Genomic DNA, 57,671 nt, shown 5'->3' on the forward strand with positions numbered 1-57,671 from the left:
GGGTGGCGCGGGTGCGCGCGCCGGGGCGGGCGCACGCGCGACGGCCGGGAAGGTGCTCTCCGGCGCGGGATCGGCCGCCTCGCTGGCGGTGCCGATCGCGGCGCAGGCGTCGGCGGCCGCGCTGAACAAGGCCCGCTCCGCCGCGGAGGCGTCACCGGGAGAAGCGGAGCAGCAGCAATGAGCCACCAACGCACCTACATCCTGGGCGGGGAGATCGCGCGCCGCTCCTGGCTCGGGCTGTCCCAGCCGGTGATGGCGAGCTGGGCGATCTCGATCCTGGTCGCGATCGCCCTCTACGTCCTGGCCGGAACCTCGATCGCGACCCTGGTGGGCATCATCGTCGGGCTCGGCGCGGTGTTCGCTGCCACCATGGAATGGGGCGGGAACCGCTCCTTCGCCGCCACCCGCCTGCACGCCGTGCGCACCTGGGACCGGCGCCGCCGCGGCGAACACATCTACCGCCACCGCGCCGACCCCGCCTTCGGACGGCCCGACCGCGATCCCGGCTGGGAGTTCCCCGTCGCGCTGGGAAACACCGCGCCGCTGGATGTCTCGGGCACCGGCCTGGACGAGATGTTCATCCTGCGTCACGCCAACCCGGGGGAGCGGACCTACTTCTCGGTCGTGCTGGCCGTGGACGGGGTCGCCAGCGGTCTGCGCGGCGACACCGCCTACGCCGCCACCTCCGCCGCGTTCGGAGCCTTCCTGGCCAACCTCGCCAAGCCCAGCAGTTTCATCCGCGGCATCCAGATCGTGCACCGGTCGGTCCCCCACGACATGGCACCGCACGAACGCTGGGCCGAAACACAGGTCGGCGCGCTCACCGATCAGCGCCTGCTCCCGGCGGTCGCCTCCTACGGCGCGCTGCTGGACGTACTCACCCCGCTGGCCGAGGAACACCGCACCTACGTGTGCCTGCGCTTCCCGCAGACCGAAACCTTCATGGCCGAGACCGCCCGCATCGCCCGCACCAAGAACGCCACCATCCACGGCGCCATCGCCCAACTGATACGCGACGAAACCGAGAGAGCCACCAGACTTCTCGCCATCGCGGGCATGGGCCGAGTCGAGGTCTACGGCGAACGCCGGGCGTGCGCGGTGCTGCGGGCCTGCATCGATCCCGGCTATCGGCTGGCCCGCCACGGCGACGCCGACTGGTCGAACTGCTGGCCCACCTACATCGGCGGCCGCGACTCGGTCGCCATCGCCCCGGACGGGCGATGGCGCACCCGCGTCGGCACCATCCCCGCCCGCGCCATCGAACCCGCACCCCTGGGCCCGTTGTGGCTGGCGCCGCTGCTGACCGGCGTCGACGCCGATCCCGGCGACGACGACACCGCTCCCATGCCGACCATCCGCACGGTCTCGGTCCGCCTGGACTTCGTCCCGGCCGCCCGTGCCCGCGCCGCCGCGCGCGGGGACTTCACCGCCGACGAGGCCCGCAAACTCAAGGAACGCCAGAAAGGCAAGATCGACGACGGATCCAGCGACGTACTGCTCTCGGCCTCGGACCGACGCCGCAGCGACCTCACCCCGGGCTCGGGCCATCACGGCGTCATCTACAGCCTCGCCGTCGCGGTCACCGGCCGCGACGAAGAAGACCTCGAACGCGCCTGCCTGCGCGTCGGTGAAGCCGCCGGCGAATCAGCCATCAGCGACATCGACTGGGCAACAGACGATCACGACATCGCCTTGTTCGCCACCCTGCCACTCGGTCGCGGCCTCGCCGCGACCAGCTACACCCGGTGACCGCCATGACCACCACCCGCGAACCACTCGAACCATCCACCACCGCGACAGCCCCACAGCCCGAGCGCCCGGCGCGGCCGCCGCGCCCACCACGCGGTCTGGCGCGCCGCGTGCTCGGACTGCCCGCCGCCGGCCGACCCGCGAGGACCGGGTCGGATCCCGATGCGGGCGCGCGCGTGCGCCGCCCGGCCCCCAAGCGGCGTCGGTGGCTGGACAAACTCGGCTGGTACGAGCACCGCGCCGAAGGCGCGTGGACCACCACCCGCCAGGCCGAGGCGCTCAACCTCGCGACCAGTCGCCGCTCGGTGCGCCAAGAAGGCGTCGCGGCGGGGTTGAACACGATCAGCCAGGAACTCGAGATCCTCGACCCGTTCTCCCTCTACGGCGAAGAGATCTCCGGCATCAACGTGTGCCTGATCGGCGACATCGGACGTGGAAAATCCTCACTCATCAAGTCCGCGTTCTGCATCCGCCAACTCATCACGGGCCGCCAAGTGGTGATCCTGGACCGCAAACCACAGTCCGGCGCGGGGGAGTACACCCCCATCGCCCGCGCGATGGACGCCGCCAGCATCCGATTCAAGACCGGCGGCGGCGGGGCGTGTGTGAACTTGCTCGATCCCGCGATCTCCACCGGCGGCGAACACCGCGGCGGCCTGGACGGCATCGTGCCCGCCGGACAGGAAGCACTCGTTCTCGCGGTACTCGAAGACAGCATGGGGCGGACTCTGGACGAACGCGAAAAAGCCGCCGTCGGAATGGCATTGGAGAAAGTCAACGCCGACGCGCGCGCCGCGCACCGCGCGCCGGTGATCCGCGAACTCGCGATGCGCCTGCTCGACCCCCACACCGACGACGGCGCCGTACTCGGCCGGCGTTGGGGGCAGAGGGCATTGGAATGGGGACAGGAACCGGGACTGGCGTTGCTGCGCCTGGCCGACCGCGACCTCAAAGGTCTGGTCGACGAGGAAACCAGCGCCGAGGTCCGCGACGCACTCGAACACAACAGCCTCGTGCACTTCGACCTCTCCGCCCTGCCCACCGACGGGCCCGCGCTGCGGATCGTGATGACCGTCATCAACACCTGGCTGGCCAACCGCCTCGCCGGCCGCTCGAGCCGCTTCCAACAGACCATGCTCATCGTCGAGGAAGGATGGCACGTCGCCCAGGGATCGACCGGCGAAGTGTTCCAGGCCAACATGAAACTCTCGCGCGGCCTGGGAATGGGCACCGTCTCGGCGTTCCATCACATCTCCGACCTGCCCGAGTCCTCCCCCGCGCGATCACTCATGCAAGAAGCCTCGATCGTGGTGCTCTACGGCCAGGACCGCGAGGACGACGTACGCGAGACCTGCCGGATGTATCGACTCCCGGCCGGAACCGAGGAAGCCCTGATGAGACTGGGGCGCGGACAGGCCCTGGTCAAGATCGGCAACCGCGACCCATTCCTGCTCGAACACATCCGCTCACCCCACGAAATCGTGCTGACCGATACCGATACCGCGGTCACAGGGGCGCTGACCCAATGAGCGAGCCCTCCACGCCCCCAACCGCGCCCCGCCCGGCCGCCGACCACCCGGCCGGTCCGAAATCCACGGGCCGGTTCCGCATGCCCACCGACCGAAGACGTTTGCCCACCGCCGATTCCGAACCATGGCATCCCTTGCCCGGGGTGTGCGGAACCGGCCCGATCCCATCCCAGGGGAGGACCAGATGAGAGAACCCGAAACCCGCGACACCATGCCGCTCGCGCCGGTGCGCGAACGTGCGTTGCTGCCCGCCGGAATGGAGCTGTCCCTGTTCGCCGCCGTGGTGGGCGCCTGCGCCATCTTCGGCGGAGGAGCCCTCTCGGCGCTGCTGTCCGGCCACGGCATCGCCGCCCCCGGCTGGGCCGGGGCCTACGCCACCGTCTTCGCGCTCTTCGGCGATATGAGTGATCCCGCGGCCGCCTGGCCCGACGACCCTCGGCCCGGACCGGCGTGGTTGACCTGGACCTGCATCATCGTCGTCGCCATCACCGTCGCCTCGACGATCATGATCGCGCGCGCCGAGTACGACGCGCGCCGGCGACGGCGCCGCAGCAATCCCGGCATGGCCAAGGTCAGCGACCTGCGGCGCGCCGGATTGGACGCCGACGGCGCCATCGACAAAGCCGCGGCCGAATACCCGGTACTCGCCGCCGGGTCCCGCCTGCCGATGACCGCGCGACTGCGGCTCCCACGCGGGTGGCGGCGATGAAACTGCCCGCCCTGTTCCACCGCCGACCCGCCGGGCTCGACCCGGCCAAGCTGGGAGTGCCTCTCGGCGCCCTCGCCGAGAACAAGCGCGAGATCGTCTACCTCCAACACCGCGACGCCGTGCTGGTCGAGGGACCGACCGGCTCGGGCAAGACCTGGCGCATCGCCTGCCAACTGGTGCACAGCGCACCAGGATTCGTCCTGGCCACGACCACCAAATCCCACGACGTGCTCGGCGCGACGATCGCCGAGCGAGCCGAAGTCGGCAAGGTCGCCGTCTTCGACCCCGAAAACCTCACCGAATGGCCCGCACGCATCCGCTGGTCGATCCTGGCCGGATGTGAAGACCCCGACACCGCGATCCGCCGCGCCGCGGCCATGGCCAAGGCGATGCCCATGGAAGGCACCAAGAACGGCGGCTACTTCGAGAACAAGGCCGCCACCCTGCTGCGCTGCTACCTGCACGCCGCCGCACTTCGCCAGATCCGCATCCGCGAGCTACGCAAATGGGTCTCCTCGCGCACCACCACCACCGCTCGCGAGATTCTCGCCGCGAGCCTGCCGGACTGGGCAGCCGAACTCGAACAGATCCTCGACTCCGCCTCGGAATCCTCCGACGACGTCATCGCCGCCGCCGCCCGCCTGCTCGAACCCCTGGCATCACCCAAACTCATGGCCGCCATCGACGTCCCCCAAAGCGAATCCTTCGACGTCGCACACTTCGTACTGGACCAAAAGCGCAGTAACACACTCTATCTCGTATCCAAGGGCACCTCCGGGTCCATGGCCCCGTTCGTCGCCGCCCTGGCCGCCGAAGTCCACCACGTCGCCGATCGAGCCTCCCAGAAACATCCGTCCGGTCGACTCGACCCGCCCGTGCGATTGATCCTCGACGAGGTCAACAACGTCGCACCCATCCCCGACCTGCCGTCGATCTTCTCCGACAGCGGCGGCCGCGGAATCAACGTCTGGGCCTTCGCGCACAACCAGGCCCAGAATCAGCAGCGCTGGGGCGATCACGGGGGAAAGATGCTGGCCTACTCGGCCCCGGCGATGCTGATCCTGCCGGGAATGCGCGGCGACGAACTCAACGACATCTCCCGCCTGATCGGCAACCGGAAAGAGTGGCGAGCCACCATCGGCAGCGGCCGCCCGTCCTTCCAGTTGCACGACGAACCGGTCATGACCGCCGCCGAGCTGCGCGAGATGGATACCGACCACGGGCTGCTGCTCTACCGCAACGCACCTCCGGTGAAGGTCCATCTGCCCACCGTCTGGCAGGTCCCCGCGCACAGGGCCCGGGTGCAAGCCTCTCTCGCCGAATTCGAGCGGGTGATCAACAGCGGCCAGGTCCCCGACAAGTACCGCCTCGACAAGACATTCATCGTGGGGGAGACAGGATGACCCACCCCCCCTACGCAGAGAACGGTCACGACTCCGCGGTCGCCGACGGCTCGGGGGAGTTGGTGCACTGCGCCTACTACTGGGATGGACTCGCCGTCGACGGCGCGCGCCGATTGTGGACCGAGTTGAACGAATGGGTCGACTGGCTGCGCGTCACCTATTCACTGGAATCGCGGATCAAGCCGTGCTGGTACCGCCATCGTCCCGTCAGGGAAGAGCTCACTGCGCTGATGGTCGCGCACAAGGCGGCGTATCTGACCGAGCCCGACGCGGTCGCTCAATATCGCGAAGACCTCACCGCCTGGCACACCCAGTGGTATCGCTCGGCTCTCGACGCGATCGCTCGCCTGCTCGCCGACTGTTCCCACGACAACTGCGCATACATCGCGCCCACCGCGCGCCCCTCCGAAGACCCGGAACGCGAGATCTTCGTCGACAAGGACGTCCAGTCCAGGGCAGAAGAGACCGCGCCATGACCCCGCCGGACGAAACACGCTGCGCAGAAACTGAATTCGAGTCACGGTCGCAGCGAAACACGCCGCGGGCCTGCGACGGGTTCGTGAGAAGCGAGAGGCGATCACCCGACCAGACCTTCCCTTCGCGGTCGTGCCCGAGTCCTTCGGTGAGGCGGAGGGACCGGGAGGGCGACGCCGATGGCTGACCTGCGCCCCATGGGATTCACGCAGCGCATGGACGAAGGATGGAAGACCCTCACCGCGTTGAGCGCACCCATCCGAACCTCGCACATGCGAGATCTGGCCTTCGCCCTGGTCCATCGTGCGGTCTTCCAACCCGAACTGTGGTCAGAGGTCCTGGCCACGGATCGGCGCAGTGCCGTCCACCTGCTCACCCGATTTGAAGCACACCTGACCGTTGACCAACTCCTGGCCGACAACGCAGCCCGCCATCTGGCGATCGAACATCCGGATCGACTGCGCCGAATCATCGAGGTCGTCGACGATCTGATCAGTGGACCACCGCCGGAGCGCCACGTCTGGGAGGTCCCCACGCCGATCAGCGCGCAAGTGTTCTCGGCGCTGCTGCAACGATCCGCACGCGACACCCCCGCCGAGTCCGCCGTGCCGGTGCCGCCCGAAATCGAACGGCTTGCTGTCGAACTCGCCGATCCCGGTCCCGCGGCGAGGGTGTACGCACCGATCGCCGACTACGCGATCATGCTCGCCGCGGCGGGCACCCACCTGCGGCACCGTCTTCCCTACCTCGACGGCAGCACGCCGGAGGACCTGCACGCCATCACCACCGGCACGACGTCGGGCGCATCGCCTGTGCCCGACGTCCGACTCGCGGGCCGCGCGCACTCACGGCACACGATGTTGCTCGCAGCCCTGCACCTGGACCTGGTAGGCGCCCATGGTCGAATCCACACCGAGGCACCGACATACGCGGCGTCCCCGGATCAGCATTTCGACATCGTTCTCGCCGCCCCTCCATGGAAATCGACCCCGTGGAGACAGGATCCGCTCTTCGCCGACATGGTCTGGCCCTTCGGCACTCCGCACGCCACCGCGAGCTACGCATGGCTCCAACACAGTTGGGATCGACTGAATCCCGGCGGCCGCGCCGTGGTGCTCATGTCGAGCAGCGCCGGGCGATCACGCAGCCCCCGCGAGAAGGCGATTCGCGCCTACATGGCCGCATCCGGGGTGCTCGAAGCGGTCATCGACCTGCCCGACTACATGTTCCCCGCGCTCAGACAACGCCGCGCGGCCTCGCTGTGGCTACTGGACAAGCCCTGGTCCGCCGCGCCCGCGGACCCCCATCGCCCCGGAACCAGGACCCCGGTGCGCGACTCGGTGCTGTTCATCAGCTCCGGTCACGGAGTCGAGAGCCAGAAAGTCCTGCGGGCGGTCGCCAGCCTCCGGCGCGGCACCGGCCCCGAGGCGGAGCCGGGATTCTGCGCAGTCGTGCCACGCTCCACCATCACCGCGACCGACCACGACCTGTGTGCGACCACCTATACCGGGCCCCCGAACGAACCACCGCGACCGAGCGCGGGGGACAGCCCCCGGCCCGCCACCACAATTCCCGGCCGCCGGAGTGACCGCCCCGTCGCCTCCAGCCCGTACAAACCGCCGATTCGTCGGGTCGTCAACCCAACGAATCACCGTCAACGACGCTCACTCTGACCAACCGTGGGAGGTATCAGCCATGGCTTCCGAGGACGACCCAGCCAGCGCGACCGCACACCCAGGCAAGCGCACGAGCGTACGCGCCGTCGGCTTGTGGCAACGCTTGGCGATGCTCCTCGCGGCCTTGGCGATGAACCGCGCCGCCAAACAGATCCGTGAACGACACGACGAACTCGCCGGAATCGCCGACGGCGACGACGCCGCGATGGCGCGCTACGCGGAGAAGACGACCGAGCAGCGGCGCGATGCCGAAGCACGTCTGCAACGGCTCGATCTGGCAGGGCCGCGCGAGGATGTCGCGGCCGCGCTGGTGGACGCGCTCGCATGGAGCGACAGCTCACCGATCGCGCGTAAAGCCCTCGATCAATTGACCGAGTTCTATCGCAGCGAGATGGGGCTGCTCATCGATCCCTCCGGCCGGACGCTGACCGTTGATCCCGACTACCCGGCCACCCACATTCAGACCGCGCTCGAAGAGAGCGCCCGATACCTGCGCAGACAGGCTGCCGCGACCGCGGTAACCACACTGCTCGACGACTCCGAGGTCGACGACGCCGGACGCACCCACGCGAGGCAGTTGATCGACACCTGGGCGAGCCTCGGAACGGACACGCCCTCCACCGAAGCCATGCAAGACCGCCGCGCCGAGTTGGCCGACGGACTCGCGGCCACGGACCTCGACGGTCCGGACCGGTCTCAGGTGCTCTTCGTCATCGACTACCTCACCGACAACCACGACTCGCCGCATTCGGTCGACCTCCTCGACACGCCGCCGCTGTTCATCGCGCCCGCGTCACCGCAGGTCTCAACCGCAGTCCCGGACGCGCAACCGGTCAACGCAATGCCCGCCCCCGCAGACAGTCGCTACGGCGACCAGCAGCAGGGGCCCCACCAACAGGTCGACACAAACTCCGCCGAGAACACGCCGGTCGAACCGAGGACCGACCCCGCCGCACCCGAGCAGGCCCCACGACAACCACCTGACCCGACAGACGACCGACCAGGGGCCGGCGATCGCTCGCGCACCGGCGGCGCCAACCCTGCACAACCCATCGCTGATCCCGGCGCACCCGGCGCCGCGCCGCCACCTGAACCCGCACCGCCAACCTCGGCGCCGCACCCACCCGTGCCCACGGCATCGCAGGCGGTCGGTGTGGATCGCCTCCAGGTCACCGCTCAACTGCGCGACTATCTCGCGGTCGTGAAGCAACTACACACCGCCGCCGACCGATTCGCCGATGATCCTGCGCAGTCGATCACCGCCGACATGCATCAACTCGTCGAGAAGGCGCGCACCCATCGCCACCATCTACTCGCCGTCGCCGAGAACGGCCCCGGATTGGCTCCGATCGAAAGGACGCAGATCCGCGCCACGCTCCACGACATCGACACCGGCAGGACAGACCTCCCAACCCTGCTGTGGGTCGAAGAAGACTCCAAACGCGCGGCCGATCAGTACCGGCACCGCATGCGCGGCCGCGACATCGCCGCCGGCGCAGTCGCGCGCGTCACCGAAACGCTGACACAATCCGAGCTGCTGGGCCCGGCGGATCCGTCGACCGCGCGGATCCCCGCCGCGCTGCACGGCCCGCTCGACGACATCCTCGACGCACTGCGGGAAGACGACGGCGCGATCGGCCACTCCAGCGATCGCTTCGCCACCGCCACTGGGCGGATGCAGCAGTGCCTGAGCGACCTCAGCGTGGATGAGGACACCTGCCGAACCATCGACGCATTCCTCCGGGACGACCTACCTCATGCCGACACCGACGAACGCCCCGGTCGCGCCGCGCACGAACTGACCACGCTGCTCGAAGGCACCGGAGTCCTGCTCGACCCCGCCCCGAACCCCCACGCCCGAAACGAGGCGATCAACGCCTCACTGGAGGGCCTGGCCGCCGTAATCGAAGCCGTCGCCGCCGGGACCGAACGCCGCGATCGACTCCTGCGTCGATACGAGAACACGCTCAACGCTCTCGGACGGCAACTGGTCGACGCCGGAGCCGACCGACCGACTTTGGCGACCGTGCGCGCATCCATCGACGAACACGCGCGAAAAGCGGCGGCTCACGCGGTCACCGGCAGAGACCGGCGCGCCAGATGGGCCGAACGTGCGGTCCCCACCGGACGCGACGCCCGCCACCAAGGCCCCCGCGCTCCAGACCCCTCAGCGGTCACCTCGCCACTGACCTCGACACCCCCGCAGCCTGCGTCGCGAAGACGACGCACCTTCAGCCCGAGCGAACGATCTCGACGGTTCTGGCAACAGCACTTCCGTCCACGACCCGCCACCACCACATCACGCCGCGGCTGAACACCGCCCGCCGACCGATGGGAGCAAACCCGTTGCACAACAACACCGTACCGACCTCGATGCCGGGCTCTTGGTGCCCACCGACGCAGGACGACGGCCAATTCCAGGCGAAACTGCAAACCCTCGACCCGGCCTACACCCGGGTCCTCACCGAACACCGGGCGAACTTCGCCTCCCCATGGCTGGCCCGGCATTGGATTCGGTACCGCCTCACCCATCCACCAGTCGACGGCGCCAAGGCACCGGACTCGTACCGCGCCTCGGTCGAGGACCGGTCCGCTCCCGCTCATCGGCGCGTCATCTACGACGGAACCGGCCCTCGCGACGACGTGGCTGCCACTCTGGACGCGCTGGCCCGTGCACGGGCCGATCACTCACCGGTCACCGGCGACGCCGACACCGATCTCAGAATCCTGAAGTCGCTGCTCGAGGCGTACGAGAACTCCGCGCACGAGAGAGACACCACCACCGTCCAGGCAGGGCTGCGCGGACACATCGCAACGCTGCTGTGCCTCGGCGCCCTCTCCGCCGCTGTCGCAGAGCGCGCGAACGCGCGACTGCGCACCGCCGACCTCGCTCGCCTCATCAGCCCCGACGGATCCATTCGCGCGGTCCTCGACCACACAACGCCACCATCACCGTCCGGGTACTCGCCCGCGCCGGACACCACGGATCGACTGCTCGACCACCGCTTCGCCAGCGCCCGCCATGCCCGCGAATACCTCGTCCACAACATCCATGCCCGCCACGCAGGCCAGACCACAGGTCTGCACATTCACATCACCGACACCCGCACCACCCCGGAGTCGACGGTCTATCGAGCACACGGTTCGTCACAATCGATCACCGAAGGTCTTCGCGCTGTCACCGAGTTCGACGGCACCCTCGTACTCGGAATGCCGGACCATGACGTACGCCTACTCCGAACCCTGGTCATCGACTATCGACATCTCGCCGATGCCCTCCGCCAGACCCTTTCACGACAGCACCTCGAGCCGGGCACCGTCCAGGCTTGTTCGCACGCGTTGCGCCAGAGCAGACGCGAAATCATGGCCATGCTGGACAATCCGAGCCTTCACGCGCAGGTCGACACCGTACGCGCGCAACTACATTCCGCCGACACCGCGCTCTCACCGCTGATGGCCGACTGGCCACCGACCGACGGCGATCACCCAGGACACGGTAGGAGGCGATCATGACCGGGCCGCTTCTACTTCCAGATCCTGGCGGCCCGTACGAGGCGAGCTTTTCGGAGACCGATCCCGACGCCCAGCCATTCGGAAGCGAATTCGCACGATTCCGTAGACCTTGGATGGCACGAGAGTGGCTCCAGCACCGACTGATCGTCACCGACCAATTCGATCCCGGTAGCCGACGATACCGAGCAACCATCACCGCGGGCGCCGAGGAGAGGACGCTGTACGACTTGCGGGGGTCCGCACCGGACATTGCCTTCCGGCTGACGCTTCTCGGCCGCAACGGGATCGACGCTACCCGCGTGACGGGGCAGAATCCGCTGACCGTCGTCGCCGCCGACGAACTCGCCCGCGAATACCGCGCCTGTGTCGACGAGTGGAAATCTGCCTACGACGCCGACCCGACCAGCTCGCGGACTCGCGGACTGCACGAGGTTCGCGCGGGCATCCGTCGCGAAATCCACGCCGTGGCATTGAACTCGGCACCACTATCGCAACCCGCTCACCTGCTTCTCGCCCAAGTGCTGCTCGAGATCGACACCGAGGCCCTAGCGCAACCGCACGGCCGATACGGTGCGGTTTGTCAATGGGTGGACCTCGAGATGCACGCCGGCTCCACCGCGCCATCGAGGCAGCCGCGGGCGAGCCAGTTCGACTCGGCGAGCCACGCCCAGGAATGGCTGATCAGCCAACTCGCGATCTCGGCCTTCGCCGCCGACCCCACCGACCCCACCGTCGAATTGCACGGAACCGTATTCGACCTCGAGCGTGTGCGATTCGTGCGTGCCGAGATCGGCAGCCCCGCCGCGACAGGTCTGAGATTAGCGTCAGCCGAGCATGAGCCCGATGGAATAGTGACCACGGGCATTCCTGACGTCGACCATCACGAACTCAATCGGCTCGTCGAAGCCTACGAGAAAGTCACCGATTTCCTGATCAACGCGACAAACCGCGTGCGCTCGGACGACGAGGCAAGACTCCCGACAGACCGGCTCGACCACATCATCATCCCCCGCACCGACATCGGCGGACAGATCGTCGCCCTGGCAGCCACAGCAGGCACGGACGACGCCGAGGTCGCATTGCGTCGGCTATGGGCAGCCGACCAACGGGTAATCAATGATCGCGATCTCGTCAGTGCGCACACCACCGTTCCCACATCAGGATTCGTCCTGGCAGACATCCAGGTGGCACTGGCCCAGATGGCCAGGCTGACGGCACTCGACTCTGCTACATCACCGCAGATCACGGAAACCTCACACAAGATCGCCGAGGTGCGCGACCGCATCCGGCAACTCATGGACGCCGACAACTTCCGACCCGAGAACCGTTCGATCATCGACGCGCACATCACCCAGATCTTGGTGAATCAAGACCACCAACAAGCCGGACTGTACGCCTGGCCATCGGTCAGCGCGCTCGACTCCCGTACCAGGCGATTGACCGCCGTCCGAACGCAACCAGGTCATCGAGGCTTCAGCGATGCGCTGCGTCTGCACCACCTCACCCAAGCGATACATCTGGACGGCCTGATCCCCGCGGACCCACACCGAGACTTGGTCCTCGACGCGCTACTGTCGCGTCAACGGGACTACCTCTGGACGGCGATCGAAACAGACACCTCGCTCAGCACCGCGACCGCCGCAGCCCTGACCGGGATCATGCAGTACGACCCTGCTACCCCCATCCCGAATCACCACGTAGTAACACCTCTCCGGGCGCATCCTGCCGACGGCCCGCCTACACCGGACACCACCGCTGTCCCGGGGCAGCCGTACAGGATCCTGCTCCCCCGTGGCGAACACGAGTGGTATCTCGGCATCGAGAACGGGCGATGGACAGCGCGGGTCCACCAACTCTATCCGGCGTTCCCGACCCTGCGCCGGGAAATCGGTGCCGCGCACTACGACTCCGCCGAGCAGATGCTCGACGCCGTGACCACCGAACCAACGGTCCTCGCCCCCGAGGGGCGCGAGGTGATCTTGGCGCCTCTGGACATCCCCGAACCCGTGCGCACAGCCCTGTACCGCGCGCAAGAACTGTGCGAACGCCCATCATCGCCTGCTGCCACCACCGGCCACAAGGTCACTCCCTCGGCGGCACCTGCACCACACAGTGCTGACAAACGTCATCCGACGAGGAGGCAACCGCCGCCACCGCCACCGCCGCCCAGGCGTCGGATATGACCACCCGCCACCGAACTCGAACGCACAGCCTGTCCCCGCGCCACTCCACACCCACTGGAGCCACCGAGAAGGCGACGAACCCCACGACCGACTTGCCCCCACGGAGAAATCACGATGACCGAACCGGATGCACCGGCCTCAATCCCGCCCATCACCCCCGGACCGCTCGACAGCGACGCCCGTACTCTGCGCGCCGTCCGAGAAATCCTGCGTGAGTATCACAGTGGTCCAGCCCAGGAATACGGCCACGCGGCGGTGCGCTACCACCTATCGGTCCTGGATCGTATCGACCGAGCGGTGCTACCTCTCGCAGACCCACGCACCCACGAGCGACACGCCCCGGGGCTTGCACACCGCGACCTTCGCACAGCTTTCATCCGCTGGCTGAACGAGATTCGAATCGATGAAGCCGATGCGTTGGCCAACTGGCTCACAAACTTCTCGAGGACCTCGCCGGACGAGGTGGCGACCTCGCTGGCGATCATCAGCGCCGTACGCAAGGAAGGGTTCGAGTCGATCGCGCAGGCCGCTGACCGAGTCCGGTTCCTGCAAGCCGTCGCCTCCGAAGTCCGCGTCCGCGTCGACATGGGAGTGCTCGACGCGACAGCCCTGGACAGCACTCACGAACTCGCCGAAGCGCATCGAGCCTTCGAACAACTGCTCGTTTCCGGCCGGACAGGTCTGAGCGTCTTCGAGCAACAATGTGTGAGCGACTGGGCCGGCCGAATCGACATCAACCTCAGCGATCGGCCCGGGATTGAACTGGTGAGGTTGCTTTCCCCGCCTGAGGACGGCCAAGCCCGCCCCGGACCACGCTCGACCAGCGGCGGACAACTCGCCGACATCGTCGATGAGCTTCGGGTCTGGCATCGACTCGTCACCGAAGAATTGGACTGGCCATACGCGGTACGCCTCAAGTCCGGGCAACGGCTCTCCTCGGCGACCAGCCGAGGTAGTGAGCTCGAATGCCGGCAGTGGCTGCGCGAAGTCGCCGCCGAGTTGCACCCGACCCAACGCGTCGACGCCGCGATCTATCGAGCAGATCCTGCCACCGGCGAACAACGCAGTTGCCTGCGCCTCGAGGCTGTGCCCGCTGCTGAATTCAGAACCTACCTCGATCTGCTCGAACAAGCCGAAGCTCAGCCGACCCCCACCGGCGACCGCGATGACGACCAGCTCCAGGTCATCCGAATGATGCGAGATCTCCAGACCGTCACTCGCCAGCTCAACGACCCGCGCAACAGCGCATCAGCCTTCGAGGCCCTTGTCGAACGAGAAAACCTACGGCATCAGATCCGCGCGTACACCGCCGCCGCTGTTCTGCCCTCTATCGAGCAACGCCTCGACGCCATCGATCTCGCACAGCGTCCCCACCACGAGCAGCACACCGATCCCGCGTACTTCCAACACCGACTCGACCGTCTCGCCGACACGGTCGCCGACATTCGTGCCGCCGGACGCGTCGACATCACTCCACCCGACTGCGCGGACCGTCGTCTCACCGCCGGGTCCTGGTCCGACAACGAGCCCGGCCCGTGGTTCGTCACTACCTGGGGCCCAGACATTGCAGACCAGCCCGGCAGCACACACTACTTCTCCAGCGTGCGCGAGCTGCTGGCACACACGCCGGTTACCGCCGCTCAAGCGAACGAGCTCGCCGCTCTCGACCGGCGGATCGCGCGTGCGCAGTCGCTGGTCGATGCCGCCCGCATGCACCGTGACTCCGTCCGCCACTCCACGGCCCTCACCGCGGCCTCCGCGCTACCCGCGCCGCATACAGCAGCTCGGCACAGCGTCGGACCCGCTTCCGGACTCGACAGTTCCAGAGCGCCTTGGTCCAGTCCAGCGTCACCGGCCGCTGAGGCGAAAGAGGAGAAGAGACGGCCGATTCGGCCCGTCCCGGTCGTGCGCCCGCCGGCTCCTCGCCGGATCACGTGACGAGACCGCCCTGTGCACGAGCCCAATCCGATGAACACACACGGCCACATACCAGACAGCGAAATCACCGCTGTCCGCGCCGCCTCACCGATCGAGATCGTCGTCGGCGCCTACGCCGAACTGCGTCCCACCGGCCCCGGCAGTCTCATGGGCCTGTGCCCGTTCCATCCTGAGCAAACCCCGTCCTTCCACGTCAGCCCTCAACGCGGCCTGTTCCACTGCTTCGGCTGTCGACAAGGCGGCGATGTGTTCACCTTCCTCCAACGAATCGAGCACCTCGACTTCCCAGACGCGGTCACGCTCGCCGCCCATCGCAGCGGCTACCGACTTCGCTACGAAGGCGGGGGCACCTCCACCATGAAACGCCGCGGCACTCGCGCGCGGCTCGTCGCCGCCAACGCCGCCGCGGCCGAGTTCTACCGCCAACGCCTGCACACCGATTCCGAGGCCGCCGCTGCACGGCAATACCTGACAGAACGCAACTTCGATGCCCGAATCATTGACGCATTCGGCGTGGGATTCGCTCCCATGGGCTGGGACGAGCTCACGAAACACCTAATGCGACTGGGCTTCACATTGCCCGAGTTGGAAGCCGCCGGACTGTCACGCCAGGGGCGACGCGGCCCGATCGATCGCTTCCACGCGAGATTGCTCTGGCCGATCCGCAACGCCAGCGGCGAAGTCCTCGGCTTCGGCGCCCGCCGAGTCTTCGATCACGACCGTGTGGAAGCGAAGTACCTCAACACTCCAGAAACCCGGCTGTACAGCAAATCTCGGGTGCTCTTCGGTATCGACCAGGCCCGCCGCGCGATCGGCGACACCCACCAAGCCGTGGTCGTGGAAGGCTACACCGACGTCATGGCGATGCACGCCGCCGGAATCACCAACGCTGTGGCGTCGTGTGGCACCGCGTTCGGCGAGCATCACCACTACACACTTCGGCGGATGCTCGCAGACCATCAGCGCTGGCGCACCGAGATCGTTTACTGCTTCGACGGCGACGCCGCAGGGCGAAAAGCCGCCACCGCGGCTCTTGCCCACGTGAAGGCCACCCCGGGGCGCTCTTCGGTCGCGATCGCACCAGAAGGAGCCGACCCATGCGATCTCCGCCAGCGGTCCGGTGACGAAGGGCTGCATGAACTGATTCTCTCCCGCACCGCCCTGATCGAGTATGTTCTTCGCGCCGCACTCAGCGAGCACGACATCACCACCGTCGAAGGCCGAATCGCCGCCACCCACCACGGAGCCACCGTGCTCCAGCAACTCCACGATCCGATCACCCGTAGCGAGTACACCCGCCAACTCGCAGATTGGACCGGCGTCGATCCCGACGCCGCACTCGAACTGGTCGGCGCGATCGAACCCCCACCCTCGTCCGCGCCGACAGACGCGCACGAGGACCAATCGCCCGCACGAACGCGCTGGCAACGCACAGCCCTACAAACCGCCCTTCAGTTCCCTGTCTTGGCCGCAGCCCACGGATTCGATGAGCTTCCGCGCGAGACGTTCGAACAGCCTCGACACGCGCGGTTGCACGCGAGCATCATCGACCTCGGCGGCACCAGGTCCGCCCCTGCCGACGTCAACGAGTGGATCACCAACGTCATGGAGCGACTGGGATCGGACCCAGGGCTGGCGACCGAACTCGCCGTGCCGCCACTGACGATTCCCGGCAGCCATCCAGACTTGTATCTGCGCGCGGTCTTCGTGATGGTTGTCGCCCAGCACTACGAGACTCGGGTGCAGACTCTTCGACGGCAGCTCGATTCGGTGTCGCCCGCGGATCAACCCGAAGTGCATCATCGTCTGTCCCACGAGATCAGCTACGCCGAGCAACGTAGGCATGCAATTCTGGCGGACCACGCAAAGCGTCGGGCGGAGACATCGGGGCGAGAAGAGCTGTCGGCGGTCGCCGACATTCGTCCCTCGCCCAGAAGGTCGGCAGGAGACAGCGTGAACCGGTCTCGGCGACCTCGACTCTGAGGACTCGGCCGAAGCGTGATCACTGTCGGCGATCACCACGTGGCCGCGTGAGCAGGAAGTGCGGGTGGACAGGAATCGATTAATCCGGGCACTCATGTGTGAATCCGTCGTAGATTTCGAGATTCGATGCACCTCGGATCGCGTGCGCGACGCCGGTCCGTTCGGGCTCGTCGAGTGGCATTGCGGACCGCAGTTCAAGCGAATACCGGACGCAATCGTCTCAACAGTGGCAGTCGGAAAGCCTGCATGGCAATCCATGAACGCCAATAGCCGATGCGGTAAGCCTCCACGAGATGGCCGAAGAGCCAGACGGTCACGCCGACCACCAACCACACGGTCGAGATCAGAATGCCGTGGCCGAGCGCAGGATGCAGCGAGAGTACGGAATCCAGGATCAGCAAAACGCCACCCCACCGAGCGATAGCGGGGAACCTGACCGCGAGCGCGAGTGCACCGAACAGCGCGATGACGACGAATTCCAGCATGGTGGTACCCCCAACGTTGCGCGGCCGATTCCATTGTCCGGCCGCCGGTGAATTGGCCTACTGTAGCCGCGGCGTGCGCCGAGCCACATACGAGTAATATACAAACATAACATACTATACATTTCGATCTATGGTCGCGGCCCGTGTGTGGCGCTCGGGACTGGTTGACGTGCCATGGAACGCCGGCGTTCGGCTGGGTCGCGGTTCGCAGCGGCTTTGGTCGGCGCGGGTGCGAGATTCGACTTCGGCGCGGCGGAATCCGGAGCGGGAGGTGGGTCTGCGTCGGGGGCGACTGCGTCGATGACGATGTTGGTCGCTGGCGGAAGAGGCGGAGGACTCTGCGCCGACGGGTCGTTGTTGCCCACTGGTAGTAGGTCGGGGTCTTGGGCATAGAGTGCGGCGCGTTCGGCCATGTCGGCGCGCGCGGCGGCGATGTACTGGTCTCTGGTGGCGAACGATGATCGGCGGACGGTTTCTTCGGTGGGGTTGAGGAACCGCGACCAGCCTGGCAATCGGCCTTTGGCGAGGAGTCGTTCTCCACGAGCGTGGCGGGCGGCCACGGCCTCGGGGGAGTTCTGGGCGGCGTTGACTTCCAGGCGCAGCTTGGTCAGTTCGACCTTGGCGGTGACGAGTTCGTCGGCGTGTTCGTATGTGCTGCCGATGATGTTTCGGGAGTATTCGAGTTCGGAGTCCTTCTGTTCCAGGTCGGCACGAAGCTCGATGACCTTCTTGTCGAGTTTGGTGTATGCGTTGGAAATTCGTGCGCTCAGGCCGCGGGCGGTATCCGCGTCGTTCGGTGGTTTGGCGGCATTCTTCTTGTCTGGGTCGTTGTTGTCGGCGGTCTTGACTTGGGGGAACAGGTTCTCGCGTTCGATGCGAGCGCTGACCGGCAGGTCGCCGATCTGAAAATGCAGGACGTTGTAGACCGGGTCCAGCGTCGCGTTCACGGTGTGACCATCGATGATCGCGATCGGGCGCGTACCGGTGGTGATGCCGTTGCGTTTGTATGCGGCGTCGGCCTCGAAGAAGGCATGCCGCGCGGCTGTCAGCAGCGCTCGGTTCGCTTTGCCGCGGTCGTCGTAGGTCTGACCGCCTACGCTGATCATGCCGGGATTGAGCCCCCAGGCGGCGGCGGCCGCGAGATGTGGTGTGGCGGCGTCGGTCAATCGTTTGATCTGCCTGATCTCGGATGGGAGAGTGGCGATCCTGGTTCGGGCCCGGTGCACGCTGTCGCTGTGGGCTTCCTCGAGGTTGCCGAGGCGGATCACCACTTGCTCGAGTTCTGCGATGGCGACGTGGCGGGGGTCGCCGGTCGCTATGGCCTTGGTCAGCGCCGCTGCTTGGGCTATGTCTCCTTCATCGAATTGTTCGATCTCGTCGAGGTCTGCTCGACCTGTACGGGCTTGCTCGATGAATTCGGCTTTCAACTGCACTTTGGACCACATGAAAGCGTCGATAGTGCCCTCGGCGACGTAGACGAGGATGTGGACGAGCTCGTTCTGATTGTGTTGACGGATGATGCGGCCTTCGCGTTGCTCGAGCTCGTCCGGGCGCCATGGGACATCGATGTGATGTTCGGCGATAGCCCGGGTCTGGATGTTCATGCCCGTGCCCATCTTCTCGGTGCTGCCCAGCAGGACCGAGATGTGGCCGTTCTTGCAGTCCTCGCTGAGTTGGCGTTTGGCCGAGGGTTTCGCGAAGTCGTGAATGAATGCGATCTTGTTCTCGGGCATGCCGTCCAGCCCGAGTTCTGGCAGCCCCGCGACCAGTAACTTCTTGAGGGTGACGTAGAGGGAGCGATCCTTGGCTACGCCGGTGGGGGTGCCGCGGTCGCAGAACCCGATCTGCAATGCGCCCGGCACCGGATGCGGTTCGCCGTTGACCGAGCGGTACCGGTTGTCCTTGTTGGCGTGATAGATGGTGAGCATCTCACGCGCCACGTTGAAGGCGCGGGTGTTGGCGAGTTCGGAGTCCAAGCCGACCAGTAGAGCGTCCAGTGCGGCATTGCGGCCGTCAGAGAGGACTTTGAGAGGGTTGTCCTGCCAGGTTTTGTCGGGATCCAGCTCCGATATGCGGTCGTCGAGGTCGGCGATGAAGTCTTTGATCTCCTGAGAAGGGTCGAAGGCAACGACCCGGCGTTCTCCGCCATGAAGTGCGGGCAGCTTCGCCGGTACCTGGCTGCGAGTGACGACGTCGGTGTAAACGCGGGTCAGCGCCAGCATCTGGGGGAGATTGGCGTAACTGGCGATCTTCTCAATGGCGGTGACACTGGTGCCGGAGACATTGGTGGCGACGACGGACTTGAGGCTCGTGAACACCGATACCCAGTCCGTGACGTCGGCGATGCCGCGTTCCTCGAGCAAGTCCGGACGGAGATACTGCTGATGGACCCATTCCTCCACCAATGCATTGGCGATGCGGGTGCCGGTCGCGGCGGTTGCGATGCGCATGGTCTCGATGGCCGGAGCTCGCCCTCGTGTGAGCGCCTCGGCGGCAGCGCGATCCCGCAGCAGAGCCAGAGCGATCGCGATGTTCTCCGCACGTCCCGAGCCCGGCGACAACGAAGCCTCGGGCACGGGTGAGAAGCGGCCTTTGTTCTTGTAGCGGTGGAACTCGTCGATCAGCAGGTAGTCCATCCCGCTGTCTTCGAGGGTCAGGCCGGTGTCCTTGGCACCCTCGGTGAGCTTTTCGAGCCTGGTCGCGAGCTGCTTCTTGGCTCGGACCAGATCCTTGACACTGCGGTTCGGGACGTCGTCGCCGGAGTCGGCCTCCTCGAGCTTAGCGTCGACGGTAGCGAGCTGCTCGTTGATGTATCGGGCGCGCCGTGCCGGTTTGACACCGATCCTCTCGAACGTCGACTCGGCCACGATGACGAAGTCCCAATCGCTGGTCGCTGTCTGGGCTACGAAGCGGCGCCGCTCCGCGGCATCCATACCCGGCGGGGCAGAGAGAGCGATCGAGGTCGGGAACCAGGTCTTGCTGAATTCGACGACGTCTTCGACTATGTGGTTGGGGACGACCAACCACGGCTGGTTGCGTAGCCCGTACTGGCGCAGCAACCAGGCGATCATCAGCATCGTGCCGGTCTTGCCGGCACCGACGACGTGGTCGAGCTGCGTCGTGGGCTCGTTGATACCGCGCGCGGCCCCGTCGAGCTGGTAGCGGTAGGGCGTGATCTCCGACGACAGTCCCGGCACGATGAGGGAACGGCCGTCGTGTCGTGGCTCCACCATGCAGTTCAAGGTGGTGTTGAATAGGTTGACCAGCCGTTCGCGACGTTGGCCATCGGCCCACAGCCAGCGACGGAACTCTGCGCGGATGCGGTCGGCTTGGGCTTGGGCTTTGGCGGTGGCCTTGGTGTCGATCAGGGGCGCTCCGTCGGCCAGCTGTTGCTTCGAGTGGTTGACCGAGATCTGGCGGCTGTTGCACAGCGCTTCGAACAGCTCTAGGGCGCTGCGGTCCTCGGTGCCCCAGTTTCGTTCTTGGGCGGTTGCTTTGGATTCGCTTTCGAAGCGCACAATGCCGCTGAGGCGTGAGGCTTTCACTTCTTCGAGACCGAACGTCTGCCGGGCGAACTCGGTGTGGTCCTCCACCGGGATCCAGGCGGATCCGGGCCGGACTTTGATCCGCGCGGCTTCTCGCCATGGTGGGAGGACGGCTTCGAGGGCTGCGGCGTTCTCGGCGAACGCCGGGTCGAGGACTGCGGCCGTGCGTGCGCGGGTGAGCTTGGCGCGGACGTCGCCGCTGAGGTATTTCGGTGCCGGGATCAGCTTGTCGGGGGCATCGGGATCGTTGAATACCTTTCCGTGCAATCTTTTTCGTGCTGATTCGGAATCGACTCCGAGGAGTTCGGCGATGTAGTGCAGATCGACACCACGTCCAGTGCCCAAGCTGATCGACAGAGCCTCGGCAGGGTTGTCGGTGGACGTGATCTGGCGTGGTGCGGAAACGAGATCCTTGGAGAAGATGGCCGACTTGAGTGCTGTCCCAGTGCGTTCGTCGAAATGCTCGAGCGCCAAGACCGAGGCCATAGTCGGGTCGCGGCCGATCGCGCCCTCGAGATGGGGGCGACGCTTGGACCGCGGCGCGGCAGTCCACGCCTTTTCATCGATGTCCTCGACCACCTCGGCGGGCAGGGCGCCGGTATAGGCGCGGTCATCGTCGTCGGAATGCTTCTTACGCCATTTGATCTCGAGGTCGGTATAGCGTTTGTCGTGCTCGGCTTGGCTGCGTTCGCGCCCTTCCTGCCAGCTGAATCTGTTGACCGGCCCGTAGCGCGAGACATAGTTGTCGTAGGCGCGGTTCAGGCGGCTCCGCGCCTGAGCGCGCTCGCGGGCGTCACCGTTCTCTCGTTGGGTGCTGGTGAGTTGGTGGGCGAGGTCGCGTAGATGCAGCAGTTGGCGGGTTTCGTTGGCTCGGGTCTTGAAGACTTTGACCGGCTCCCACGTTCCGTACTCGGTGGCAGTCTCGAACCCGGCATCCTCGCGGTGGCGCACCATGCCGATGGGATGGCTCAGCAGTTGATCGGGATCGCGGACCAGCAGTCCCGACTGTGGCTGCGCGAGTTCGGCGAGGTCGGCCGACCGCGCGGTCAGCCCGAGCTGCTGCCCCTTCGCCGTGCGCACAATCGCGCGCAGTGCATCGTCGACCTGTCCGGGTAGCAGAGTGGGATCCTCGTGAGTGACGTTGAGCATCCCGCCGCGGTACATGCCTTGTCCGGCCGAGATTTCGCCCAGTACGTGCTGCGGGTTGGAGGTGAACCACGAGTTGATCGCGAGCTTGGTGTTCTCGCCTGTGACGGTGTCGATGAAGTCGCGATCGATCGAGTGCAGGAACTCCGCATTGCGCGCCAGAACGTCGGCGGGCTGTGGGGGTGCCTCAACGCCGTCCGGTTGTGCTTCGCGTTTGCGGAGAACGATGATGTCGGTGACGACCGGTGTGCCGGCGACTCGGGTGAAGGCTGTGCCGGGTAGACGGACTGCGCCGATGAAATCTGCCTCGGCGAGCATGTCGGCGCGGGCGAGGCCGTCTTTGGCGTCCATCGTCCAGGCCGAGCTGATCACGGCGACATAGCCGCCGGGGGCGGTCAGGTGCAGGGACTTTATAATGAAAGCGTTGTGCACGTTGTGCCCACGAGGGTTGTAGGTGGGGTCGCGTTCCTCCCAATTTCCGAACGGCACGTTACCCACTGTGGCCACCACCGAGCATGGGGGCAGATGAGTGTGCTGGAATCCCTCCAAGCGCACGAGCGCTTGTGGATACAGGCGATGGATCAGCTTCGCGGAGATCGGCTCGTTCTCGACGACGATCATCTCGGCGTCGGCCGGTGCCAGGCCGACGAATGTGCCCGAGCCGCCTCCGGGCTCGAGCACGCGTCCGCCGTCGAACCCTGCATCCTGCAATGCCGCCCATATTCTCGCCGCGATGGAGGGATCGGTGTAGTGCGAGTTCAAGGTCGAGTCCGCGGCCGCCTCGTAGGCTGCCGGGTCCAGCAGTCCTCGTAGTCGGTCGCGGTCGGAGTTCCAGTCGGACTTGCGGGAGTCGAAGATGTCGGATACCGCGCCCCATCCCGACCAGGCCGCCAACTGCGGGGCCTCCTCGGCGTCGGCGGGGCGATCCTCGCTGTCGAGGCGGGCCAGGAGTTCGATCGCGAGCATGTTCGCACGTGCTCGTGCGCGCTTGCCGCTGGGAACGGTGACGATTCCTGGATGCACCCAGTTGCGGGCGATCGAGTCTACGGTCCCGGAGGTCGCGGGCCGGTCGGAGCGTTCCTCGTGCGAGATCGCCGCCGCGGTGTAGGTGATGACTTCCTCGTCGGCGTCCCGTGCGAGTGCTGCGGCCTGGGCGTCGAGGATGGTGTTCCGCAGGCGGTCATACCCGGCACCGGAGTCATCGATCCAGAGGGGATCGATCAGCTCGGCCTGATCGATGACCAGCAGTGCTCGAGAAAAGTCGCCGCTTCGATAGGCCGAAATCGCGTCGACGTTGCGCAGTCGCTCGGCGTGTGCGGCGCGCTCGCGTCGACGTTGGGCAACCTGCGTTTGGGTTGCCATGCGGATCTCGCTGCCGCGCTCGTTGATACGCGCCCGAGCCACCTTCTCGACCGCGGCCAGGCTCCGGCCGGGAGCCAGGTGACGCATCGCGACATCCGCAACGTAGGCCGCGACGGCTTGAGCGCCCCCGCGCCCCTTGAACAGGGAGGCGTAGTCGTCGGTGACCACGTTGATGATCGCGCGATCGAGAGCGCTCAGTTCGATCGGTGCCGTCCCGGCTGGGTGCGCGTCGCTGACCGCTGATCTGCTGCCTGATGCGACGGCGGGATCCGCAGACGCGTCGCCGGCGCGCGCCGATCGAGCGGGGGTGGGTGGACGTGTGCGGCCGGGAGCGATGTGGGCGTAGACCTCATCGAGGGACGGACCGAGAGTCTTGACTTCGCCGATGGTGTGGCTGGAACGCGCCGCGTTGTAGACGTAGGGGCCGAACGGGCCCTTGAGATCGAAGCGCAGCCGATAATGCACCGGAACGGCCATTTCTTGCGGGCTGTCGATCCGCAATTCGTAGCGGCGATCCGTGGGATGTAACTGCCGGAAATCACCCTTAGTTCTCCACCCGCGGGCGCTGGCTTCTTCGGCGACGAAGGATGCTTCAGGGGGTTCGAGTCGCGGTCCGACCTCAGCGGCGGCCTCCATGGCGTCCTCACACTGGAACGCGCGGATGACGTCCATGATCTGGGAGGCGGAGCCGGCAGTCAGATCCAATGCGTCCCCCTCTCCGCCGGGCGGGACCTCATCAGGATCGGCGAAGGCCAATACCTCGTACACGCCGCTGCCCGGCTTCGGCAGTGCGACAATGAAAAATCTGCGCACGGACCAGATCTCGAAGGCGGAACGAAGATCCTCGTCCTCATCGATGTACTCGTCGGCGATCCCGCCGAAGGACTCGAAAGCGCCGTTCAACCCGTCTGTGACCTCACCGGTGAGTTCGGAGCCTGTCACCTGCTGCCACACCGACAGAGCCAACGACCGCGCGATCGCGACGGGAGAGGGTTCGGATGCGACCAACACCGAGACCGCCTCGCGAAGTCTCTGAACGTCGTCCTCGATGCCGTTCTCGGTGCCAGGGGCGCTGGTATCGGTGGACTGCTCGGCGGTCCATCGCCGCATGATTTCGGTAGCTGCGGGAATGGCGAACGTGCGATAGAACTCCGGGTCTCCGGTGCGGCTCATCCGCGCCAATGTGCCTGTGGTTGTCAGGTATTCGGTGAGCAGGTCCATCGCAGCCACCCGGTCCGGCTCGGCAGGCTCGGGCCAGGCGGGGGCGAGTTCGTCGATGACCTCGATACCGACGGATTCGGCGTTCTCGAGCACGGGGTTATGGGTACGCCAGACCGCGTCGGCGACCCGTTGGACCAGCGCTGGCAGCGTTTCACGGCCCGCGACCTGAGACCACGAGTCGGGCGGAGACCAACCGGGCTCTGTACCGAATTCGTCGTCCAGGACACTGGTGATGACGTCGCGAGCGCGGTCCAACGCGACCCCGAGATACTGGTCGTAAGTGTTGTTGGAGGAAGCGATTTCGACCAGTGGCCGTGCGCTCTGCGCGGCTTGGAAGATGCGTCCTTCCAGGCGCGCGGCCTCCTCACGACTTCGCTCCTCCGTCGGCTCGTCCGAGTGCCCTTCTATGGCAGGCACCGTGACGGTAGGTTCGTTGTGCGCGGGAGCACGAGCGGGCAGCGCGCGGGCGCGGATGAAGGCGTCGATCTGCCCCAAGAGATCTAGGCGCTCGGTGTCGGGTACCCGCAGCCGGAACAGATCGAGTTCGAGCCGCGCGCGGGTTTCACCGGCGGCGGTGGGGTGGTCTGCGATCGACCAGATGGCGCGATCCAGTGCGTCGAGGATCGCGCGCGGATCGGTGTCGCCTGACCGCGCGATGGAACCCGACGAGGTCACGAGATCACGGGTCCGCCAACTAGCCCGCTCAGCGGCGCGTTGAGCGCCCAGATCGGCAAGTGTCCGACGGAGCTCGGCGTCGTGCTGGTCGGACAGCGGATTGTCGTGGTCCGGGGTGTCCGCCATCGCGAGCAGGTGCGCGATCCTTGCCTCGCTGTATCGGATTTGCAGTGCGATCAACGCGGATCGATTCTCCGGATCCGGCGCGGCTCGCACGGCGGCCAATGCGTCGAGTTCGGCGTGGGCCAGTGCCCGCAACCCTTCTGGGCCTCGGTGGTGAGGGTCGTTGTTGTGCGGTAGACCCACCGAGGCGATCTCGGCTATCAGCCGCTGTTTGTCCGCTTCGTCGAGTCCGGTGAGCTCGTGTAGGCCCGCGCCGTAGTCCTCCCGGGCGCGATCGAGTTCACCCAGCCTGGCTTCTCGGTCACCAGCCCGCGGCCAGACTTGCGAATCGAGGGCCAGCTCGGTGATCAACCGCGCGATCCGGGCCTCGGTGAAGAGGCGGCGGGTGTCCAGCACTGCTCGCCAGTCCTCGTCATCGATGCCACCTGTCAACGCGGACCAGGTGGCGTGTTCGACGGCCAGCGCGGTGGCCAACGACTGTGGGACCGGCGCGGCGCTTCGCCCTCCGAGCAGTGCCTCGACGTCGGCGGTGGCCAGAACCGGCGCGACCGTGGGGTCGTGTGCCGCGCTCGGCAGCACGGTGATATCGGCGGCCGTGAACCCGACCTCGATCCCTACCTGGTCGAGAGTGGGGCGTCGTCCCTCATCGTCGCCGGCCTCGGCCAGGTGCGCTGCCAACGAGCGCGTCCGATCGAAGGACGGTCGACCTCCGGTGAGCCGCCAGCGCAGGGTGAACCGGCGATGTCCGCGCACTGTGGTCGCCTCTAGTTCCAGGCGGAAATAGTCGCGAGCTCGGTCGGGATCGGCAGGGCCCTCATGGACCCTCCACCCACTTTTTCTGGCCCGTTCTGCGATCTCGGTCGCGTCGGAGGGAGCCAATGCCTTCGGTGCCGCGGTCGCGACTGGTCTTGTCTGTTCTCGAGCTGTTGCTGGGTTGTCGCTCGAGTGCCGCGCGGGAGACGGGTTGTCAGGGTGCGGCCGCGCGGTCGACCTCGGTGGCGTGACCGGGGCGGATAATCGGTCGGCGGCCTCTGGCCCATCGTTGGGTGCCTCGATGGCGGTGGTGGTGGCCGCAGTGATGGGGCGGTCCTGTTCTGCGTCGAATCCGGCTGTCAGGGCTTCGATCTCGGCCAGTTCTGCGATGATCCGTTCCCGAGACCGACCGGCTCGCGGCGAGCTGTGCTCGAGTTCGGCGCTCAGGCGTGCCACGCGGGCGGTGAAGTACTGCCGGGCACGTTGTGCGGGGGTGGATCCTTCGCTGGGAGAGCTCAGGTCGGATTCGACCAGGGCCCGGTGCGCGGCGCGTTCGTGGTCCCTCAGTACGCGCAGGTTCGGTGGAGGCGTGGGGGTGTCGACGGCGATCGTGCTGCGTGGGAGATCGACGCCAATCGAGTCGAGATGTGCTGTTCGCCAACGGATTTCACCGACGACAAGGGCTGTGTCGTCGAGGACGAGGTGGTCGACGAGCAGGGCGCGACAGACGGCGATGCGAGGAGCGTCCTCGTTGCGCTCGGCGTTGGTTTGCTGTGCGCGGATGTGTTCTGTGATCACATGTCGTGCGCGGGCGGCGACGGTGTCGTGGAACAGGGCAGTTGGATAGTCGAGGAACTGATCCAAGCCCTCGTCGTCGAATGCCGCGGCGACCGCGGAGTCGATGATCTGGTCCGAGATCTGGTTGTGCTGCGCCGATGCTGCGTCCGGCGCGGGTAGTCGGTGATTCAATGCGGACAGCACCGCGCCCAGGCGGGCAGGAATCTGTTCGGCGACATCCTCCCCGCCGATGCTGACCGACTGATCCTGCTGGAACCGATATCGACGTTCGCCGGGGACCTTGGTCCAAACGAGCTCGAATTCGTGGCGTTTCGCGGGAGGCTTCGCTCGTAGTCTCAGTGTGAACCGTCGGGGGAGCGCGGACCGATCGTCTGTCAGTCGCCACCCGGCCCGCTCTGCGCGAGTGATCATGTCGTCCAGCTCCTCGTAGAGGTAAACCGACGGCGGTCTGGCGAACTGCGGAGGATTGGTGATCGGTCGCCACACGTACTCGAATCTGTAGGTTGCGCGGTCCCGAGCCTGTTCGATGGTCTGTACCGGCTGTGAACTCCTGTCCGGTTCCGGCGGAGGTCCGGCAACGCCGGAGGCGTCAGAGGAGGATTCGGCGGCGGGGTCGTACTCGGTTCGTTGGGTCCGGAAGGACACCTCGTTGCGGGTGAGGTCTACTTCCAGTCCTTGGACGCGGCGGCTGCGGGTGTGGTGTTTCCAGGTGCGATTCAGATACCAGGCGCCGTCGGGGCCGATGCGTTTGGAGAATTTGAATCCGTGTTTGAGCAGTATCTGGTGCAGGTCCAGGTCGGTCCGGCTGGTGCCGTGCACCAGCGTGCCTTGCAGGGTGTGTGCGATGACGATGCGTGCTGTGGTGGCTGTTCCGCTGGTCGACGGTGTATCGGTGTGGGTAGAGCTCTGTGTCTCGGTCGGAGCTATTGCCGAGCGGGACCGTTGGCGCTGAGTGTCGTAGGCGATGTCGATGACCTGTGTGCGGTGCAGTTGACGCAGGGCGGACATGATCCCGGCGGGGTCGTCGGTGGTGCCGATGCCCGAGCGAGCGTGCCATCGATCGCCGATCGGTTCGACCTGCCAGAGATGGTAGGTTCGCCCGCTGGCGTCCTGTGCGACCAAGTAGTGGTGCTGGCCGATGCCGATCACGAGTTGTCGTATCGAATCGTCGGGACTGCGGAGATGCACGCCGACGTAGCGTTCGACGGGTTCGTAGAGGTCCAGGCGCACGGTCGCGCCGTATCGGTCGAGGTACATCGGCGCGGTTGCCGACTCGTGCTCGAACGTTCGTCGGCGGGCTTCTTTGTGCGCTTCGATTTCTGCGATCGGGTGGAGATCTTCGCGAATGCGTTCCAGGGCTGTGGACAGTGAGTTCTCCTGACCCAGCCAGCGCCGTTGGTTTCCGCTGAGAGGCGCGGCGTCGTCGTTGTCGGTGTCGGTCCACAGCTTGAAATTCGGCCCGCTTGCGGTGACCGCGGTGTCGATGAGGTAGCGGTGTCCGCCGGCTTCGATCGTCCGTCGATCGCTGGTTCCGCCGAGGTCGCGCTCGAACGATGCGATCAGCCCGTCCATCGGAGCGAGGTCGGGGTCGAGCTGCGGTGGAGGGGCGGTGGGGATCGGCAGCAGGTTGCGGCGTGCTCGATCTATCGCTTCGGAGAGTGAGGCGGGGGTGACTTCGGCGGCACCTGTAGTCGCCGTCCAGTGGTGGTGGTTCTCGCCCACGCCGGTGTTGACCAGCATGATCGGTGCGTGATCAGTTGTGCCGACCTGGATTTCCGTCGGGCTGATGACCCGCAGATCCGTGGTAGTCGGCCCGGAGTTCATGACCTCAGCCCAGGGATCGGCGGTGCCGGCCAGGTCGGTGAGGATTCGGGGCAGCAGCTTCTGCGCGAGGTGGTCGACGGGATCGATCTTCCAGTGCGCGAGGTGGTCGCCGAGTGCGGTACCCGGGTGCGAGGTGGTCAGGAGTGCGTAGACATCGCGCAGGGCCGCGCGAGCCAAGGGCCACTGTGTGGGGGCGTCGTGGTCGGGCCCGGATTGCATCAGGTGTGAGGTAGCCAGGGCGCGCAGTACGGGGTCGCGGCGAGCCAGTGGTTCGGCGAGTTCGATGAGCGCGAGTGATGCCTCCTCGGCCGAGGGGGCTTGTGCTTTGGGTGGGGACATCTGCGGAGTGGCTGTGGCAGCCGCGACGTCGGCTTCGCCGGAGGGGAGTGCGACGGCTTCGGGAGTGAGGAGATCGACGATGCGGGCGCCGATGACGGGGATCTGCTCGTGCAACCCGAGGATCATGTCGACACGGTTGGTGTCGCGTTTGCCTTCCGCGTGCGTGAGTTCTGTGTCCAGGCGAGCGTGTACGAAGTCAGCAACGATCGTTTGCGCGGATTTTTCGCTGTGCAGCGCGTTTGCCAGGTCGAGAACCAGTTGGTCGGCGGCCCGGGCGGCGGTGATGATCTGCTCGGTGAGATGGGTGGCGGCGGAGTCGGTGTCGTAGCGGGCCCGCACAGGTCGGGCGTTGATGACGCTGTTGACCTCGGACAAGGGGACGGTTTCGTGTGGGCCGTCGGGGTCGTGGATGGAGGATCGTTCGGGATCGTAGGTGTAGCCGCGGCCGTCCGGATCAGCCGACCAGACCGCGTTGATCTGCACCGGCGCCGAGCCGTCGGGGTTGTGGAGCACCACTTTCAGCCGTGGGGCGGGATTGTCGCGGCGGTGGCGCCACCGATACGAGATCGACCACCCGCGATCGTGCGCGTTGTCGATGGTGTCCAGCAGATCTCGAGGATCGGTGGTGTCGTAGGACTTCGGGGTCGGCGGACGTTGCTGGGCGGGCGTTGCCGCCCGACCGCGATCCCCGGACGGGGTGTCCGCGGGCGGTGTATCGGCTGCGGCTCGGCCAGTGCGGCTGTATCGCTGTCGGAGTTGGTGGTAGGTGGTGTTGCCGTCGCCTGGCCACAGCGGGTCGACAAGCTCGGCGCTGTCGAGATGGGCCAAGGCGGACTCGAAGTCGGATTCGCCGAATGCCTCGGCGGCGGTCTCTCGGTGGCTGTGGGCGAATCGCTGGCGGGAGTGGCGTCGTGCGACCGCCTGTTCGGCAGAGCAGTCCACGATTCGGTCGTGGTGCTCGCGGAGGTAGGTTTCGATGACCTGGCGTAGTGGCTCGAGTCCGTGACGGCCGTTCAGTTGCGCAAGGGCGTGGGATTTGGCCAGTCTCTCGGCGGGGTCTGGCAGGTGTGGGAGGCGTGGGTGTCGGTGGGCGTTGTCCTCGACCACAGATCGCAGTATCGACAGTTCGAGGTCGCTGTATCGAGCGGTCGCGATCAGGTCGGATACCACGTGTGACCAGCGCTTTTCATCCACTCGGTTGCGGAAGTCCGGCGTGGTGAAGATTCCGCCCGCCAAGTCGGCGAGCACGCCGGACACTTCACCGTGTCCGAGTTGTGCAGGAACGAAGACAACTTCTCCAGCCAGGTCAGGGTGAGACCAGGATTCGTCCCGCCCTCCGATGGGAATCGGCCAGTATCCGCGGTGGCGCAGCAGCGAGCGCAACCAGTCCGCATCGATCGCGCGGAGCGCGTCGTATGCCGGTGTCATGACCCGTCCCGGCGACCAGAGCGCGAACGCTGTCGCGACTGCGGAGTAGTCGCGCCCTGGTGGCTGAGGTGGTTCGGCCCTCGCGGAGGGCTCGGGAGTGATGTGGTCCTGTGCCGCGTGGCTGATGTCGGGTGTCGTCGCTGTTTCGGCGGGTGTGGCGGTGTGGTCGGGGTTCAACCGCGCGGCTGCGCCGGAATGGTGGATGCGGAGAACAGCCATGGCCTCCTCGACGCTGCTGGCTTCGCCTAGCGGATCGAGCTCCTCCTCGCCGCAAGCGTGGACAGCGATGGCAGTGACCGGGTCGTCGGTGAAGGTGTAGTCGAATCCGTCGCGGCTGATTGTGAGCACACTGCGGCCGTCGAGGTCTGGATTGAAACTCTCGAGGCGTTCGCGCTCGACATCGAGGATTTCGGTGGTCGCCCACTCTTGGTAGTGCTCGTCATCCGCGATGGGGGGATCGGTCCGTGTGCTGTCGATCACCGCGGCGACCAGCAGCGCGGTGACGGCCTGGGAGCCACGCAACAGGTTTGCGACGGGGAGCAACGTCGGGTGCGTGCTGTACGGGTCCGCATTCGTGGCGTCGCGCAGGGCTTGCCTGGCTGCGGTCGCGCCGTATCGGGTAAGGACGTGGTGGGTCCGCATCGAGATTATCGCTTGCAGAGCAGCATTCGCTCGGGCTGTATTGGCGACGGAGTCGAGGAAGCGGCCGATGTTGACGATGTCGGCGGAATCGCTGCTCGCGGCGCCGGCGATGGCAGCGGTGCGAATGATGCGCCGCCCCAGGGTGAGCCATATGTCGCGGTCGCTGTGGTGCAGGCGGCCGAGCGGAGTGATGAATTCGGCCCATCTCTCGGAATTGGGATTGCCGTCGGCGAAGGTCCTCGACGCGCAATCCCAGAGGCGTTGATTGATCACTCCGGATGTCGATGTGTCGAGATGCCCTCGGGTGAAGCTTTTGCGAGATTCGCGGACTACGGTTCGCACCAGGTTTGTCAGATGTAGGCGGTCGCGGGCCTCGCGGACCGCGGCGCGCTCCTCGAGCAGTTGCCCGGCGAGAGGTGGGTCCGCGTTCGCGATCTCGGCATCCAGTCGCGCCAACTGCGCCTCGCGCCACATGATGGTCGGCTCGGCGTTGCCCTCGAGCCATACCCGAGGTGTCGGCGTGGTCCGCATGAGATCGTGTGCTCGCTGCTCGCGATCGCGTAGTGCCTCGATGTTCGATGTAGATGCCGGGGCATCGTGGATGGGTCGCGGGGACTCGTCCTGTCCGGCGATGTTCCGCGTCGAGGCAGCGGATACCGGTTCGGCGGAGGGGGACGTTGCGGCAAGTGACCGCGCGGAGGGTGTCGGGGTTCCGCCGTTGACGGTGGTGTAGTCGAAGATGTAGGCGAGGGAGCCGGGGTCGAGGACCTGTCGGGCCCGTGTGACCGCAACGTAGGCCAGTCGCAGCTCTTCCGGGGCGGGAAAGCGGGTCTCCCCGGAGTCCGGGTCCGTGGTCGGACCGCGGAAGTCGTCACCGATGCGAACCCGGTCCCATTCCAGGCCCTTGGCCTTGTGTGCGGTCGAGACGATGACCTCGGGTGCTGCGAGCGTCAGGACACGCGCACGCGCGGCATTGCGCTGTTCGGTGGTGCCGGTGGCGATCCAGACTTGCCGGACGGCACCCTTGTTCTTGCCGCTGGTATGACGTCGCCCCTCGGGATGGGGGCGGTAGTCGAATCCGGCGCGGCCCAGGAGTGCGCGGTGCGGGTAGGTGTCGCCCTCGGCGATCATCGCGCGGTCGGTGTCGCGGAACGCCACTTTGTCCAGTCCGTTTCCGGTCACCTCGCGGACCTGGCGTACCAAGCGGTCGATCTCGTCGACGCCGACGTGTTCGACCATGTTGACCAGCATGGTCAGTTTCGGGTCTTCGCCACTTTCGGCTTCGTCGCATACCTCTGACCAGCTGCGGTACGGTGCCAGGTCCTCGTGCATCGCCCGCGGTGCGTTCGGTGCGTCGAGGCGGGCGCTGCTACCTGCCACCGCCGCGGAGCGGTCCATTGTCAGCAGATATCCGTCCATCTCTTGGAGATAGCGGGCGCTGTTCACGAGTGCGTTCAGTTCCGGTTTGACCCCCTTGGGGACGCCGACTGTCCGCCCGGCCTCGAGTTCTCGCGCGATCTGGGTGAGCGCTCCGCCGTTGGAGCGCACGAGGATCGCGTCGGCGTCTGCCATGGTCGCGACCGGGTGTGTTATTCGGGACGCAGGCCCCGCACCTTCGACGCGCTTATCCGAGTCGAGCAGTTCCAGGAATCTGTTGCCGATATCGGCGATCTCGGGTCCGAACCGCCAACTCTTGGTGAGGGGCAGTTCGATGTCGGCGGGGGCTGTGCCCAGGTAGTCCACAGCCCCGGTGAAGCCGTAGATCGCTTGGTCCTGGTCTCCGACCAAGACCTTGCGCATTCGCTGATCGGCGACCACTCTGGCAAGAACAGGTGCGGTGTCCTGGCCCTCGTCCAGGAACAGGATGGTGGCGGTCCGTTTGAGACCGGAACCCGGCTTGGTCAAGTCGGGTCGGGTCAGAGCCCATGCTTTGCGTACGTGATCGTTGGTAAGTCGGAGGACTCCGTTCTCCGCGGTCAGGTCCGCCCACGCGCGCTCCGCGTGGACCAGCACCTGTCGACCGGTCGATTCGGGCATCTGCTGGATACGAGCTGGTAGGTGTGATCGTCCGAGGTGATCTTCGGCGCTGGAGGCGAATGAGTCGACAGTACGGATTGCTGCCAATGCCTGCTCGGGGACCGACAGCGGTCCGGGCTCCCCGGAGGGAAGCGGCCGCGTGATGCCGAGGTGTCGAGCGATCTCATCGGGTGCCCGGACGACTTCCTTGTTGTCGAGGCGGTCTCGAAGGTATTGCGGCGCCCACTGATAGGCGATGGAGTGGCCGGTGCGGGACTCGACGTTGGCCGGCATCCGCTCGACGGCTTCCAATTGCACCGATTTGTTGAACGCGATATAGACGATGCGGGCCGTGGAGTCGGCCAGGCCGATACGGCGTGCCAGACCTTCCAGGGTCGAGGTCTTGCCGGCCCCGGCCCCTGCCTGCACCTTGACGTCCCGGCCGGCCAGGACATGGTCGTAGACGGCTTGTTGTTGAGCAGTCGGCGCGAACGTCTCCCCCTCGACCGCGACGGCGGGCGAGGCTTCTGCGGGTGACGGGATCGACACTGTTGTCGGGGCGTGTGGTTTCGGATGATCCGGGGTAGAACGCTGGGTGGGGTGAACTCGGCGTTTCTGCTCTCCGAACTCAGGGGCGACGATCGGTGGGGGGGCATGGCCTACCTCACGCAGATGTGCGGTGTGTTCGATCCAAGCTCGTCGGTGCTCGGTGCCGAGATCGGCATGATAGAGGCGTTCGAAGAAGCTCTCCCACAGCGGATTCGCGGCATCCGCCGTGATGTGGGCGCTGGCGTGCGCCGCTTCGTACACTGCCATCAACAGTGCGTCGGCTTGGCTGTCGTCGAGGTGTCCGAGGGAGACGGTTGCGGCCTCGAGCAGATCACGCACCGACCGCTGAACGGAGGACCGATGGGCGAGAGAAGCGATTCGTCGACGGGTGCCATCTGCCAGACTGCGCTCGAACAGTGCTTCGGTATCGCTGTTTGCGAGTTCGGCGGAAATCCGGGCGTGTTCGGCGCGCTGGTGTGACAGGTGCACATCCGTCGCCCCCTCGAGGGACAGACTCAATCCGTCGCCCAGGGTTGTCGCGGCGGCGGCGTGGACGGCTGAGGCTTGTAGATCGTCGACGGTCGGCGGTGTCGACGCCGTAGCCGGGGCCATGCGGGCGTGCAGTGCAGCGAGAATGTTCGCGGGCAGCGGATCGCTCTCGACCGAGTGCGGTGCGGCGGGGAGTGTGCTGCGCGACTGGGTGACCAGCAGCACCGCCCGACTGTGGTCTTCTGGAACTCGCCACACCAGCTCGAACTCGTGCTCCATTCGGTGTGGGTCTCGGCCACGGACGATGTGCCGCACGCCTGCCGTGTCGGAGGCGGAGGCCGTGGTGATCACGAATCCGTGGGCGCGGCCCGCGGCCGCGATCCGCGACGCCGTCTCCAGCCCCAGCGGCAGGCCGGGAGATGCGATCGGGGGGCCGTCGGCGGTGTCGAGATCGACGCGCCGGTCGCGGTAGGCCCTCGCGTAGTCTCGAAGCAATCCGCTCAAGTGAGGGGAGTTTCCCTTCACCATCGCCACGCCCATTACGCCGTAACCGAGTCGATCGAGTTCGTCGGCCAGGTCGGCGATCGCCGAGATGGTGGCGTCGACGGTCGATCGGTTGTTGTCGTATGCGCTGAGCATCTCGGGGGCGAGTTCGGCGAGCTGGCGGCCTTGGGCAATGATCCCGCCACCGCGTGACCACTGCGTCTTGGTCAGCGCGTCCGCGGCGAATTGAAGTGCCGCGCGCTGTCGGTCATCAGTCGATGTGTTTCGCGCGACGGCGAGCCATTTCGCCAGAGCCGCTTTGCCGTGGCTGGCCTTCGGCTTGTCGGGCACGGGAATCGCCCACGCACGTTCACCCACGGACTGGGCTCCCGCGTTGTCGCGCCACTGTTGTGCGGCGGTGGTGATGGCCCCTACGACCGCGCGATTGTCCAGACCAGGGATGGCCATCCGGGTCAATTCTTCCGCCAGCCCGGCCAGCGGGTCGGCCCCGCGGCGCGCGGCGGCGGCGGTCCGATGGACAAGGTCGGTCAGCTGATCGGTGGTGACCGGTCCTAAATTCACCCACACACTCGACAACTGGGTGCTGAAGGCATCGAAGATCGCTGACGCGCGCTCCGCGGCCGCGAGTTGTGCTTTGGTGTGCCGCGTGTGCTCGTTTGCGGCGGCGCGCTCCCGCTCGTCGTTGATCAAGGGTTTCTCGACAGCGAGACGGTCGAGGACTGCTCGGTGATAGGTGATGTCGTGCAGGTCGATGGAGGGTTGGTCGTCCTCCGGGTCGCGGTTGGCGTTGGCCGACAATTCGCGGCCGAGTGCCCGCCACAGTTCAGGATGGGCCGGGGTGTAGGGACCGCTCGCGCGCACTGGCTCGGTATCGGACGACAGCGGTGGTGATGTCACCTCAGTGTCGTCGACGCCCGGCTCGTTCGCCGGGGGCGCATAGTGATCGGTGCCAGTGGTCGACGGATCCAACGCCAGCGCTTGGCGCAACAACTGTGTGCGTTCGGCCTCGGGCAGGGAAGTGTCGGCGAGCCGACGGCGCAGATCGTTCGACAACGAAGCCTGGAACTGTGCGATGGTGCTTTCGGTGAGTCCGACGGTGGCGGCGTCTGCCGGTAGCGGGCCACCGTCGAGGGCGTTGAGGCGGATGGAGTCGAAGCGAGGCTCGTAGTACAGCCCGCGCCAGTGCGGGCGCAGTTCGAGGACGTCACCGCGCAGCACTTCACTGGTGTGGTGGGAGTACAGCCGCCGGATCGCTGTTCGGCTGTTCGGCCCGAGCACCGCGCTCATGGTGGCAGCACCCAGCGCGTACAGCGCCACACGCTCGTCCTCGCCCAGTCCGCCCGCGTGCGGGTTCCTTGCCGGGGGATTCGGTGACGATCGATCGGGTTCAGCAGTCGCGGCGGTGGGCCTCGCGGACGGAGCTTCGCCCCGGGGGGATGGATGCTGTTGTTCTTGTCCTTCGCGCTGCATCGGATCTGTGGGTGGCCCCGGTGCGGGGGCGGGGTGGTCGTCCGTGTTCGCGGGGTTGGCCGGTGTCGTCGTGCGTTCCGGTCCGCTTTGGTGAGAAGGGGTGATGTCGTCGATCCCCAGGAAGCGGCGCAGCAGGGTTTTGCGGTCAGCTTCGGGGGTCGAGTCGGCGGTGAGTTGTTCGCGTATCCGGGGATCGCCCGCCTCGATGAACCGCACCAGTTCGGTGATGGTGACGGTGGCCGCGGCGGCGTCGGGCGGCACCGATCGTGTTTCGTTGAGTGAAACGATTCGGATTCGCTTGTCCCGGAGTTCGTAACACAGTCCATGCCAATGCGGCCGTAGGGCGGTGACTCGACTCGTCAGGGTTCCTGGGCCGCCGGAGGTGGAGAACTTGTGCGTGATCCAGAACCGGGGGTCGTTGCGCATCACTCGCTCGATCGAGCTGACCGCATAGATCGCCAACCGCTGATCAGCGGTCAACTCTGCCGAGACTCGCCGGCGTCGCCGTTTCGGTGCGGGCCGTGGATCCTTCTGGTGTGCTATAGGGGCGACCGTGGAGGTGTCTGGCTGGATGGTCGTGCTAACGGGATTCGGCGTCTGCGACCCGTCCCGGTCGATGACCGTCGACCCGGCGTCATCGGACTCGTGCCCGGAATGTTCGTTGGGTAGGTGCGGGCGAGGCTTGGGCGGCGCGGTCGGTGGATTGAGCGGGCTCTCGGGAGCGGCTTGCGCCTCGGCCTGGGGGACGATTCGGACAGACGGACTGATCTGATCGATTTCCAAGGCACGGTGGAGTTGGCGGTCGCGCTCGGCAGCGGGTTTGGTGTCGTCGGCGAGTTGTCGACGTGTCTCGGAATCCAACGACCGCGCGAACGCATCGAATTCGCCTGCGGTGACAGTCGCAGCCGCGGCATCGGCGGGCAGATCGTACGGTCCGTTCGGCGAGCGAAGACCGACCGTGCCGATCCAGGTCGTGTAGTGCAGGCCACGCCAGTGCGGGCGCAACGCGGTGACTTCCGGACGAAGGTCGCCCGTGATCAGTGCGGAGTTGAGCATCTGCCATGTGCCGTCACTCAAGCCGGTCATCACACTGTCGGTGCCGAGTGCGAATACCAACAGGCGTTGGTCTTCGCTCAGTCCACCGAGATGCTGCTGCGTCGTGGCCGACTGCGAGGCATCCGGTTCCGGTGGTTGCGCGGCGGGGGCGCCCGATGAGGCACTGGATGGCTCGACGTTTTCCGAGCCGTCTGTCCTGGACGTGGTGGGCGACGATGGGATCGACGTTGCGAGATGGTGTCGTTCGGGCGGACGGGATGGTGTCGCGGTCGGCTGCTCGCGTCCGCTGCGTGCGAGTGTGTGGCCTGGGGGGTGTTGTACGGTGCGCGCCTCGCGGTCGGCCGCGGTGGTGTGATCGCGGATCAGCGCGGTGATGTCGGCGGTGCAGGTGGGCCAGCCGATGACCGGCGTGTCCTTCGCGGTGCGTTCCCAGCCCGGAGAGAGCTCGTCGGCGAGCCACACACTGTGCAGACCATTCACGCGGGACAGCGTCGACAGAAACGTGGACCCACCAGCTTCTATGCGATAGACCGGGTTTACGGCATCGTGGTCGATCACGGTGACGCGTTCCGTGGCGAGGTCGAGTCCGAGTTCGACAGCGCGCCGCAGCGCCTGGTCCTCGCCATCCGATACCGCGGCGAGCAGAAGGTGGTGACGTTCCTGGCGCGGGCCGCTGTGGGACAACTCGGCGGTCAGCTTGGTCACGAGTCGATCGAGAGCACCGGGCGCGGCGAGCAGTTGATCGGCGACGTCATGAGCGGCGGCCGTGGTTTCGCCCGGGACTTCTGCGGCGGGGGTGTCGATGTAGTGCCGCAACCGGCGGAATAGGAACGCGCCCATCGCGCGACCGGGATCGGGCCGGGGACCGAGTAGGTCCGGCTCGGCCAGCGCGAGACCGGTCAGGATATCGGTGAGGGTGCTGCGCTGTGCGGAGGTGCTGACAGCGGCAGGTCGGGGCGTTGGGGCTTCCGGCTGGTCGTAGACGTTCGTGCGACCGAGTTCCCAGATCTCGTGGGCGATATCGTCGAGTTCGGGACCGTATTCGACCTCGGTGTGGGGGCCTGGAGGCGCGGGACGGTCGTGGATCAGTCGGCCCGGCCGTACCGCCGGTCGCGCGCGAGGGTCCGGTGGATCCGCGATCGGCCGATCGATCGCACGGGATTGCGCCAGATTGTAGGTGTAGCTGTCATCGAGTTGCAGGTCGAATCGGAGATCGAATCGTCGAATACCGTGGGCGGTCCTGGCCACCAGTCGGGCCCGGAAGTGCGCGGGTCGGGCTGCGGTGCTTCCGTCTGTGTGGACAACGCCGTGCATCCCGCGTGCGCGGGCCGCGGCTGCCAGCTTGACCGCATCCGGCGGAGGCGGAAGGTGCAGATGCTCACCATCCGCATCGGAGGAGATCGGTAGGTGCTCGGGTGTCGGCCAGGCGCGCAGTCCCTCGAATACCGCCCCGGCGTCGACCTGGGGCGCCGCCGGTTGCGAAGTGGCAGTCGAATCGTTCGTGGCGGTCTGGGTGGCCGGCGGGGCAGTTCTGGTGCTTCCGTCGATGGCAGCGTGTTCGGGTGGGCCGAACAGGGAGTAGTTCTCGGTAGCGGCTTGTCTGAGGGCGGCAGCGCGGTTTCCGTTGTCGGCAACGGTGGCTTCCTCGACCGCGTCGACCGCGTGCCTCACCTCCCATATCGGGTCCAGGGGTAGATGATTGCGCATCCTGGCGTGAAGTCGATCCCTGTCGGTTGGGGTGTAGGTGCCGGTCTCGATCGCGTCGGTGGCCGCACGCACGATCTCGGCGGTCGAATGTCCGCGCTCGGCGCCGACCTGGTCGCGGATGTGGGCGAGAACCTCGTGCAACTCTTGGCGGGCCCGCGCCAGGGCGTCGGGTTGGTTGAGGGCCAGGGCTTCGGTGTGGGCGTCGGTGGCCAGATGAGCGCGAATGACGCCCATGATCTGGTCGGGCTGCTCGACGGATTTGAGTTTCCGGACGGCTCGCCGTTCCCATGGGCGGTCATCGCCACGCAGTGCCCGAGCGGTCCATACACCGACCGGTTCTCCGACGGCGGCCTCTGCTGTGAAGATCCCGAACTTCTGGCCGCGCTCACGGGGTTGGCGCACGATGTACATGCGACCGCCGGCGGTGATGTTGTTCGATCCGTCCCATCCTCCGCGGAAGGTTTCGAAGCGTTCGTAGGGCGCGATCATTCCCAACTGAGCGGCGGCGGTTCCCTTCCGCGGCTGTGGGGGGACTTTGCGCGGCGTCGTGGATTCGGAGGCGATCTCCGGCGCGCCTTGCGTGGCCGGAGTGGCGGATGTCGGTGTGTGCGGTGGGACCTGTGTCCGTCCCGCTGCGGGAACATCTGTCGCTGTACGGGTTTCGTCGTCGTTCGACTCGCGGGCGGGCGCAGCCGCAGTGATGGTCGAGTTGACCTCAGCCAGGGCGCCCGCCGCCGTTGAGGTTGCCCTGTGATAGAGCGCTCGGGCCTGGGTGCCGCTGAGTGCCGCTGGTTCGAGGATAGCCAGGTCGAGTGGGGAGAGGGTCTGGAGGCGCGTCGCCGTCGAATCCCTCTCGTCCAGAACGACTTCGGCCCATCGGAGATCGTCATCGAGAGCGAGGTGATCACCGACCACTCCGATCAGGCCGGTACGCAGGTCCAGTACGCGATCACCGACGGCGGGCTCGGTAGCGGCGCTTCGGAGTGCGTCGCCGAGCGTGTGACCGGCCGGAGTGCATCTCAGTTGCCCGGTGTCGGGGTCGCGGTCGATGAGTCCGCGGGCGGTGAGGTGATCGACCAACCTCGTGTCCGCGACATAGGTCCCGGCGGTGTCCGCGGTTCGGCCGAACACGTCGCGCACACCGGTATCGAATGTTGCCGTGCCCAACAGTCGCTGGGCTGCGGCCCTTAGGAGGGTGGTCTCGTCGGTGACGACCGTGGAGTCGGGCAGTTCTTCGGTGCCGGGTGTTCCGGATTCGGGCGAGCCCGCCGATTCTCCATTGTCGGCGAACCGGAGAGAGTGATCGAACAACGTCGAAGGCGGAGTCATCCGGCTGTGTGCCGCGGGCGCCGATGCGTGGGTGTCGGGTGAGTTGAGGTCGCCGAGCGGTGGGGTGCGGAGGTCGTCGAGGATTGCTGTGACGATTTCGGTGGCCAGGTACGCGCCGACGTCGATTCCTACCTGTTGGGCGCGTGCGTCCAGTGACGGATCGGCGGTGCTCAGTTCGGCCCGCAGTTCGTCGATCGCGTCGACGACTGCTTCGGTATGCGGTGTGATTCGTGAATGCCGGTTGACGACGCTTGGTGATTTCTCGGTCGCCGCGGCCGCGTGCAGACGGGGATCAGCGGCCAACAAGGGGCGGGCGTATGCAGCCAGGTCTGCTCGGATTGCGGTGACCTGGATGTGCAGAGCGCGGGCGTAGTCGGGTACGGGGTCGTCGCGGCCCGCTTCGTGAAGGGCCTCGACCATCGCGGCGTGATAGTCGGTGCCCCAATCCTCCAGGGGTGCGCTGGGATGTCGACGCAGTGAACCGTCCGCTCCGACCGTGATGGCCGTCGACGGTACGGTTCCGGGTCGTGGCGGAGGGTGGTAGCCGAGAACTGTCGACTGCCAACTGTCTTCGGTTACCGGCCCCGGGAGTATTGCTGGTGCGATGGTGATCCGGATATCACCGATGAGCCAGGCGCGGGTGGCGGGTTCGGTCGGGTCGACATCGAGGTCGGGAAATTGTTCGGGCAGTTGTGTGAGTAGCACAGCGGTGATGGTGTCGAGCGCGATCGCGTGGTCGTCGGTGAGCGGTAGCCCGGCGCGCGAGCCGATGATCGGGTCGTCTGCCAGCATCGCGGCGGCCCAGTCTCTCCAGCGTTGTCTCGCGTCGGGATCGGTGATCGCCGGTGTCCACCATCGGTCGCGGTGCCGCAGTGCGACCTCGGTGACCTGCTCGATGATCTGGGTGGTGCTGTACGCACTGTGGCGGGCGCGTTCATCACTGATCGCGGTGCTGTGGCTCGGGCTGCGAAGACTTGACTTCGCGAGCAGTTCCTCCACTACCTCTCGGACTGCGCCGACGCGCGCAAGGTGGTGGGGCGGAAGTGGTCGGCGAAGGATCGCGGCGTGCACGGCCGGGGCGTCGGCCAGTTCGTTGCGGATCGTCTCCCAGCTCACTGGGTCGGTGGCACGGCCAGGCAGGAGATCGGGGGCGAGGGTGTCCTCGGTTCCATCCGTGTGCGTCTGGTCATCGAGTTCGAGGACCTCGTGTCGCAGAATCTGGCCCAGCACGCGCAAATCGGCATGCTCGTCCAATCGGAGGCGAACAGCCTCGGGCACCGCACGGGCGAACGCGGCCAGTTCCCTTCCCGTCAGGCTCGCCGGTTCGGATGCGTTGTGCAAGTGCAGAACACCGGCGTCGGCGCTGACCCGCACCTGCGGTCCCCAACCGTGGAGTTGAGCTGCCTCGCGCGGAGGTGGAGGAAAGCGTTGATCGGCCAACAGTGCGGGCAGCGCGGCATCGGGATCGGCAAGGGCGGCGGCCAATACCGGCAGGGTTTGTCTATCGGTCAACGCGGAAAGCAGTCGCCGCTGGCCGTCGGTAAGGCGCACCGGCGGACCGTCGTCGGTCGCATCGGTGATCGGTCGGCCTGCCACCTGGGCCAGGAGGCGACGTGCCTGGGCCAAGGGCAGCGCTCCCGGGCGGACACTGAACGGTTGCCCACTTCCGCCGCCCAATCGACTGGCTCCCGAGGCGGTCGAGTTGTAGGTCAGCCCGCGTGCCGTGTCGTCGAAGACAAGGCGAATCGAGTGGCGCGCGCCGCGGAGGTCGCGGTGGCGCAGCACCGACACGGCGGCGTGAGTCGGATCAGGCAGTCGTACGTGGTGCCAGCCCATTGCTGTCGCGGCCCGCACGATCGGGTCGGCGATAGGTGCGGCGACGATGGTGCCGCTGTGATCTGCCGCGCTACCGTAGTGGTCACGGATGATCTGTTGAAGGCCGGCGACGTAATCGGCAGTCGGGTCCACCCGGTAGGCGTCCTCGAGCAGTCGCTGGGCTGTGACGGGGTCCTCTTCCAGCAGCGTGTCCACGGCTTCCGTGAGCAGGGTGTCCACTGCCGCGGTGCGGGCTGCGCGGCGCGCGTTCAGTTGAGCCGCCGTGGAGACGAGGACTTCGTCGCGGTGGGTAGCGATGTGAGCGGCGACAGCCTGCCACAGGTGGTGGCGCAGGCTCCGATCGAAGTTGCGTTCGACGTAGGTTTCGGCGGTGTAGCGGGCGGCGCCCTCTTCACCGATGCCGATTTTCGGACGATAGAGATCGTGGGTGTGCTCTTCGACAGCGTGATGGATGCGTGCGAGGTCGGCGTCACTGAAATCCTTGCCGATCCACACACGGTCGGTGATCGCGGCCGTCAGTTCACGGCGCACCAACAGGTTGGTCCGGACACTGTGAGCTACGCGCTGAGCCGATGTCTCGGCGTCGACGTCGCCGACGGCGACGAGCTGATCGCAGACCGATACGATCTCCGCCTCGATTGGACCTGCAACCCGCTTCTGGAACTGGTCGTAGGTCTCCAGCCCGCGCGCTCGCAGCCTTTCCGAGGCGCCGACTACGGTGGCGACGAGGTGATCGAGTGCTGGTTCAGTTGATTCGCCGGGCAGAGGAACCAGTGGTGTGTCGATCACTCGGGAAACGGACTGGAGGTCGACCTGAGGGGAATCGGTACCGTTCCTGTCGGTACGTTCGTGGCTGTCGCGGAACTCGGCGTGCTGGAACTGCCAGTCCTGGCCGGCATGGCGCCAGTGCAGGGTCAAGTCCTGAATGCCCTGGGCGGCGTGCCCCGACAGTGTCAACACATAGGTCACTGCGTGGTCGCCATCAGGGAGGAATCGCCCCGTGGCCAGCCAGTGATTGCGTCGGGCGGTCTCGACCAGTGTGCGCGCCTGCCGCAACTCGGGCGGGACCAGCGTGGGTGCCGGATGCGACACTCGGCTCCACACGCTCGCGTGGCGGAACGGTCCTGTCGGTTGCGCCGCAGATTGCTGATGCGGGACAACGGGTTCCGTCGATGGCGAGGTTTCGGCTGTGGCGGCGACTTTCTCGGAGAACGAAGCATCCTCGACGGGCGGATCGGCGGCAGTCGATCCGGCGGTCTCGGGAGGATCGGCCACAAGGGGTGCCGATATCTCGGGCGGACCTACCGAGGTCCTCGGAGGAGGATCGGGGGTGTGATTCGGCGGCGGAGGGGGGCCGAGGGGCGGTGGGGCGGCCTGTGTCCGCTGAGGCATCGCGGGATCGATGTCTCCGTGGAATTGGGACTCGGAAGGCTGCGGGGTTGCGTCAAACGTTGACTGGTGGGGTTCCGATTCGGCCGGCGTACTGCGGGGGTCGTCAACATCGGTTGAGGAGGCGGTGCTGGCGAAGTCCGTCCTCGGTTGGTCTTCCGGCAGTTGGTCTGTATGCGGTCTGGAATCCGCGGGGTCGGAGTGGGCGACCGGTGTGGGATCCGGCGGCGGCGTCGCGTGGTCCTCTTCGGAGTCGGTGGCGAACGGGGTGGTCCAGCCGAGGCGGGCGTGGGGAACCGTGATTTCGGCGATCTCGCGCACCAGCCCTGCCTCGGGCCGGTGTGCGCCAGTGCGGCGCTGGCGGCGCTCGGCGTCCCTGACCGCGACGGCGGTGAGGTCGGTATCGGGCAGACGTGCGAGCTTGTCGGTGACGAGGGTAGCGAATGACTCTGTCTGTGAGAGTGTTTCAGGATCACCTCCTAGACTCCGTGCGGCGGCTACTATCTCGAGATCCTGGGCCAGGGTCGTACGCAGCGTGCTCCACAGTGGATCGGTCAGTTTCGTACTGGCCTCGAACCAGCCGTCCAGGACAGCTTCGCGGATTCGGTCCGCAGTTTTCGCCGATCGCGTGCGTGTCAACGCTTCGGCGACATCAGGGTGTCGGTCGAGGTCGGGCGTCTGCAACATCCGCGCCGGCTCGAACAGTGACGCACCGAGATCCCTCCAGGAACGTAGGGAGTGCTGCTCGAATTCATCGATAGGCTCGGTGGCTGTGATGTCCTCCGAGGATCGCTCCGCGAATGGCATCGTCGAAGGGCTTGGTCTCGCGGATGGCGAAGTGGTGCTCTTCTGCGTCGAGATGGCGGACTCGGTGTCGGGAGTAGGCACGGTGGTGTGGCGCCAATGCGGGCCCAGGCTGGTGCCGGTCCGGGCGTAGCGGATTCCGGTGTCGATCCGTTCGAGGACCACCCGACCCAGACCGTGGCTGTTCGGGTCGGTGGAGACCTCCACGACCCGAACGACTTCGGGTTCCTGATACGACAGCGGAGTGTTGATCAGCACGTCGTCGACCACGAGGCCGGTGATCGAGCCGACCTCGCGACCGCTTGCGCTGAGCGCGTGCTCTTCGATAGGTGTCAGGCGTCGACAATCCGTCGGCATTGTCGCCCAACCGAACTCGTGGCGTGCGCCGGTAGCGATCTCCTCCACGACCAGCGGGGCATCGATCCCGCGGGGCGGGCGCACGACCCGGACCAGCAGCGCGTGGTGCTGCCTGGCGATCACCAGTAGGTCGCCGGGCCGGGTCTGGGTCAGCGGTGGACGCTGGGCCAACGCGCTGAACGACGACGGACCGGGTTGCGCTGCTAGGTCTGCTGGTGGCTGGCGGTCCGCAGTCGATGCTGGCGCTGTTGCTCGGCGGTGATCCCGTCGAGCAGTTCCTGATGAACTTGGAGCAGAAATGGATCCTCGATCGATTCGGGGATCGGTAGGTTCTCCATCCGACGCGCGGTCAGCAGGTGGGCCGCTGCCACCTTCGTGTGGATGTCGTGGCCGCGCCACAGCCGACGGGCCAGCCCGATCAGGTCCTCGTCGGGATCCTCCGACCACGGTGTCATCCAGCGCTGCATCGGCGACAACGCCTTCCACTGCGCGTCCAGGCGCGCCCCGATCATCCTCTCGCGCTCCTCCTGAGTCGGCTCCCCGTCCGGATCTCCTTCCGAGCCCAGGGACTCGAACCCGTCGTAGAGTTCGGCCAATGCGAGCTCGATAGCCGACAGTCGGGAGTTGTTGACCAACCCGATCCTCTCTTGTTCGGTTGGCTCCCGGAGATGTTCCGCGCTGAACTGCGCCAAGTTGTGCACGACCAGTTTCCCAGTTGTCTCCTCGATCTGCGCCTGGACTTCCAGGGCGCGCTGCTCGAGGTACTCCTCGCGTCGACTCGGGGACCACTGCCTCGGCGTCTCGCCCTGATAGCGGATCCGAACGTGCCTCCGCAACCGGGAGAGGATGTCCATGGCCGGGCTCGCTTCCACTGAGAGGGACGGTGGATTCGGTGTCGTCCGCCAACGGTGACCCCTTGGCATCGTGAGGCACAGCCTCGCTGGTGTGGGCATCACCGATCTCCTCTGAAACCGTCGTATACGAAGCAGGAACGGGATGACAGGTTCAGTGATCCGCCATCCTCGGAATGACAAATGATTGGCGCTGCGTCCGCGGGAGAGGCGATCGGGCGGCGCAACAACTTCAGAATCATCAACGCCTCATCCACCACCGACAACTCAGGTGATGGGGCTGCCTCGAAGGTAGCAGGCAGTAGCGAGCCGTGCCAGCGACCGTGCCTCAAAAGTCGATCCCGCTGGGATTCTCGGCCGCGCGCGAGATACGATCGCACCTCGCGGAGCCCGAACCTAGCGCCCGTCATGAGCCGGCGGTCGACAACTTGACCAATCGCACGCGCCCACCTGTGAGTAGCGCGTCGACAGTCTCGTCGATGAATTTGTCTCGGCCGCGACCCCCGCGATGACCTAGAACAAGGTCGATTCCGGACTCCAGGAGTACCTCTCGCGCTCGAACAGCTATAGCCGGGTAGTCCCTTGTCCGGTCGAGATCTGCGACGAGACGCAGTGTGGCCTCGCGAGGCACGTCTATGCCCGTGACTGCCACGACGAACGCTTCGTTCACCCCGGCATGAGACAGTGCGGCACCCGCCGCATTTGCGATCGCGACGGCCCTCAAATACTCCTTGACAACGTCACGGCTGAACGCGGGTGCCACTCGAAACGCGATCTGTCGCACTGAAGTTCCCATCCGCAGTTCGTGCCTCATCGCCCGCGTCAACCGTTCACGCTGGTCGAGAAATCGATCCAGCTCCGCCTGGAGGTCCATGGAGTCAGCCTAAACGCATGAACTGAATTCAGTCCACAATCTACTTTGCTCGACGGCCCGACGGCGTGCCTCGGCGAACGCTCTGAGAACAGCGTCGAGCCCAGGAACTGGGCCATGCGCGGCTATCCCGAGACATATGGAAGGCTCCCGGTTGTGCCTGGACCGATCGACGTCATGGAGCGAGACGATGCGTGGGTAGCTCCAGACGCGATTGAGGGCTTGCTACGTTCACTGGGGGAGTGCCACCGGCTGACGGACAGCGACTTCGCGGACCCGAAATGGATGGTCGAACCAGGTCGAGGCAACTCGTTGAGCCATCTCGTCGCCCTCGACGGGCAACTGCCGATCGGATTCCTGGCCGGGTATCCGCACGTCGGTCATATCGCGCTGATAGGGGCATTACGGACCAGCGAAGGGGTGGGCGCTGCCTTGATGGATGCTTTCGTGGCCCGATCGGTATCGGCGGGGGCATTGAATCTGTCCGTTGTTCTTGATACCGAGGTTGCTCACCGTTGGCGACGACGGACCTTCTTCGAGAGGATCGGATTCCGGTCGGTCGACGGAAGTGCATTGCACTTCCGTCGACCTCTGCCCTCGTAGTCGGTGTGCTGCCTGGAAGTACCGGAGCGACTGGTTCCGTGTCGGTGACGGTGTGGCCGTCGTCCTGCCACGCGCGATGCATTTTGCTCCTGTCGGGCGAGTCGTTGATCTGCCTCAGTGGATTTGTCCCGGGGTGGACCGGCTGACGGGCACGCGACGGTCCGGCTGTGCGCGCAGCCCGATCGGGATGGCATTGACCGCCCGGCGGTCTCGCGAGAGTACGTAGAAGTCCCGACCGTGACGTACGGTCTGACCGTCACGACTCGGAGGCGTCGCCTCTCCGACGGTGCGGCCGCGATTCGTTACAGGTTCGACCTGCGGTGACGAGTGGTGGCGTCGTGGGCGGGCGGTGATCGGCGATTGCGGCGACGCCCCGCGCGGGAGGCATTTGGTCGGGGTGAGCCTTGGGGTTGTGCGACCTGGGCGGTGGATTCTTCCGCGCGGAGACGTTCCTCCTCGGCGCGCGTGTCCTCGTCCAGCCCGGCACGGCGTTGTTGTTCGGTGATGGCCGCGGAGAGTGCGGTCGTGAGTTCGATCGCTCTTTGATCGGAGTCATGGCGGCGTTGCTCGTCGCGCAGCTCGCGTCGGGAGTCCTCGTCGATGGCTGCGGCGAGTTCGCGCGCAAGCGTGTCGGGCTGATTGGCGTGGGCGAGAATCTGGTCCCAGCGGTCTGCTGGAGCGCCGAGTGCGATGGCAGCCTCCCGGGTAAGGGCGGCATCGCTCTCGGCGGAGTGGTGTTGTGCGGTGAGGTCGGTGATGGCAGTTTGTGTCGCACGAACCTCGGTTTCGAGTTGACGGCCGGCGCGGCCCCGGAGGCGTTGGCTGTCGCGCTGGTCGACGAGGGCGGTCAGTTCAGCCCGGCCTTGAGTGAGTTGTTGGTACAGCGTATCGGCGGTTGCGCGTGTGGTTCGGGCGTGAGTGATCGCCTCGGCTTGAGCACGCAGGTGTGCGTGGGCGGCGTGGACTCGATCGGCAACGGCAGTAGGTGAGAGCGCGGCCGGCTGTGCCCGCAGCCGTCGGAGTTGTTCGCGCAGGTGGCCGATCTCTTGGGTCAGGCGCGCGGTAGTGAGCCTGTGGATCGGGCGAGGCTGTTCCGTGGTGTCGACGCGACGGCGGGGGTGATGTCTTCGTGCCGCTCTGTTCGGGCGGCGTGCAGAGTTGAGTTCGGGTGTCTGTGGTTGGGTGCTCTCTGATCGATCAGCTGGATGTTCGTCGAGAGCGAGTTCGGGGTCGCCGTCGTCAGGGAAACGCTCGGCCGTGATCTGCGCGCGGAGGAGTTCGCCTTCGAGGTGGTCGGCTTCGGCAAGGGCGCCGGTCAGAGTACCGAGGTCCAGCATGTCGGCGGTGGCGTGGGCAGCGTCGAGATGCTCGAGGGCGATCGGTGTACTGGCGTGCGCTGTGGCGAGATCTCGCCACGCCCGTCGAGTGTTCTCGAGGTGGCGGTGGGCGTCTGTGGCGCTGCTGCGGGCCATGTCGGCTTCCATACCCAGCAGGCTCGCGCGCAGATCGAGTGAGAGCGAGGCGATTTCCTCTCCGCCCTCCCGGGCGGTAGCTGCGGCTTGCCGGGCATCGCTGTATTCGTGTTCGGCTGCGCGGGCAACCTCCTCGGTGTGTCGGTGGTGCTGGTGGGCGTCGGAGGCCGCGACACGAGCGCGGTTCTGACTATCCGCGGCGGCGCGGAGGCCGCGAAGTGTCGGCGAGCTCGCGCGGCGATGGTGGCCGCGTCCGGCCAGGTGATCGGACCATACCTGTCGGGCGTGCTGTCGTGCTGCGTCGAGGTCGCCGCGCAGTCGGACAACGCGCTGCGGGGGAGGAAGCTCGCTGTAGGGGATGGGAGCGGTGTTGGGAGGGAGGGGGAAGTCCCAGTCGCTGAGCGGCTCGATATCTAGTGGGTTCGGTGGTGGCGCGGTGTGCAACACGGTCGGGGCGAGAGTGGGCGAGTCGGTGCCGGGCGCTGTGAGGTAGTCCTCGTGGGCATCGTTTACGTCGCTGTTTCCGGTGCCGGGTCTGGGTTGTCCGGCTAAGGGGGCATCAGTGGGGTCGGGTGGCAGTGTCTCGGGGTCGGTGGGGGCCTCGAGTGCGGTAAGGCCGGCGTGGTCTGGGTCTTCATGGATGGGGGCCTTGGTGAGGGTGGTGACGCGAGTTGTGAACGCGGCGAAGAACTCTGAGGATCGAGAGTCCGTCTCCGCAAGGTGTGGAGGCAATGATTCGAGCGCGAGTTCGAGTAGTTCGTCCGGCAGCCAGCGGGTTTCGGCGTTCTCGACAGCGGTGACCAGAAGTGTCCATCCGCGGTCAGCTCTGAGCTGTTCGGCTCGGCTGGGACCGAGGAGGCGGTCGAGGTAGGGAAGCGAGGCGAGCTGATTGGGGCTGGGGTCGTAGGGCTGGTCGATGGCGAGGATTGCGGTCAGTCGCCACCACAGCGCGGCCGCCGGGTGTTCGTCGGGCAGTGGGCGTTGCGCGGCAGCGGTGCGGACGAACGTGTCGACGTCGATTCCGGTGCGGGCCGTGGTGGCGAGGTGTTCAGCGAGCACGGGCCAGTACGGGTCCTCGGTGAGGCGGGATTCGATGTCGTCCGCGAGCGGTGCCCAGCGTCCGGCGGCCTGGCGTGGGCTGCCGAGCAGGGTGGTCACGCGGTTGGTGAGGCCGGCTCGGTAGCGGCGTTCGCGGATGGCGAAGCATGGTGGGCCGGTGATTCGGCGATCGGAATCATCGACAGCCGTCGCGGCCCGCCAGACCGCTACCTCCGACAACAGCGAGCTGTCCAGAGTGGCCAGTGGCCGTGCCCAGAGCGGCGCGGAGGCTGTGGTCCATCGCTGACTGTTCGTGCGGACCTGTTGGGCGAGAGCAGCGACGAGTTCGGCGCGTGCAGCGAGGTAGGGGCCGTATTGGTGATGGTCGCGCAGGGGAGCGGGTATACCGGTGAGCCAGGGCAGGGGCCCGCGGCCGAGGGAGTGGTCGCCGGTGCTGTCGAGTCGCCAGTCGAGTACGGCCGCGACATCGCGGGCGGTGCTGATTTCGCGGCTGTGGTAGGCCAGACGAAGCTCGCTGACCGCGTCGGCGCCGGTGATGGCGATCGCGGCCAGGTGGCCGCGCAGCGTGGGCCAAGCCGCCTGGTCGGTGAGGCCGGGGTGCAGCTTGTCGGCCTCGGTGTCGATGTGTGCCAGTTCGCGCGGGTCGAGCAAGGATTGGGCGGTGGCACCCACGGCGTGGACGTAGGCGTCGGTAGCTGGTGCGAGGCGCTGGAAGGGGTCTTGGAGTCGGTGGGCGGTGGTGGTGGCCGACTGTTGAGAGCCGTCGCGGCCCAGAATGCGGGTGATCATGTCCACTGCGGTGGCGGGGTTCATCGCTTCGTCGCTGACGAGGGTGTGTTCGTCGCCGGTCAGCGCAGTGGGTAGGTAGGCGTGATTCTCTCGTGCACCGCGCGTCAGCGCCATGTACAGGTCGTTGCGGGTCTCCTGGCCCGTCAGAACGGTGTGGCCGGTGTCGGCGGTGATGCCTTGGGAGGTCATGATCGTGGCGGCGTATCCCAGGATCACATCGGTCGTGACGTAGTCGGCCGGAAGCACGGTCGTCAGGCCGGTCTCCAGCCCGATGACCGACAGCGCGCCGTCGTCGTGCACGCGGTCGACACGCCATCGGGTGCCGTTGCGCACCCAGTCGGTGTCAGACACGGTGATTTGTCGGGCATTTCGTGTGGTGCGGATGATGTCGCCGGCGGAGGCGGACGTGTTGTCGCGCAGTGTGGTTTCGGGGCCGGAGGTTCCGTGGGCGGCGAGGCGATCGGCGCGGGCGCGGAGGTTGAGTTCGCGGGTGATGAGGTGGGTGGGGGCCATCATCACCGAATCGAGGCCGGCCTCGGCGTCGGCGGCCCAGGCGAGGTAGGCGTCATCGGCGTTCGCGGCGGGATCACCGACATGGACTCGGGAGTGATCGAGGTAGAAACCGATCGCGGCCGGATCGCCCTCGCGCAGGGCCAAGGAGGCAGCGGCTTCGTCGTGGCGGGGATTGCCGTGATCGTCGCGGAACCGGATGACGTGCTCGAGGGTCAGCGCGCCGTGTTCTTCGGCGATCGCGCGAACAATGCCACCGGCCGAGATCGCGGCGAGTTGTTTGTCGTCGCAGACCATTCGGACGCTGCCACCACGACTCAGGACGTAGTCGATGACCTGGTCGAGCTGGGCTGTCGAGGCCAGGGCCGCCTCATCGATGATGACCACGGTGCGGTCGTCGATTCCATGGATCCAGTCGGAAACGCGAGCCTTGATGCCGACGGCTGTGGCGAAGTGGGCTGTGCGGATGCCGTCGAGGAGTTTGTCGATGGTGTCGCAGGTGACTCCGATCTGGTCGCGTAACACCGCGGCCGCGGCGGCGGTCGGGGCGAGCCCGATCACGGTGCCACCGTCGGCGCACCAGGCGGAGGTGAAGACCGCCATGGCCGTTGTCTTACCTGTGCCCGCCGGTGCCAACGCCACCTGTGCCCGTGCCCCTGAGGTGGCGAAGCCGCGAACCAAGGCGACCTGCCCTGCGTTCAATGGTGCGTCGGGGTGATTAGCCCCGTACTCGAGCAGTGCGACACCGACGCCGACTTCACCGATGCGGTGCCCGTCACGACGTCCTGCGGCATCTAGGATCCGTTGCTCTGCTTCTAGAATCGGTGTGCTGGTGTAGGACTGGGACCCTGCCATGACGAACACCGATGTGCCGTCACGTCGGCGCAGCGCTGCGGGTTCATCGAAGTGATCCGGTAGCGGCAGCGCGAGGCTGCGACTCGGGTCCAGCGCTGCGGTGATGACCTCCTGCACGGTGGCATCCGTAAGTTCGGCCGGTAGATCCGCCGCGCAGACTTGTCGTTGTGCTTCGGCACCGATGTGGTTGATGTGCCAGGTCGCGCGGGACTGGGACACGCGCTCGACCACGCTGTCGGCGATGACGTTGATTCGTGCCCGTAACTCGCCTGGACGCAAGCTGGCATTGTCGGGGTGCTGTTGGTGCAGTGCGGTGCGAATCATGTCCGCTACCGCTTGTTCGGAACCCAGATGGGTTACGGCCTCGATGTACCAGGCTGCGCGTTGCTCGGCCTGCGAGCGTGGTTCGTGCTTGTTGGGGCGGGTGTCGGTGGCCGCGCGTTGAGCGAGGTCGTAAGCCTCGCGTGGGGACGGCTCGCGACCGTAGGTCTGCTGGAATTCGCGCACGAGATCGGCGCGACGCGCCTGGACAGCCGCGTCGCGCGAGGACCACAACTCGCACAGCGATCGTGAGATCCCCGCGACCGCGCGGGTGCCACGTTTGTTCGGATCAGTGTGGGGGACTTCGACGAACCGTAGGCCGAGGCGTTGGCGCAACAGCGTTTCGATGCGGGTGTTGTAGACCTCGCTGGCCCAGACCGCGAACTTGTACAGCGCCCGTCCGTCCAGGGCGAGCCAGCGGCCGTCGAGTGTCTGGACCTTGTTCGATATCGCGATGTGGGAGTGCAGGTACGGATCGCCGGTGCGAGAGTCGCGGTGGGTGAACAAGGTCGCCAACAGGCCGGTGACTTCGACCTGGGCGACGCCGTTTGCGCCGGTGCGGGTGAAGGTCGCGTTCTTCTCGAGGAAGTCGACGGTGTAGGCGGCTGCGTCGAGGTGCGCCTGCTCCACGATGGCGGAGGTGGGTTTGTCGGCCAGGGCCCACAGTGCGGAGATGGACTTGTGCTTGGGGTACAGCGTCCAGTCGTAGCCGGCGCAGGCTTGGGTCGTCTGGCGTGAGTTCCGGGCGATCCAGGACGCCAGTTCGCGTGAGCCCAGCGGCGGGCGGTTGTACTCCGCGGTGAACATTGCGCGCGCGAGGTTGGTGCGGATCCCTGCACGAACGTCACCGGGGACGGCGGTGTTCCATTTCAGTCCGCGCGCCACGTTGTAGTCGCTGTACGCCGCCGCCACGGCCTGCCGAAACTCCGATGCCTGAGAGTAGATCTTGAATGGTGTGCCCAGTCGGCTGTGCTTGAGTGCTTCCTCAGCGGCGCGTTCGGCGGCGCGGGCAGCGGCGGTGCGTACCGGTATTCCGCGTGCGAGATTGCGCTGAAAGTGGATCGGTGTGAGTTCGGCGATCTTGGCGGCTTCGATAGTGTCGGCGTCGGGGTGGCGGCCCAGACCGAAGAGGGCTTTCATCTGTGCTTCGGTTACTACGTCGCCGACCGCGACGGTGTCGAGTCCGGTGAGCCCTGAGCCGATCCAGCGGCCGGGGGCTTCGCCTTTCATCGAGTAGTAGTCCGAGAGGGTGGCGGTTCCGCGCTCGCTGGAGTCCATGGCGGCTACTTGCTTGGTGAGGTAGGTGTAGCCGTCACCCGCGCTCAGTTTGTGCAGGTTGCCTCCCACCTCTTCGACGGTACGCCGGAAGTTAAGCGCCAGAATGCAAGAGATTTGAAGTAGGTGGTTTTTGAGCGATGGAGGGGCAATGAGTGATGCAGCGTGTCCTGTTCGGGTGTAGGTTTCGGTGTTCGGGGTTAGTTTTCGTGGGTGGGTTCGGTGTTCAGATGTAGAATTCGTGACTGCGATGATGACCTGCATGGAGGTGGGTGCGAGGCTCGACGAAACGTCGGGCGGGACCTCGGACAGAGTTCCGCGCTGTCGACCGAGCCAGCACAGGACAGTGGTCTGGTGCGCCACAATGAAGCGATGAGCGCAACGCCGACGGTGTCCGTTTCGGAGATCAGGACGGGTCGACTTCTGCTTCGCAACGCCCGGGACGGCGATCGTGAAGGACTCATCGAGCTGCAAACCGACCCCGAGGTTCGCGAGTATCTGGGCGGCCCGCGGCAACGCCGTGATGTCGAGCATTATCTCGATGCGATCGGCACCGCCAACGCGACGGCCGCGCCCCGGGTGTTCGTCATTGCGGAGAACGAATGCGACAACCTGCTCGGGACACTCGCGCTCACCCGTCGATCAGCCGAACGGCCCGGGCGTCTCTCAGCAGAGGGCGGCGAGCTCGAGTTGTCGTATCTGCTTCGTCGTAATGCATGGGGCCGGGGATACGCGTTCGAGGCCGCCTCGGCAGAGCTTCGGGTGGCTGCGGAGGAACTGCCCGACCAGCCGGTGATGATCGTCACGCAATGCGCCAACGAGCGTTCATTGAAACTCGCTCTCCGCCTCGGTTTTCAGCCGGTCGAGATCTTCGAGGAGTTCGGCGCGCAACAAACCCTCGCCACAGCGCGTCTGTATTCCTTCAAGGGGGTCGACCGTGACTGACGGCATGGAGGTCGACAAGGCCAGCCGAAGCGTCGACATCTGGATACGGCTTCGCCGCTGAGATATCCGTGCGAACTCGCAGATGCACGTCGCGGCTGCTCGCTGGTCTTGTTCTGCACCGCCGCCAGGCCGATGCCTCACGATCCGCAAGGTAGGTCCGAACAACTCGCGCCGCCGACTGTGCGGCCAACTGCTCGTGCCGCAGGCCAGCCCGGCCACGAACCGAAAGGCTCGCGCGGACCGGACAGGCCGAGGAAGAGCGGACACAACGAGCGGTGGACCAGATGAGGCTGGGTGAGTGTGAGATGGGCCTGAGGTCTGTGGAGACGAGTCAATCGGGACGGGGTTCGGGTTGGGTCCGGGATGCCTGCGCCGGACACTCCCGGTTGTGGAATCGCGTCGCGCTTTTCGACCGCCACCATGGTGGTCCGGTGACGGTGCCGAGATCGGTGCGTACGGTGGAATTCACCTGGCCACGGGACGAGGAGGATCGTGATGGCGGGGATTCCCAAACCGGCAGTGGCGGCGAGACGTGATGCCAGAGCTCGTCTTGCGGCGCGACATGCGAAGCAGATGGAACGCCTTGCTCGGGACGAGGAGGACATGACTGTCTTCGTCGAAGCTCAAACCGTCATCAACGCTGCGGCGACGACGCTGAACAACGAGATTTCGCGCGCTGGCCTGCATCGAGACCAAAGGGTTGCGGTGGCCGTCGCCGAGTTTCACGCAAGGCCCGGCCAGGGGTCGACGATGGATTCATCTGTTGGCGCGCACGTCGACTCGGCGGGCGACTGTCAGGATGTTGTGGAGTTCGGTGCCGCGTTGGACCAGGCTGCGGACGACTTTCACACTGCGGCATTGGCCGCGGCGAAAGTCTGCAATGTGACGATCACCGGGGCACGCGGACGGCAAGGTCACGCATTGCATCGGCTGCGGGAGCGCGGGATGACGGTCTCCGAACTCGCGACCGCGACTGGGCTGCCGAATGGCCGGATTGCTCGGTTGATCAAGCACCGCGCACTGTCTGTTGCGGGACTCGGCGAAGATGACAACGAGAGGGCGGATTCCGAGCCGACCGCGGCGGATGCGGCGGCCGGTGGACCTCGACACGGGGCTGGGCGCGACGATATTCGCGATTCGCGATAACGCCGCGGCACGGATCGATCACGCACGGACGGCGACCGCATCGGCGGATACCGATGTTCGATTCCGGTATCGGATGCGGGGGATTGGTCGCCAACGGGAAGTGGCCCGAACCCTGGGTTCGGGCCACTGAGGGCACTATGACGCTGGTCGGGGGCGCTGATCTAAGCGATCACTCGCCGCCGGAATGCTCGACGATGATCCTGTGCGGCATCCTTGTCAGCGGTCGGTGATGGTCTCTGTTGACCAGGGTGCCGGGAGGGGCCCGCGGTGGGTCAGGTGCCGGTCCAGTCCGCTCACCAACCTGAGAGCTTGGTACTGGACGTAGTCAGGGTCCTGGCCGGGGGAGGCGGGGCAGAACGGTCGTTGCTGGGCGTGGTCGATCAGACTGCGGATCCGAGCAAGGGTGGCGGTTGGCGCGACCCGTGGAGCTGCCCACACGCGTGCGCTGATCTGGAAACGCAACTGCTGTGTGCTCGTTGTGTGGACAGTGGTAGCGCGGTGGCGGCTGCCGACGAAGGTCAACTCGGCGGAGTCGATTACGGTGTCCGCGGTGGTCCTGGTGGCGTAGTAGTGCACGGTGCCGTCATCAGACAACTCGAAACCAGTGGCGGTGCGCGGCGATGGCGTGATGAAGCGTTCGTGGTGGTCTTCGGGGACCCCGAACCATCCGTGGTCGTCTTCCGCCAGGCGAGCGAGCACGCCGTCCGCGAACTCCACGACATCGCCACACAGCGGCTGCGTGACCTCTACCTCCAGTAGCTTTCGGGCCTCGCGGATGTTGTGCATCCGGGCCCAGTCGGTGGGAGACCACGTGGTGTGGTTGTGCGGGGCGGGTGTTATGACCACTTCCGGGGCGACGGCGGAAACAGTCCGGCAGATCGGATCGTAGGTGTTGCTGTCGAGGATGAGAGTGCAGCGCTGGCAGCAGTACAGTCCGGTCCACACGTCGGTGGTCAACTGGACGTCGACGCCTTCGACGTTGCACTGCTGGAATCCGTCGGTGTCAGGGGAGTTTCCGCATCGACACGTCCAGTCGTCGACGGCCGGTGCCTCGATTCGAATGATGTTGTTGTTCATGGTGGTTGGCTGTTCCTTCACGGCCGGATGGGATCGTTGATTTCGTGATGCGATGATTGCCCCGACTTCGGCGGCTGCGGGGCGCGCCGCCGAAGTCGGGGCAATCGTCAGCGACGGTGATGCCAGAGTTGGACCGCGCGGGGCGCTGGATACTCGAGCTCGACGGACATCGTTCGTATCCATTGGCAATTGACGGTGTCCACGATCAGACCTGCGAATCGGACTGCCGTGAAGTGGACGCGCTGGTGCGCGTCGACTGTGACCGTTTCGAGGTGGACGCCGGGGTGGTTCATCGTTCTGTCGGGGTCGGCGTCGTGTAATGGGGTGAGGACCGCGACCACGGGCGTGGCGTCATCGGTCGGCGGGGTCACACACCACTCGGCCACTGCGGAGAACTCGGGGGCAGGCATGGTGCGGTCGACGAGGCCGATGAGGGTGACATGGGTCGGGGGCACTGTCGGGGCGGGGACGTCGGCGACGGTCCGGTAGACGGGCAACCGCAACCCAGTGACGAAGTGATCGCGGGTGGCGGGGGATGGCACGCTGCCCGAGATGTGATCGGTGCGTGAGTGATGCTTCAAGAGTTCGGTGCTCCATTGGAGAGGCTAATCGGCCTGGGGCCGGGCCGGCCTGGGTGAGCGGATACGATTCTGGGCGGGGAACCGGGCAGTCGCTAGCTGTCCGGTCCCTCATCCCGGCTTGGTGAGGGTTGGGTACTCGGTGGACTTCGCGCTCGGCGGTGTTTCACCGGCTCATCCGGTGACCACGTTGACCGGGTAGAGGCATGTACCTGATCCGGCGACCAAGCCGATCTGCCAGTGCCACTTTGCCCATGTCGGGCAGGCCGTCTTCCAGTTTTCGACCGTGCTGGGCATGAGGTCGTGGACTGTTCC

22 protein-coding genes (1 of these 22 running past the window's edge) are annotated in these 57,671 nt (G+C 66.3%); 15 read left to right on the forward strand and 7 right to left on the reverse strand.

Annotated elements, in window-relative coordinates; all coding sequences use genetic code 11:
- The 12 genes from ON30_RS34945 to dnaG all read left to right on the forward strand — a co-directional run.
- Window positions 1-181 (forward strand): hypothetical protein (locus ON30_RS34945; protein ID WP_040714707.1); only part of this gene is annotated, 181 nt, incomplete at its 5' end.
- Window positions 178-1,749 carry an SCO6880 family protein gene (locus tag ON30_RS34950; protein ID WP_040714709.1) on the forward strand — a complete coding sequence of 524 codons (1,572 nt, stop codon included), beginning with the start codon at window positions 178-180 and terminating at the stop codon, window positions 1,747-1,749. The genes ON30_RS34945 and ON30_RS34950, both read left to right, overlap by 4 nt.
- 5 nt (window positions 1,750-1,754) lie before the next feature.
- Window positions 1,755-3,278, forward strand: a complete 1,524-nt coding sequence (locus tag ON30_RS34955) for a putative type IV secretion/conjugal transfer ATPase (RefSeq protein WP_157184065.1) — start codon at window positions 1,755-1,757, stop codon at window positions 3,276-3,278.
- Between the two features lie 184 nt (window positions 3,279-3,462).
- Window positions 3,463-3,987 (forward strand): hypothetical protein, encoded by a 525-nt coding sequence (locus ON30_RS34960; protein ID WP_040714711.1) that lies wholly within the window; start codon window positions 3,463-3,465, stop codon window positions 3,985-3,987.
- Complete coding sequence (locus ON30_RS34965; protein WP_083911934.1) at window positions 3,984-5,390, forward strand: type IV secretory system conjugative DNA transfer family protein; 1,407 nt, start codon at window positions 3,984-3,986, stop codon at window positions 5,388-5,390. Before ON30_RS34960 ends, ON30_RS34965 begins: the two co-directional genes overlap by 4 nt.
- Window positions 5,387-5,866: a hypothetical protein gene (locus ON30_RS34970; protein WP_040714713.1), complete on the forward strand. Its 480-nt coding sequence runs from the start codon at window positions 5,387-5,389 to the stop codon at window positions 5,864-5,866. Before ON30_RS34965 ends, ON30_RS34970 begins: the two co-directional genes overlap by 4 nt.
- Window positions 5,867-6,043: 177 nt before the next feature.
- A complete protein-coding gene (locus ON30_RS34975; RefSeq protein ID WP_040714714.1) occupies window positions 6,044-7,537 on the forward strand; it encodes an N-6 DNA methylase in 1,494 nt (497 codons plus the stop codon).
- Window positions 7,449-9,854: a hypothetical protein gene (locus ON30_RS34980; RefSeq protein ID WP_157184066.1), complete on the forward strand. Its 2,406-nt coding sequence runs from the start codon at window positions 7,449-7,451 to the stop codon at window positions 9,852-9,854. Before ON30_RS34975 ends, ON30_RS34980 begins: the two co-directional genes overlap by 89 nt.
- A gap of 59 nt (window positions 9,855-9,913) precedes the next feature.
- Entirely contained in the window at window positions 9,914-11,053 is a 1,140-nt protein-coding gene (locus ON30_RS34985; protein ID WP_157184067.1) for a hypothetical protein, read from the forward strand.
- Window positions 11,050-13,236, forward strand: coding sequence for a hypothetical protein (locus tag ON30_RS34990; protein WP_157184068.1), 2,187 nt, complete (start codon window positions 11,050-11,052; stop codon window positions 13,234-13,236). Before ON30_RS34985 ends, ON30_RS34990 begins: the two co-directional genes overlap by 4 nt.
- 114 nt (window positions 13,237-13,350) lie before the next feature.
- Window positions 13,351-15,174 (forward strand): hypothetical protein, encoded by a 1,824-nt coding sequence (locus ON30_RS34995; RefSeq protein WP_157184069.1) that lies wholly within the window; start codon window positions 13,351-13,353, stop codon window positions 15,172-15,174.
- 12 nt (window positions 15,175-15,186) lie between these two features.
- Window positions 15,187-17,157, forward strand: coding sequence for a DNA primase (gene dnaG / locus ON30_RS35000; protein ID WP_051030446.1), 1,971 nt, complete (start codon window positions 15,187-15,189; stop codon window positions 17,155-17,157).
- 194 nt (window positions 17,158-17,351) lie between these two features.
- Here the strand turns inward: dnaG and ON30_RS35005 are convergent, their stop codons facing one another.
- The 4 genes from ON30_RS35005 to ON30_RS39950 form a co-directional block, all read right to left on the reverse strand.
- A complete protein-coding gene (locus ON30_RS35005) occupies window positions 17,352-17,642 on the reverse strand; it encodes a hypothetical protein (RefSeq protein ID WP_040714724.1) in 291 nt (96 codons plus the stop codon).
- A gap of 128 nt (window positions 17,643-17,770) precedes the next feature.
- Window positions 17,771-45,127, reverse strand: a complete 27,357-nt coding sequence (locus tag ON30_RS35010; RefSeq protein WP_157184070.1) for a helicase-like domain-containing protein — start codon at window positions 45,125-45,127, stop codon at window positions 17,771-17,773.
- Window positions 45,128-45,207: 80 nt separating this feature from the next.
- Window positions 45,208-45,840: a hypothetical protein gene (locus tag ON30_RS35025; protein WP_157184071.1), complete on the reverse strand. Its 633-nt coding sequence runs from the start codon at window positions 45,838-45,840 to the stop codon at window positions 45,208-45,210.
- A gap of 421 nt (window positions 45,841-46,261) precedes the next feature.
- A complete protein-coding gene (locus ON30_RS39950) occupies window positions 46,262-46,729 on the reverse strand; it encodes a hypothetical protein (protein WP_157184072.1) in 468 nt (155 codons plus the stop codon).
- Between the two features lie 114 nt (window positions 46,730-46,843).
- On the opposite strand from ON30_RS39950, the gene ON30_RS39955 reads away from it, so the two are divergent.
- Window positions 46,844-47,329, forward strand: a complete 486-nt coding sequence (locus ON30_RS39955) for a GNAT family N-acetyltransferase (protein ID WP_157184073.1) — start codon at window positions 46,844-46,846, stop codon at window positions 47,327-47,329.
- A 302-nt stretch (window positions 47,330-47,631) separates the two neighbouring features.
- Here the strand turns inward: ON30_RS39955 and mobF are convergent, their stop codons facing one another.
- Window positions 47,632-53,682, reverse strand: coding sequence for a MobF family relaxase (gene mobF / locus ON30_RS35030; RefSeq protein WP_051030448.1), 6,051 nt, complete (start codon window positions 53,680-53,682; stop codon window positions 47,632-47,634).
- A gap of 300 nt (window positions 53,683-53,982) precedes the next feature.
- Between mobF and ON30_RS35035 the strand changes: the two genes are divergently transcribed.
- Complete coding sequence (locus ON30_RS35035; RefSeq protein ID WP_040714932.1) at window positions 53,983-54,555, forward strand: GNAT family N-acetyltransferase; 573 nt, start codon at window positions 53,983-53,985, stop codon at window positions 54,553-54,555.
- Window positions 54,556-55,050: 495 nt separating this feature from the next.
- Window positions 55,051-55,701: a hypothetical protein gene (locus ON30_RS35040; RefSeq protein ID WP_169334980.1), complete on the forward strand. Its 651-nt coding sequence runs from the start codon at window positions 55,051-55,053 to the stop codon at window positions 55,699-55,701.
- 216 nt (window positions 55,702-55,917) lie between these two features.
- On the opposite strand, the gene ON30_RS35045 is transcribed toward ON30_RS35040, so the two are convergent.
- Both ON30_RS35045 and ON30_RS35055 read right to left on the reverse strand, forming a co-directional pair.
- On the reverse strand, window positions 55,918-56,961 hold the full coding sequence (locus ON30_RS35045) for a hypothetical protein (RefSeq protein ID WP_157184075.1): 1,044 nt from the start codon (window positions 56,959-56,961) through the stop codon (window positions 55,918-55,920).
- Window positions 56,962-57,530: 569 nt separating this feature from the next.
- Window positions 57,531-57,671: the 3' portion of a hypothetical protein gene (locus ON30_RS35055; protein ID WP_040714741.1), read on the reverse strand. The gene runs 60 nt beyond the window's last position; only the last 141 of its 201 coding nucleotides appear in the window; the start codon falls outside the window, past its right edge — the gene reads right to left on this strand; its stop codon occupies window positions 57,531-57,533.

This window comes from Nocardia takedensis NBRC 100417 (assembly GCF_000308695.1).
Classification (GTDB): Bacteria; Actinomycetota; Actinomycetes; order Mycobacteriales; family Mycobacteriaceae; genus Nocardia; species Nocardia takedensis.

Excerpts from the sequence above, each read along its gene's own strand:
- ON30_RS34985 (WP_157184067.1), top strand. The coding sequence starts at position 9,914 with ATGCCGGGCTCTTGGTGCCCACCGACGCAGGACGACGGCCAATTCCAG.
- ON30_RS34975 (WP_040714714.1), top strand. The coding sequence starts at position 6,044 with ATGGCTGACCTGCGCCCCATGGGATTCACGCAGCGCATGGACGAAGGA.
- ON30_RS39950 (WP_157184072.1), bottom strand. The coding sequence starts at position 46,729 with ATGGACCTCCAGGCGGAGCTGGATCGATTTCTCGACCAGCGTGAACGG.
- ON30_RS34960 (WP_040714711.1), top strand. The coding sequence starts at position 3,463 with ATGAGAGAACCCGAAACCCGCGACACCATGCCGCTCGCGCCGGTGCGC.
- ON30_RS34995 (WP_157184069.1), top strand. The coding sequence starts at position 13,351 with ATGACCGAACCGGATGCACCGGCCTCAATCCCGCCCATCACCCCCGGA.
- ON30_RS35040 (WP_169334980.1), top strand. The coding sequence starts at position 55,051 with ATGGCGGGGATTCCCAAACCGGCAGTGGCGGCGAGACGTGATGCCAGA.
- ON30_RS34965 (WP_083911934.1), top strand. The coding sequence starts at position 3,984 with ATGAAACTGCCCGCCCTGTTCCACCGCCGACCCGCCGGGCTCGACCCG.
- ON30_RS34950 (WP_040714709.1), top strand. The coding sequence starts at position 178 with ATGAGCCACCAACGCACCTACATCCTGGGCGGGGAGATCGCGCGCCGC.
- ON30_RS34990 (WP_157184068.1), top strand. The coding sequence starts at position 11,050 with ATGACCGGGCCGCTTCTACTTCCAGATCCTGGCGGCCCGTACGAGGCG.
- ON30_RS34970 (WP_040714713.1), top strand. The coding sequence starts at position 5,387 with ATGACCCACCCCCCCTACGCAGAGAACGGTCACGACTCCGCGGTCGCC.
- ON30_RS35035 (WP_040714932.1), top strand. The coding sequence starts at position 53,983 with ATGAGCGCAACGCCGACGGTGTCCGTTTCGGAGATCAGGACGGGTCGA.
- ON30_RS35045 (WP_157184075.1), bottom strand. The coding sequence starts at position 56,961 with ATGGATACGAACGATGTCCGTCGAGCTCGAGTATCCAGCGCCCCGCGC.
- ON30_RS34955 (WP_157184065.1), top strand. The coding sequence starts at position 1,755 with ATGACCACCACCCGCGAACCACTCGAACCATCCACCACCGCGACAGCC.
- ON30_RS35005 (WP_040714724.1), bottom strand. The coding sequence starts at position 17,642 with ATGCTGGAATTCGTCGTCATCGCGCTGTTCGGTGCACTCGCGCTCGCG.
- ON30_RS39955 (WP_157184073.1), top strand. The coding sequence starts at position 46,844 with ATGCGCGGCTATCCCGAGACATATGGAAGGCTCCCGGTTGTGCCTGGA.